A 56729-nucleotide genomic window follows, 5' to 3' on the forward strand; every position below is an offset into this window, starting at 1 on the left:
GCCAGGTCCGCAAATACCAAGATCAAAAAATCTTCTTCTTCACAACAAACAAACAAAAGCCCCGGCCATAAACCGGGGCTTTTACGCGTCTCAAAACCACAAAAAGAAGTGGCGGGAAAGCCGAGAAGGGTGGGATCCGCAAGATCCGTCATTCCACAGCGGCCGCAATCTCTTAGGTGGAGCAGCGCTTGCAATACGCTCCACACCCTTCATGACCTCTCAAAAAGGAGCACGCCGAGGGAGATACGTGGCGTGAAAAGAGTAGGGGAGGACGAACGGTTGCCGCGGCGACGCAACGTGTTGGCGTTATCTTCTGCGACGTTTGCGGTAGCCCATGGCGGAACGGACTGCTAACGTTTCGTGATGGTCTGCTCCAAGAGCGTCTGCTCCGCGCACGGACTATCGACATATTCAACGGATGCGGTGAGGGGAGAATTAAGGCTGTGCCCCCTGGTCCTGGGACAAACACGTTGTATGCCGCTGGATAGAGGCTTGGATCGCGATGATCAAAAGCGTCAGCATACAGGGTGCATGGCATCCCTGTGCCGAGGCCATCTCGGGGGAGGCCAGGGGGACAGGCGGTTACTACCAGATTTCGCTTCATCGCTTCCATTCAAAGAGAGACCAATCCTCGCCATGTGCGAGGCGCTTTCAAAGGCGGGCAACGCGCAATGTTCGCATGGAACGGCTTCGCATTCACCGACATCATTGAACCGCGCCGGCTTTTCCGGAGGCTCCAACGCTTGAGAGAATGGAGCCATGACGAAAAGATCATCCCCTTATAGTCCTGAATTCCGCGAGCGCGCCGTTTGGATAGTTTTGGATCACCGTAGCGAGCACGGATCGCAGTGGGCGGCGATCCAGTCGGTTGGCTCGAAGATCGGTTGTTCGGGCGAGACGCTTCGCAACTGGGTGCGCCAATCCGGGCGTGGCGACGGCCTGCTTGCTGGGCCGACGAGCGAGGAGAAGGAGGAGCTGGCTAAGCTTCGCCGTGATGTCCGCGAATTGCGTCAGGCGAAGGAGATCCTGCGCAAGGCGTCGGCGTATTTTGCCGAGGCGGAGCTCAACCGCCGGTTCAAGCCATGAAGGCCTTCATCGAAGACCATCGCAGCGTCTACGGGGTCGAGCCGATCTGCAGGGTTCTACCGATCGCTCCGTCGACCTATCGCGAGCACGCCGCCAAGAAGGCCGATCCCGATTGTCGATCCGATCGTGAGAAGAAAGACGAGAAAGTCAGCGTGGAAATCCGTCTTGTCTTCGACGAGAACTTCGGCGTTTATAGCCTCCGGGAAAGCCGGCGCGGTTCACCATCTCCTCGCTTAACGGCGCTGTTGCAACCGTGCCGATCTGGCCTTCGCGTTACCCAGCTCGAACCACTCTCATTTTGCGAGCTTTGGCGACAACGTGGATGTGCCAGCCTCAGTCGCTTTCGACTGTCTTCAGCTGCTTGTCGAAGACGTTGAGCACGGTGGGCAGATCGTGGCCCCGCTTCATGACCATGCCGCCCGCGTTGACGACTTGGAAGGCGCCCTGTTTGCGCGCCAGCTTCGGTGTTTTCTCCACGCGGTAGATCGGCATCTCGCTGCTGCGCCGGAAAATCGAAAAGACGGCACGGTCTTTCAGCATGTCGATGGCGTAGTCTCGCCATTCGCCAGCGGCGACCATGCGGCCATAGACTTTTAGAATTTCCGAGAGTTCCTTCCGATCGAAGACTGTTTGGGCCTCCGAGCCTCTGTGCCCCGGAAAGGTGATGAGGTTGGATGCATCTGCGGCGCTCGATACGGTCATTCGGGTCGAGTGTCCCCCTTGTCGATTCACCTGTGTCGCGGCCCCATGGAAGAACCCGAGTTCCAGGGGCTCATGCCGAACCATGACAGCATGGTGACACGGAAATAGGTGTGCCGACAAATGTTTTCAAAGTGGTCTCGACTACGAGGCATGTCTCTTGGCGAGAATTGAAGGCGAAGCAGGTATCAGTTTCGGGCGCTCAGGTTAAGGCGTGTGGCGGCGAGAATCTGGCCCGGTTTACCAGTTTGCGACATCATCTGAATGAGAACTGCGCAGCCGTTTCTTCCATTGGCATTGGCAGTCAGCGTAGAGAGCGGCAGGCTGATTTTCATCGGCTCGCCCGACCATGCGCCCAGAATTTGCCAATCGCGAACGGGATTGGTGTCGACGATCGTCGTTCCGAGATTTTCGCCGCGCGTGATCTGGGTTTCTGAACGCTCGTCATAGGTCACGACGATCAGGACCGGAAGCGATCCGTCGTCGACCGGCTGCGCCATGCTGGCCTTGATCTTCAGATTGTCACCGACGACTCTGGCAGAAATGGATGCATCGCCGTCTCGATCAATTGGCGGTGTTGTCCGAAGAGCTTCGAGGATGGTTTGACTGTCGGCGCCGACGATCTGTTCGCTGCCGTCTATGATGATCTGAGGCGTGAAAAGGGTCGAGAGGTTGAAACTCTCCCCATAAGCCTCCTGCCTTGCCGTGTTTTCCGCGGAGCCGTAGGTGTCCTCCCAGCCGATATAATCCCAATAGTCGACATGATAGGCGAGTGCCAGCACATCGGGCCTGCCGGCAAGTTCGGCGAGCGCCGTCTCCGCTTTGAGACACGAGCTGCAGCCCTGGCTGGTGAAAAGTTCGACCACATGGGCAACGCTTACGCCCTCTTCGGACGGTGCCATCTCCTGGGCGTGGGGTGCGGTGGCCACGCTTATCGAAAGAACCAAGCCGAGAAGGACAACCGGTTTCAGGACAGCGCGGAGCGCCGTGAATGGCTCGCGGAACGAGGCCGATGAAAAACCGGAACTATGCAAAGCGATTGCCGAACCTTCTAGACTGGACCGCGATGATGGCATTCGGCCACCAGTGACCAGTTTTAAATAAGAAGCTGCACCGTGACAGGCCAGTCACTTGGGGGTGAGGAGGAAAACGATCGCGCGACATGAGCGTGATGAGGCACGTGGTCGGTGGTTACGCGGTCCCGGGAAGTATTGGATGAATGTACCGGTTCGTCCGCTGCCCGACGGCAAACGGCTCTGAGATCGGTTTGCAGGACATGAAAAAGGCCGCCGGACCCGTAAGTCCGGCGGCCTTTTATGCGTTTGGCGGAGTACGGCCTCAGGCTGCGAGCTGGCGCAGCACGTAATGAAGAATACCGCCGTTCTTGTAGTAGGAGAGCTCGTCGTCGGTATCGATACGCGTCTTGAGCTTGATCGTCTGCTTCGATCCGTCAGCGCTCTCGATGACGGCCTCCATTTCCTGGCGCGGCTTGATATCCGTCAGACCCTCGATGGTGACCTTTTCGTCGCCTTTCAGGCCAAGCTTTTCCCAGGATTGGCCTTCCTCGGCGAAGACGAACGGAACAACGCCCATCCCGACCAGATTCGAGCGGTGAATGCGCTCGAAGCTTTCGGCGATCACCGCCTTCACACCCAGAAGAATCGTGCCCTTGGCCGCCCAATCGCGCGACGAGCCCGTACCGTATTCCTTGCCGGCGAAGACCACGAGAGGCACGCCCTCGTCCTGATACTTCATCGCCGCGTCGTAGATGGGCATCTGCTCGCCGGACGGATGGTGGATCGTCACGCCGCCTTCGACACCCGGCACCATCTGGTTCTTGATGCGGATATTGGCGAATGTGCCACGCATCATGACCTCATGGTTGCCTCTGCGGGCGCCATAGGAGTTGAAGTCGATCGGCCGAACCTGGTGGCTGACGAGATATTCGCCTGCCGGGCCATCCTTCTTGATCGAGCCGGCCGGGGAGATGTGGTCGGTCGTGATCGAGTCGGCGAAGAGACCCAGAATGCGAGCGCCCTTGATGTCCTCGACGGCCTTCGGCTCCTGGCCCATCCCGTCGAAATAGGGCGGGTTCTGGACATAGGTCGAGGTGTCGTCCCAGTCATATGTGAGGCCACCGGAGACATCGATCTTCTGCCAGTGCTCGTCACCCTTGAAGACGTCGGCATAACGATCCTCGAACATGTCGCGGGTCACCGTCTCGCGGACGATCTCCGCCACCTCCTGGGTGGAGGGCCAGATGTCCTTCAGATAGACGTCGTTGCCGTCCTGGTCCTGGCCGAGCGGCTCCTTGGTGATGTCCTTGAACATCGAACCGGCGATCGCATAGGCGACGACGAGCGGCGGCGATGCGAGATAGTTTGCCCGTACGTCCGGGTTCACGCGACCTTCGAAGTTACGATTGCCCGAAAGCACCGAGCAGGCGACGAGATCGTTTTCGTTGATCGCTTCCGAGATCGGCTCCGGGAGGGGGCCCGAATTGCCGATGCAGGTCGTGCAGCCGTAGCCGACGAGGTTGAAGCCCATCTTGTCGAGATCGGTCTGCAGACCGGACTTTTTCAGATATTCCGTGACCACCTGCGAGCCCGGAGCCAGCGAGGTCTTCACCCACGGCTTCACCGTCAGGCCTTTTTCATAGGCCTTACGTGCGACGAGACCGGCCGCGACGAGCACGTTCGGATTCGACGTATTGGTGCACGAGGTGATCGCAGCAATCACCACGTCGCCATGGGAAAGACCATGGGCCGCGCCTTCAACATCGTAACGATACGCAATGTCGCCGGGGACTTCGTTCGGCAGGGTTGCGCCTTCGTCCATGAAACGGGAGTCGCCCGCAGATTGCGGGTTGTCGTCCTGTTTCCGTCCACCCTGGATTTCGTGCAGCGCCTTGTGGAAGGCATTTGCTGCCTCCGTCAGCGCGACACGGTCCTGCGGGCGCTTCGGGCCGGCAAGGGACGGCACGACCGTCGAGAGGTCGAGTTCGAGCGTATCGGTGAACACCGGATCCGGCGTTGCGTCCTCGCGGAACATGCCCTGGGCCTTGCCATAGGTCTCGACGAGAGCGATGCGGTCTTTCTCGCGGCCGGTCGCTTCGAGATAGGCGAGGGTGTCCTTGTCGATCGGGAAGAAGCCGCAGGTCGCGCCGTATTCGGGAGCCATGTTGGCGATCGTCGCCTGGTCCTCAAGGGTGAGGTTGGACAGGCCCGGTCCGAAGAACTCGACGAACTTGCCGACGACGCCTTTCTTGCGCAGCATCTCGGTGACCGTCAGCACCAGATCCGTCGCGGTCGTGCCTTCCGGCAGCTTGCCTTCAAGCCTGAAGCCGATGACTTCCGGGATCATCATGGAAATCGGCTGGCCGAGCATCGCAGCTTCGGCCTCGATGCCGCCGACACCCCAGCCGAGAACCGACAGGCCGTTGATCATCGTGGTGTGGGAATCGGTGCCGACCAGCGTGTCCGGATAGGCAACGGTTTCGCCATCGATCTCACGGGTCCAGACGGTCTGGCCGAGATATTCCAGATTGACCTGATGGCAGATGCCGGTGCCGGGCGGTACGACACGGAAGTTCTGGAAGGCTTCCGAACCCCAGCGCAGGAACTGGTAGCGTTCCTTGTTGCGTCCGTATTCCGCATCGACGTTTTTCTCGAACGCATCCGGCGAGCCGAAATAGTCCACCATCACCGAGTGATCGATGACGAGATCGACCGGAACCAGCGGGTTCACCTTCTTAGGGTCGGCGCCGAGCTGCTTGGTGGCGTCGCGCATCGCCGCGAGATCGACCACGGCCGGAACGCCGGTGAAGTCCTGCATGAGGACGCGTGCAGGACGATATGCGATTTCGTATCCCGACTTGCCCTTGTCATCCAGCCATTTCGACACGGCCTGGATGTCTTCCTTGGTGACCGTACGCCCGTCTTCGTTGCGCAGGAGGTTTTCGAGGAGAACCTTCATGGAAAAAGGTAGGCGGGAAATGCCGTCGAGACCGTTCTTTTCGGCCTCCTTCAGGTCGAAATAGACGTAGGGTTTGCCGCCGACATCGAGTGTCTTACGGCTTTTGAAGCTGTCTGGATGATTGGACATGGAGCGTTTCGTTCCTTTTCGAACCGAGACGACGGCCGAAGGGCGAACAACCTCAGCGCGGCGGAAAACGCGCGTCGAAGATGCGGGTGCGACCATTTCCGCTTTGTCCGCCCCGGGCACCCTCGGGAGATCAAGGTGCCTCAGTATCGGCTCTGATGAGGATTCATGCCGGCCGCTGGCATGGCTTGCACGATGCATCTAGCGCTGTTTGGAACAGCTATAAAGGGCGTATGCTGTTGTTGATGAAAATTTACGCTTGTTCGCAACGCGGCGCCGAAAGATGCCGGGAAAGGGGACGCCCCGTGACGTCGAGGCGAGAGCATGGTTTGAAGATTGCGCGGGACAGCTTACTCGTAGCGCAACTTCTTTCGTCTTTTGGTTGCCAGTTTGCACTTGAAGGGATTTAAAGGTTCTGCCAACACGAATGTGCAACTCAAGGGCGCGCGATGCCGGTGAACAAGAAGAAGCCTAACCCAATCGACACCCACGTCGGCTCTCGCGTTCGGCTTCGCCGCACCATGCTCAGCCTCAGTCAGGAGAAGCTCGGCGAGGCACTCGGAATTACCTTCCAGCAGGTCCAGAAATATGAAAAGGGCACGAACCGGATCGGTGCGAGCCGGTTGCAGCGTATTTCCGAGGTTCTGAAGGTTCCGGTCTCGTTTTTCTTCGAGGATGCGCCCGCGAGCAGCGAGCCTGTGACAGGAATGAGCGAGCCGCAGAGTGGCGACTACGTCGTCGATTTTCTGTCGACGTCCGAAGGGCTGCAGCTCAACAAGGCCTTTATCAAGATTGAAAATCCGAAAGTGAGGCGGCGCATCGTCGATCTCGTCCGTTGCCTTGCCGACGAGGAGAGCGGCGACTGAAATTTCAGCGCCAATGTGAAAGAGAATGCGGACTCCCTATAACGCTCAAGTCAAGTTCGAAATCATCTCATTAGAAGTTAGAAGACGCAAAATTCATTGGCTTCCCCAGATGCCCCGATGAGATCGTGCGTGATGATTCTGCCCCTATAGTTTTCCGCACCTCCCGACTCCTATCTTGACCTTCAGACTGCAATCGCTTCAAAGGCGTTGCAGAACGGTCGAAATCTGCTGCCGCTTGCCAGATCGCGAATGCGGCCGGTGTTGATTTTCAAAGACAGGAGTCGATTTGAATGGCGCATGCCAATTACATCTTTACGAGCGAAAGCGTTTCGGAAGGCCATCCGGACAAGGTCTGCGACCGCATTTCCGATGAGATCGTTGATCTCATCTATCGCGAGGCGCGCAAGACGGATTCCGATCCGTGGTCCGTTCGCATTGCTTGTGAGACTCTTGCGACGACGAACCGCGTCGTGATCGCCGGGGAGGTTCGTCTTCCCGACAGCCTGATGAAGGAAAACAAGGCCGGCGAGAAGGTGGTCAATGCTGGCCGCATCCGTTCGGCCGCGCGGCGCGCGATCCGTGACATCGGCTACGAGCAGGACGGTTTTCACTGGAAGACAGCGAAGATCGACGTGCTGCTCCATTCGCAGTCCGCAGATATCGCCCAGGGTGTCGATAAGTCCCACGAAACCCGCGACTCGGACGACGGGGGCGACCTGGCCGAAGGAGCCGGCGATCAGGGCATCATGTTCGGGTATGCATGTCGTGAGACGCCGGATATGATGCCGGCGCCGATCTACTATTCGCACAAGATTCTGGAGTTGCTTTCGGCTGCCCGGAAGAAGGGCGAGGGAGACGTCGCCAGGCTCGGCCCTGACGCCAAGAGCCAGGTCTCCATCCGCTATGAGAACGACGAGCCGGTAGAGGTTACGTCGATCGTCCTCTCGACCCAGCATATCGATCCGAGCTGGGACTCCGCCAAGGTCCGCGACGTTTGCGAGCCCTATATCCGGGAGGCGATGGGCGAGCTTCCGATCGCCGAAAACTGCATCTGGTACATCAATCCGACCGGCAAATTCGTGATCGGTGGCCCGGACGGCGACGCCGGGCTCACGGGCCGCAAGATCATCGTCGATACCTATGGCGGTGCAGCCCCTCATGGCGGCGGTGCCTTCTCGGGCAAGGATACCACCAAGGTCGACCGTTCGGCCGCCTACATGGCGCGCTACCTTGCCAAGAATGTTGTCGCGGCCAAGCTTGCCGACAAATGCACGATCCAGCTCGCCTATGCGATCGGTGTCGCCCAGCCGGTCTCGGTCTACGTCAACATGCACGGAACCGGCCATGACGTGACCGAGGCGCAGGTTCAGGATGCGATCCGGGCAACCGTCGACCTGTCGCCGACGGGTATTCGCAGGCATCTCGACCTCAACAAGCCGATCTACGCAAAGACGGCGGCTTATGGCCACTTTGGCCGCAAGCCCGGTCGTGACGGATCCTTCTCCTGGGAGAAGACCGATCTCACTGCGAAGCTGAAGGCTGCGATCCTGCAGTAAAAATCGCTTGGATCTCTTGCCGCAGACCATGCGGATGACAAACAGGCGGGGTCGTGCCGAACGCACGGCTCCGTTTTGCGTTTTGATTTTTCTCCAGCACCGGCGCTATGCCGAAGCCGATTCTGCTCATGACTGCTGACGCTTCCAACGACCATCCCACGCGCCATAGAGAGGCGTTTTTCGGACGCCTTAAGGGTCCGAAGCTGCGCGACCGCCAGCGCATGCTGATCGAGGACGCGCTTCCGACGCGCCGCGTCGACCTGTCGATGCCGGCCCCCGAAACGCTTGGCGATCTCTTTGAAAAGGCGGTCGAGGGCGTCCGGCTGGAAATCGGTTTTGGCGGTGGGGAACATCTTTTTCACGAGACCGGTCGGTTTCCACAGACCGGCTTCATCGGGGTCGAGCCCTTCGTCAACGGCATGGCCAAGCTGCTGGGCCGTCTCGACGAAAGCCCGCGCGATAATCTTCGCCTGTTTGACGACGATGCGGCGCTGCTTCTCGACTGGCTGCCGGAGCGCTCGCTTGCCGGGATCGATCTGTTCTACCCGGACCCGTGGCCGAAGAAGCGCCACTTCAAGCGCCGCTTCGTGAACGGGAAGAATCTCGATCGCTTCGCCCGCGTCCTGAAGCCCGGCGGTCTTTTCCGTTTTGCTTCGGATATCGACACCTATGTGAACTGGACTCTTCTTCACTGCCGCGATCACCCTGCCTTCCGATGGCAGGCGGAGGGGCCGGCGGACTGGCGTACTCCCTATGATGGCTGGCCCGGAACCCGCTACGAAGCGAAGGCCAAGCGGGAGGGGCGAACGCCAGCATACCTCACCTTCGTGCGCGCTTGGTAACGCGACTTTCAGATGAGCGGAGCGAGTCGATCCGCCGTTTCCGGCATCCGCTTCAAGCTCCTGTCGATACGTTCTTGCCACCTGCGGCCGCGTCCGCGTGCATCGACAGAGACTTCGACAGATGTGACGCGATAACCGGAAAGGCAGAGGCTTAAGCAATCGGCTTGTCTTTTGCGGCGTCAAGCATGTTGGCTTGATCCGGTCGCTTTCGCGGGGCAATCAGGGAAGCCAGTATCGAGGTCGCTCTCTATGTTCATATGAGCTTGCCTGTCAGTGTCGAAAGTACTCCCGCACGCGTCGCCCGAACGATGGTTTTTTGTCATCCTGGTGGATGGAACCCTGGGCCTTGTCCAGCGCACTCTCCATCGGACTTGAACCTTTCGGGGATTCAGCGTATATCGCTGTCATATTCTCTACGGTCGTTTCGTGAGAGTGGGTCCACCCGGTCCCGCTCTTTTTTGTTTTAGGGACCTGCCGAAAGCCTTTTCGAGACGGACGAACGTTAGACAGTGATCAAGAGCCCCGTTCGTTTGGCGGGGTAGATATCAGCCACCGGAGCACCATTGAGCGAACAAGTGACCGAACAGGAAAAACGCATCGTGACCGAGGACGGTCTGGAGGCGAAGATCGCCGCAATCGTCGAGCCGGCGATCGTCGAGACGGGCTACCGCCTGGTTCGCGTGCGGGTTTCGGGCATGAACGGCAAGACCGTGCAGATCATGGCCGAGCGGCCGGACGGAACGATGGATGTCGAGGGCTGCGAAGAGGTCAGCCGCGCCATCTCCCCGGTTCTTGAAGCCGACGATCCGATCGATGGCGCCTATCATCTGGAATTGTCCTCGCCCGGCATCGACCGGCCGCTGGTTCGCGTGTCCGATTTCGAGACCTGGGCCGGTTTTCTGATGAAGCTCGAGACATCGCGACTTGTGGCCGATCGCAAACGGTATCGCGGACGGATCCTGAAGGTCGAGAATGGCGCGATCACCATCGAGCGTGATCAGCCAGCCTACGGCGAGCCGGCCTCCGTGGACATTCCGCTCGATGCGATCGCCGACGCGCGGCTCGTTCTGACCGACGACCTCATCGAGGCGTCGCTGAAGGCCGACAAGGCTCGGCGCAAGGGGCGCGGCGCCACCGAGGAAAGCGACAACGACAACGACGAGGACGCGGCGAGCCGCCCGCACTGATTCATCCGTCGTAGCGCGGAGGTTTTCCGACGTTGCGATGCAAGAGCCGGCAAGGCAGCCGGCATGACGAACACTATTCGAGGTTGCGCCCGCGCTGTGACGCCGGCCCGATCCTGAACGGAGGACTGAAAACATGGCAGTGAGTGCGAACAGGCTGGAGCTTCTGCAGATCGCGGATGCCGTTGCCCGTGAAAAGACGATCGATCGCGAGATCGTCATCGAGGCGATGGCCGACGCGATCCAGAAAGCCGCGCGCAGCCGCTATGGTCAGGAAACCAACATTCGCTGCGACATCAACACCCGGACCGGCGAGATGAAGCTGCAGCGTCTTCTCGAAGTCGTCGAGGAGGTGGAAGATCCGGCAACGCAGATCTACCTGGAACTCGCCCGCGACAAGAATCCGGACGCAGAGCCCGGCGATTTCATCGCCGAGCAGCTCCCGCCGATGGATTTTGGCCGTATCGCGGCCCAGTCGGCCAAGCAGGTCATCGTGCAGAAGGTGCGCGAGGCCGAGCGCGACATGCAGTATGACGAGTACAAGGACCGGGTCGGCGAGATCATCAACGGTCAGGTCAAGCGCGTCGAATACGGCAATGTCATCATCGACCTTGGCAAGGGCGAGGCGATCATCCGCCGCGACGAGCAGATCCCACGCGAGCTCTATCGTCCGGGCGACCGGGTTCGCGCCTATGTCTACGACGTGCGCCGCGAGCCGCGTGGCCCGCAGATCTTCCTTTCGCGCACCCATCCGCAGTTCATGGCGAAGCTCTTCACCATGGAAGTGCCGGAGATCTACGACGGCATCATCACGCTGAAGTCGGTCGCACGCGATCCGGGCTCACGTGCCAAGATCGCCGTGGTGTCGTCCGATTCGTCCGTCGATCCCGTCGGCGCCTGCGTCGGTATGCGCGGTTCGCGCGTTCAGGCGGTCGTCGGCGAGCTTCAGGGCGAGAAGATCGACATCATTCCCTGGTCGCCGGATGCCGCTTCGTTCATCGTCAACGCCCTTCAGCCAGCCGAGGTCGCGAAGGTCGTTCTGGACGAGGATGCCGAGCGAATCGAAGTCGTCGTGCCGGACGATCAGCTGTCGCTTGCCATCGGCCGCAGAGGCCAGAATGTGCGCCTTGCTTCGCAGCTGACCGGCTGGGACATCGACATCCTGACTGAAGAGGAAGAGTCGGAGCGTCGCCAGAAGGAATTCAACGAGCGGTCCGAGATCTTCATGGAAGCGCTCGACGTCGACGAGATGGTCGGCCAACTTCTTGCCTCCGAAGGCTTTGCGACCATCGAAGAGGTTGCTTATGTTGATGCGGAGGAAGTCTCCTCGATCGAAGGCTTCGACGAGGACACGGCCGAAGAGCTTCAGAGCCGGGCGCGGGAATATCTCGAGCGCCGGGAAGCCGAGTTCGATGCCAAGCGCACGGCACTCGGCGTTGCCGACGAACTGAAGGAAATTCCGGGTCTGACCACCGAGATGCTCGTCGCACTCGGCGAGGACGGCACCAAGACTATCGAAGATTTCGCGGGTTACGCGGTCGACGATCTCTGCGGCTGGACGGAGCGCTCCAAGGGTGAGACCAAGCGGTTCGAAGGCACGCTGAGCAAATTCGAGGTCAGCCGCGCCGATGCCGAGCAGATGGTTCTCAACGCCCGCCTGAAGGCTGGTTGGATCACCGAGGACGATCTCGCCGGCGAAGAAGAGGCTGAAGAAGAAGCCGAAGCCGAAACGGCGTGATATCGGGTTTGAGCAATGCAGCGCCTGCCGATCGGCGGGGGCTGTTTTCTCCGGCACGCGCACCAGACGCATGACGTGGTATGGGAAACGATGATTGCGGTCGGCAGTGATCCGGTGGACGAGGACGAGATGGTTCTGAACGACCGGACCTGCATCGTCAGCCGGCAAGCGATGGATGCGGATCGTCTCATTCGATTCGTTCTATCGCCCGACGGTCAGGTGGTTCCCGACCTGAAGCGGCGCCTTCCGGGGCGCGGTGCGCATGTCAGATGCGATCGCGCCTCGGTCGACGAGGCGATGCGTCGCAAGCTGTTTGCCCGGGCCTTTCGCGCTGAGGTGAAAGGCCCTGCCGATCTCGGCAGGCAACTGGACGGGCTGCTTGCAAAATCGGTGCTGGGCTCGCTTGGTCTTGCCAGGAAGGCCCGGCAGCTCGTCACGGGCTCGGCGAAGGTCGAGGCCGCCGCGCGGTCCGGAGACGCGCTGTTCATCCTGCACGCGCAGGAAGCGAGTGACGATGGAATACGAAGAGTGGCCGCGGCCCGCTATGCCGGGGCCGATGGTTCGATGGAAAATGCCGCGCCGGTGGCGGCACCCTTCTCGGGATCTGATTTGGATTTGGCGCTCGGGGGTGGAAATGTGATACATGCGGCGATCCTATCCGGAGATGCGGGTTCGGCCGCTGCAAGACGCCTTATGGCGCTCTTGGAATACCGGGGTGAAAGCCCCGCGGCCGCTTCAGCGGATGCGGAGCGACAAGCGCATGGCGAGGTCCAGCGATGAATTGAGTTGAATTCGGGAACGCACCCTCGAGAGGCGGCGTTTCCAACACGGAACGGGCGCGGGACGAAATCTGCGTCGAGAAACGGAATTATAAATGAGCGATACCAAGTCCGGCGACGACAAGACGCTGAGCGTGAACCAGAAGAAGACACTGTCCTTGAAGCGTGGCGGCAACGAGCAGTCCACGGTCAGGCAGAATTTTTCCCATGGACGCACGAAGAACGTCGTAGTCGAGACGAAGAAGCGACGGATCACCAAGCCTGGCGATCAGACGGCTTCTTCCTCTGTTGCGGAAGGCCTGAAACCGCGTGCGCCGAAGCCGGCGGCACCGGAACCTGCGAAACCTGCCGAGGCCAAGGCGCCGGCGGTCGATACCCGTACGGTCGCACCGCCCCCGCCGCGCCCGCAGGCGCCGAGTGGCAAGCCGCGCAATATCGAATTCTCCAAACCGCAGCCGGCAAAGCCTGAGCCTGTCGAGGCTGAAAAGCCGGTCGATGAGGCAGCCGTGGCGGAAACGCCTGCCGTCGAGACTCCTGTAGCCGAGGCGCCTGCCCAGCCGGCGCCGGCCGAAGAGGCGCCGAAGGTCGAGGCTAAGGCACCCGAGCCCGAAGCTCAGGCTGAGGCTGTCGCCGAGCCCACTCCGACAGCTGAAGCTGCTACAGCGCCGTCCGCTCCGGCCAAAGCCGAGCCCGCCAAGCCCACGGCGACAGCTGCGCCGACACCGGCTCCGAAGGCTGCGTCAACGACGCCGGCACGACCTCAGTCTGGAAGTGCGCGGCCCCAGTCCGGCGGCGCATCAGCTCCGCAGGGTCGTGGTGGACAGGGTGCGGGTCGTGGTCGCGATGATCGCCGCCCCGGTGGCGGTCGTCCGGATCGCCGCGATTCGCAAGGATCCGGCAACGGTCAGCAGCGCCAGCCGCGTGGTGCCGTTCTTTCGGACCTGTCGTCCCGTGAAATGGACGCGCGCCGTCGTGCGCTTGAACTCGCCAAGCAGCGCGAGGTTGAGGCCCGGCGCGTCTTCCAGGAAGACGAAGCCCGTCGCAAGCTGGAGGACGAACGTCGCCAGCGCGAGCGTGCCGAAGCCGAACAGCGTGCGGCTGAAGAAGCCCAGCGCCGTGAGCGCGAGGCCGAGGAACGCCGCAAGGCCGAAGAGGACGCCAAGAAGAAGCCGGCTGCTCCCGCTGCAAAAGCACGCAGCACGACCAAGCAGCCCGATCCCATGTCTCCGGCCGATGCCGAAGCAGCTCTTGCCCGCGAAGAACGCAGCGGCAAGCGCGGCAAGGTTTCCGAGGAAGAAGAGCGCCGTCGCAAGGGCGGTGCCGAGGCGCCGCGCGGCTCGAAAACTCCTGGCGACCGCCGTCGTGGCAAGCTGACGCTCGATCGTGCCTTGTCCGGGGATGATGGTGGGCGCAGCCGCTCGCTGTCGTCGATTCGTCGCCGTCAGGAGAAATTCAAGCGGTCGCAGCAGAATACACCGAGAGAGAAGATTTCGCGCGAAGTGATTATTCCCGAAACGATTACGATTCAGGAACTCGCGAACCGCATGTCCGAGCGGTCGGTGGACGTCATCAAGTACCTCATGAAAGAGGGACAGATGATGAAGCCGGGCGACATCATCGACCAGGATCTGGCCGAGCTGATCGCCTCCGAATTCGGCCACACGATCAAGCGCGTCGCCGAGTCGGATGTCGAGGAAGGCATCTTCAATGTCGAGGACAGCGAAGAGAACCTGCAGTCGCGTCCGCCGGTCGTCACGATCATGGGCCATGTCGATCACGGCAAGACCAGCCTGCTCGACGCGATCCGCAAGACCAAGGTGGCTTCGGGCGAATCCGGTGGCATCACCCAGCATATCGGCGCCTATCAGGTGGAGCAGAACGGGCAGAAGGTCTCGTTCATCGATACGCCGGGCCACGCCGCATTCACCTCGATGCGTGCCCGCGGTGCGCAGGCGACGGACATCGCTGTCCTCGTCGTTGCTGCGGACGACAGCGTGATGCCGCAGACCATCGAGTCCATCAATCACGCGAAGGCGGCCGGTGTGCCGATCATCGTGGCGATCAACAAGATGGACAAGCCGGACGCCGATGCCGCGAAGGTCCGCAACGGACTTCTGCAGCACGAGGTGTTCGTCGAGAGCATGGGCGGCGAGGTGCTCGATGTGGAGGTGTCCGCGAAGAACGGCACCAATCTCGACAAGCTCCTCGAAGCGATCCTTCTCCAGGCCGAAATCCTCGACCTGAAGGCGGATCCGGATCGCACCGCGGAAGGCGTCGTCATCGAAGCGCAGCTCGACAAGGGCCGCGGTCCAGTTGCGACCGTTCTGATCCAGACCGGTACGCTTCGCCGTGGCGACATCGTCGTTGCCGGCGATGAATGGGGCCGTGTTCGTGCCCTCGTCAACGACCGCGGAGAGCAGCTGAAAGAGGCGCCGCCTTCCATGCCGATCGAAGTTCTCGGCATGCAGGGCACGCCGATGGCCGGTGACCGTTTCGCGGTCGTGGAATCGGAAGCCAAGGCACGCGAGATCTCCGATTATCGCCAGCGTCTGACGCGCGAGAAGCAGGTTGCCAAGTCGGCAGGCCAGCGTGGCTCGATCGAGCAGATGATGAGTCAGCTTAGCGATACGGGACTGAAGACGTTCCCGCTCCTCATCAAGGGCGACGTCCAGGGTTCGATCGAGGCGATCGATGGCGCATTGGAGAAGCTCGGTACGGACGAAGTGCAGGCCCGCATCATCCATTCGGGTGCCGGCGCCATCACCGAGTCCGATATCTCGCTCGCTAAGGCCTCGAACGCATCGATCATTGGCTTCAACGTTCGTGCCAACAAGCAGGCGCGTGACGCGGCGGCTCAGGAAGGCATCGAGATCCGTTATTACAACGTGATCTACGATCTGGTGGACGACGTGAGGGACGCAATGTCCGGGCTTCTGGCGCCGGAACGACGCGAGACTTTCATCGGCTACGCCGAGATCAAGGAAGTCTTCCAGATCACCAAGGTCGGCAAGGTCGCGGGTTGTCTCGTCACCGAGGGCGAAGTCGAACGTGGGGCGGGTGTCCGCCTCCTGCGCGACAACGTCGTCATCCACGAGGGCACGCTCAAGACGCTCAAGCGCTACAAGGACGAAGTCTCGAAGGTCCAGAGTGGTCAGGAATGCGGTATGGCATTCCAGAATTACGAGGACATTCGTCAGGGCGACGTCATCGAGTGCTTCCGCGTCGAGCACGTGGCACGTACGCTGTAAGACCGAAGGGCCTTTGACTTTGAAACCAACAGTTTCATAAGGTCGTCGGGAGCCCGAGCGGCGCCTGAGCCACATAAGGCCACGACGAGCGGACAAACGGATATATCGAGAAGGCGGGCGAGCAATTGCCCGCCTTTTCTGCATTTTTAATCAGTGCTTCACGCTTACCCCAAGTCTGATGCGAAATTGTGCTAGCAATCCGGTCCTCGGATCGCGTATTTTGGACCTTGGGACAGGGCGATTGGGGGTGACGATGGCGAAGGGTATCGATGGCGCGATCGACTCGGTCAGCGAGCGTGTCGAGGGAATCTGCGAGTTCCTTCACAAACTGGACGCCGGCAAGCCGGTCGATGCCGAGGCGCTGAAGTCCGCGGTCCATGACTGTGCGAACGTTACGCAATCCATGCGAAGCCTGAAGCGGGTCGCCGAACGGCTGGATAGTCAGCGCAAACCCGCAGAGTGATTTCCATTTTCCTTCGGGCCGCAAACAGGTTCCGAGGCTCGCTTGATCTGGTCTTCTGACGTCCCTTCCCCTATTGCGGCCTGATGGTGCCGCGTGAGCCTGCCTCCATTATCGGCGCCAGAGCCCCTAGTGACAGCGAGACAGGTCGAACATGGTTGCCACAGATATCGCAACGCGGGTGTGGAACCACACCTTCAAGCTCGATCCCATCATCCGCTCGCTGCTCGATACCGACTTCTACAAGCTGCTGATGCAGCAGATGGTGTTCGGGCTCTATCCGGACATCCAGGCCACCTTCAAGCTCATCAACCGCACGACGTCGGTGAAGCTCGCCGAAGAGATCGACGAGGCGGAATTGCGCGCCCAGCTCGACCATGCGCGCTCGCTCAGATTCTCCAAGCGCGAGATGATTTGGCTCGCCGGCAACAGCTTTTACGGAAACAGCCAGATTTTCCGGCCGGACTTCCTCGAATGGCTCGCTGATTTCGAACTGCCACCCTACGAGCTGAAAACCGTCGACGGGCAGTTCGAGCTCACCTTCGACGGCCCGTGGACCCACACGATGATGTGGGAGATCCCGGCCCTTGCCATCGTCAACGAGCTGCGCTCGCGGGCTGCCTTGCGCAATTTCGAGCGTTTCGAGCTCGACATCGCCTATGCGCGTGCAAAGACCAAGATGTGGGAGAAGGTGGAGCGGCTCCAGTCCTTGCCGGATCTCAGGATCTCCGATTTCGGCACGCGGCGACGGCACTCCTTTCTCTGGCAGCGCTGGTGTGTGGAAGCCCTGAAGGAGGGGCTCGGCGATCGGCTGATCGGTTCATCCAACGTGTTGCTCGCCATGGAGGCCGATCTGGAGGCGATCGGCACCAATGCCCACGAATTGCCGATGGTTCTTGCCGCACTTGCCGAAACGGAGGCTGAGCTCAAAGCCTCGCCGTATAAGGTGCTGGAGGACTGGCAGAGCTATTACGGCGGCAATCTCCTCATCGTCCTGCCCGATACGTTCGGAACGGGACGCTTTCTTCAGGATGCACCGGACTGGCTTGCGGACTGGACGGGCTTTCGGCCGGATTCCGCCCCGCCGATCGCGGGCGGGGAAGAGATCATCGAGTGGTGGAAAGCCAAAGGCGTCGATCCCAGGGAGCGCCTTATCGTCTTTTCCGACGGGCTCGATTCCGACACGATCGAAGAAGTCTACCGGCATTTCCACGGCCGCGTTCGCATGAGCTTTGGTTGGGGCACCAATCTCACCAACGATTTTCGGGATGTCGCGCCCGAACCTGCCGACGGTCTGGAGGCGATATCACTGGTCTGCAAGGTGGTCAGCGCCAATGGCCGCCCTGCGGTCAAGCTCTCCGACAACGCGGCCAAGGCAACCGGCGATCCGAAGGAGGTGGAGCGCTACCTCAAGATTTTCGGCGAACCGGAATATGGTAAGCGGGACGTCGCGGTCTGATCGTCAGGCCGCTCAGCCCACCTCAGTTCCGTGGAACGTCCGAGCGCCGGTCGCGCTCCACATCGGCCTCGTGGCGGGCTTCCTCCGGTGAGCTGGAGCCCGAAGCGTTGTCGTCGTCCTCGAAGGGCTCGCTGTCCAGCATATCGGCCTCTTCGAGATCGCTGTCGTCCGGAGACTGGGCCGCGCCGACCGCGAGGGCCGCGAGTGCGCCTTTCTTGGGCGGGACGAGTACCTGGGCGGGGCGAATACGCAGCTTGGCGATGCGGTTCTTGTCGCGCTTCAGCACCGTGAACCGCTTCTGGAAGAAGGTGAAGGCCTGCCGTTCTTCCGGGATCGTGCCCGTCTCGTGGATGACGAGCCCGGCGATCGTCACGGCTTCCTCGTCGGGCAGGTTCCAGTCGAGCGCGCGGTTGAGATCGCGGATCGGCACCTGACCATCGACCACCACGGACCCGTCCGCCTCGGTCGTGACGCCCTGCATTTCCAGATCGTGCTCGTCGGCGATATTGCCGACGATCTCCTCCAGAATGTCCTCGAGCGTGATCAGGCCTTCGACCTCGCCATATTCGTCGACGACGATGGCAAAATGGGTCTTGCGGCGCAGAAAGGCGTTCAACTGGTCCTGGAGCGTCGTCGTTTCCGGCACGAACCAGGGATTGGTGCAGACCTTCAGGATATCGATTTTGGTCGGGTCGTTGTTCACGTCGTCGAGTGCGCGCAACAAATCCTTGGCATGCACGATGCCGACGATGTTGTCGTAGTGCCCGCGCCAGACGGGCATGCGGGTATAGGGGCTTTCGAGGATCTGCTTGACGATCTCCGTAGGCGGGTCCTCGGCGTTCACCTGCCGCATGCCGGTGCGGTGGACCATGACGTCGGAGACTTCGAGTTCGTGAAGGTCGAGGAGACCGCCCAGCCGGTTGCGGTCGGCATTGACCAGCGAGCCCTCGCGGTGAAGCACCTCGACAGCGCCGCGCAGCTCTTCATGGGCTGTCAGCAGGGACGCCGAGGAATCCCGGCCTGCGCCCAGCATGATCAGGAGCTGGCGCACGATCCAGTTGACGACGCGGGTCAGGGGGCCGAGCGTTGCAACGACGATCGAGACCGGGCGCGCAACCTTCAAAGCGAACCCGTCGGGCGAAGCAATCGCTGCTGATTTCGGCAGGACCTCGGCGAAGATGACGACGAGGATCGTCATTCCGATCGTGGCGTAGACGACGCCAGACTGCCCGAAGAGACCGAGAAAGGCGGTCGTTGCCAGTGAGGAGGCAAGGATGTTGACGAGGTTGTTGCCGATGAGAAGAGCGCCGATCAGGCGATCGTTCTTCTCGATGAGCTTCTGGACGAGTGTTGCGCGCTTGTCGCCGTTTTTCTCGTAGCTCATGAGGCGGGCCCGCGAGACAGCGGTAAGCGCGGTCTCGGAGCCCGAGAAGAAGGCCGAGCAGCAGATCAGGGTGAGGACGATGGCGAGCAGGATCCAGAGTGTCAGCGTCATCGCGAGAGTTCCTCTTTCAGGAAGCGCCGAACGGTCTCGCGCTCGACATTGCCCGCAATATAGGCCTTTCCGATTCCGCGCGTCAGGATGAAGGTGAGGGTGCCGCGCGAGACCTTCTTGTCCTGCGCGATGGCGTCCATCAGATCGTCCACCGCCGGGGCCGGACCCGGAATATCCTGAATGCGCGTCGGCAGACCGACGCTCGAAAGATGCGTTTCCACCCGGCGGGCGTCCTCTTGCGGGGAAAGATCGAGAAAGGCGCAGAAGCGATGGGCAAGGCAGACACCGATCGCGACACCCTCGCCGTGTACGATGCGCGCCGGATCGTAAGCGCACACCTTTTCCAGCGCATGCCCGAAGGTGTGCCCCAGATTGAGGAGCGCGCGCGCACCCTGTTCCGTCTCGTCCCGCCCGACGACATCGGCCTTCGCTTCGCAGGACGCGGCGATCGCATTGATGCGGGCTGCGCCGCCCGCAAAGATCTCCCGATGCTTTTCGGTCAGCCAGTCGAAGAAGTCCGGCCGGTCGATAAGCCCGTATTTGACGACTTCCGCGTAGCCGGCGGCAAATTCTCGCGGCACCAGCGTATCGAGAAGAGCCGTATCGGCGAGAACGAGGCTCGGCTGATGAAACGCGCCGACGAGGTTCTTGCCCCTGGGTGAGTTGATGCCGGTCTTGCCGCCGACCGATGAGTCCACCTGGGCAAGCAGGCTCGTCGGCATCTGGACCATTGCCATGCCGCGCCGGACGACGGCGCTTGCAAAGCCGGCCAGATCCCCGATGACGCCGCCGCCGAAGGCGAGAACGGTATCGCGGCGCTCGAAACGCCCCTCGATCACTTCCTCGACCACACGTTCGAGACCGGCGTAGGATTTCGTCGTCTCGCCCGCCGGCAGGACGATCGCGCGATAATCGATCCCTTCGGCTTCCAGCGCGATTTTCAGCCGGGTGAGATGAAGCCGCGCGACGTTTTCATCGGTCACGATCGCAACGCGGGAATGGGGCAGCACGGATTTGATCCGCTTGCCAGCTTCGTCAATCAGCCCCGGACCGATCACGATGTCGTAGGAGCGCTCGCCAAGTGGGACGGACACCGTCCGTGGCTGCAAGCTCGTCGTCTCGCGCTCGTTGCCGTCACCGATCACGCTTTGTCTCCTTTGGCAAGATAGTTGCGTATCGCTTCGGCTGCTTCCGCCGCCATGACCTCGCGTTTGACGTCCCGCGACTCGATGATGATGTCCGCGCCGCCATAGATCGGATAACGCTCGTCGATCAGCTTTGCCATGGTCGCGCGGGGATTACCCGTCTTCAGCAAGGGACGATTGGAGCGCTTCATGACCCGCGCCATCAGCGTGTCGAGATCGGCCTTCAGCCAGACCGTGACCGCAGCCTCTTTCAGATGGGCCCGGGTCTCTGCATTGATGTAAGCGCCGCCGCCCGTTCCGAGCACGCGGGGACCGGCCTGCACGAGCCGTGACACGACCCGCGCCTCGAGTGCCCTGAATTCCGGTTCGCCATAGGTTTCGAAGAGTTCTGGGATGGACATGCGGGACACGTCCTCGATCTCCTGATCGCTGTCCGAGAACGGCAGCCCCAGAAGCGAGGCGAGCCGGCGCCCGACGGTGGTCTTTCCGGACCCCATCAAACCGACGAGCGCGATCGTCCGGTCCTGGAGCTTGTCCCGGACGTCCGAAAAATCGAGCACTGCCGTGTTTGAAGTCATGGAAACCGGTTTTCCTCTTGATACCTCGAATTGCGATTCGCCGATCGATCAAAATCCCGGCCTAGGTGGGGCATTCCCCGGAAAAACACCAGATATGAGGGACCGGTCCCCAGTTTTGCTTTGCAATATCGACCCGCCAAGATAAAAGCCATTCCACGAAACGCCGCCCTTTTCGCGAAGACACCTATTTCTTCGAAATCTGCTTCACGAAATCCTCCGAACGCCGCGATGCCGACCCTTTTCCGTCTCCTCACGATACTCGCGATCATTGCCGGCATCATCTACGGCATCATGGCTGCGCTCGTCTACTTCGTCGAACCGACGCGGAGCGAACTGACGATCGAGGTTCCCCTTCCGCCGATCAAGCCGATCGCACCCGAGCCGGCACCCCTGACGACGGACGATGCCGGCTCGATCGACGGGGCAGGCGACGATGCCTCTACAGGCGAGCCTGCCCAATGAGCGAACCGGCGGATGCGCCGGCCGCGGCAGGGCCCGGCGACGGCGCGATCATCGAGGCATTTCTCGAAATGATGGCGGTGGAGCGCGGCGCGGCCGACAACACGCTGCAGGCCTATTCCCGTGATCTCGACGCAGCGCGCGGCTTTCTGCGGCCCCATGGCGGCTTCATGCGCGCGGACAGCGATGCCATTCGCGCTTATCTGAACGATCTATCGGCTCAAGGACTGTCGGAGGCGACGCGCTCGCGCCGGCTGTCGGCCCTGCGCCAGCTCTACCGTTTCCTCTATACCGAAGGCCGTCGCGGCGACGACCCGACCGGGCCGATCGAGGGGGCTCGAAAGAAGCGGCCTTTGCCAAAGATCATGAGCGAAGACGAGGTCGACCGGCTTCTCGAACTAGCCGCGGCCGAGACCCGGAATGGCGAACTGACACCAGGTGAGCGGGTGAGGGCGGCCCGTCTCCGAGTTCTCGTCGAACTCCTTTATGCGACCGGCCTGCGCGTTTCCGAACTCGTTTCCTTGCCAAAGAGCATGCTCGCGAGCAGGGCGCGCACGATCACCGTTCTCGGAAAGGGCAACAAGGAGCGGTTGATACCGATCGGCGCGGAGGCCCGCGAGGCGCTGGACGCCTACGGGCTCGCCCTGAAGACAAGCGGGACGAAAGACGACGACCCCTTTCTGTTTCCCGCCGATTCCGAAAGCGGACATCTCAGCCGGCAGGTCTTCGCCCGCGAACTGAAGGGGCTCGCCGCCCGGGCCGGCATTCCGGTCGCGAAGATTTCGCCGCACGTCCTGCGCCACGCCTTCGCCAGCCATCTTCTCCAAAACGGGGCCGATTTGCGTTCCGTTCAGGAACTTCTCGGCCATGCGGATATTTCCACCACGCAGATATACACCCATGTTCTGGAAGAGCGCCTGCACAAGCTCGTCACCGAGCATCATCCCCTTTCGGTGGGCCGCGGGGACTGGTAACAGACGCTCAACTCGAACGTCACATTCCCGTTGACATGACCGAAGCAGCCGGCGAGGCGTCAGGAGTCCTCGGGCGAGAAACGGAAGCGTATGTACAATTACCTGGATTTCGAACGGCCGGTCGCCGACCTTGAGGGGCAGATCCTCGAACTCAGGAAGATCGAGGCCGAGGACGGTGCGGTCGATGTGCATGAAGAGATCGAACGGCTCGAAACCCGTTCGCGCGACGCGCTCGCCAGTCTCTACCAGAAGCTGACCCCCTGGCAGAAGACGCAGGTCGCCCGTCATCCCGACCGGCCCCATTGCAACGACTATATCAAACGGCTGATCACCGATTTCACGCCGCTTGCCGGCGACCGCTACTATGCCGAAGATTACGCCATGATCGCCGGTTTCGGCCGGTTCGATGGCCAATCCGTCGCGGTGATCGGTCAGGAAAAGGGTAATGACACCCAGACGCGGCTGAAGCACAATTTCGGCATGGCGCGGCCCGAAGGCTACCGCAAGGCCGTCCGGATCATGGAACTTGCCGCGCGCTTCGATATTCCCGTCCTCACGCTGGTCGATACGGCCGGAGCCTATCCCGGCATCGGCGCGGAGGAGCGCGGTCAGGCCGAAGCCATCGCACGCTCGATCGAGACCTGCCTCAATCTGACCGTCCCACTGGTGTCGGTGGTGCTGGGCGAGGGTGGGTCCGGCGGTGCGATCGCGATCGCGACGGCGAATCGCGTCTACATGCTGGAGCACGCGATCTATTCGGTGATTTCGCCGGAAGCCGGGGCGTCGATTCTATGGCGGGACGCGACCAGAGCCCGTGACGTTGCCCAGGCGATGAAAATTACCGCGCAGGATCTCAAGGAGCTCGGGATCATCGATCAGATCATCGAGGAACCTCTCGGGGGTGCTCACCGCGACCCGGAAAGTGCGATCGATGCGGCCGGAAACCAAATCAGAACAGGGCTTTCCGAGCTTTCCGGTGTGGAGGGTGCGGCCCTGAAGACTCAGCGCCGCGAGAAATTTCTGTCCATCGGACGCAATCTCTAGGCGTCGTTGCGCGCCGGTCACACTTTGCACTTGCGTTCCCCACCGTGATGTCTGCCTAAATCTCGCCGCTCTTATGCGACCATCTGACCGTCGACCGGGCTCGCCTCCGTCGCGGCAAGACGCGGCGAGTGAGCAGGTCGAAGCGAATTCGATTGTTTTAATAACAGTTTAATTCGCTTTTGAGAGGATGAGGGGAACTGCGTGGGGATTGTCGCTTGATTCAAGCTTCCCGCGTGATGCGACCCGCCGGGCACATCGCCCCGGGTCGCGACTAAGACAGAGCGCGGGGTTTCGGCTATGGGGATGGTCGTCCCGCGCTCCTCTTTCAGGGGAAACCACGGAACCATGATCGTTCGCCGCCTCTTGACCGGAGCCGTTCTGGCCACCGCGATGTTCGCCGCAACAAGCTGCAAATACGCCGATCTGATTCCGGCCGAGGCGCCCTTGCCGGCCGCGCTCGTTGCCCAGATCCAGTCGAAAAGCATGGGTGTGAATTCACCGATGCTGGTTCGGCTCTTCAAGGAAGAGTCTGAACTTGAGGTCTGGAAGCAGCGCACGGACGGGAGCTACGCCCATCTGAAGACCTATCCGATCTGCGCCTGGTCCGGAAAGCTCGGACCGAAATTCGCCGAAGGCGATCGGCAGGCCCCGGAAGGCTTCTACAACGTCAACCCGACACAGCTGAATCCCAATTCCAAATATCATCTCGCGATCAACATGGGTTATCCCAACACCTATGATCGCGCGAATGGCCGCACGGGCAGCCATCTGATGATCCATGGCTCCTGCAACTCTTCCGGCTGTTATGCGATGGACGACGAGCAGGTTCAGGAAATCTATGGTCTCGCACGCCACTCTTTCGAGGGCGGCCAGCGCAACTTCCAGATCCAGGCCTATCCGTTCCGCATGACGCCCGAGAACATGGCGCGCCACAGCAATTCGGAGCATTTCGCTTTCTGGACGATGCTGAAGAAGGGATCGGACTATTTCGAAGAGACCCGTAAGCCTCCCCATGTGGGCGTCTGCGAGCGGCAGTATATCTTCGATCAGTCGGCCGAGACCGTCTCAAAGCTTTCGCCGACCGGGCCGTGCCCCGAGACCAATATTCCCGAGCTCGTGATCTCGAAGCATATGCAGGATCAGGTGAAGGTCGAAGAGCTGAAGTCCCGGATGAGTGACAGCGAGTTCGCGACCTACACCTCCTTCAGCTACAAGACCGGACAGAAGGTTTCGGCGGAGGCCTATGCCGCCGAGCAGCACCGCCGTCCGGGCTATGATCGCCAGGGCAACCGCGTTGGCGGAACCGGCGGAGTCTCGCGCTTTCTGAGCCGGTAAGCGCCGGGCGGCAGCGATTTGCTGTGCCCGTAGCCGTGCCTTCGGAGACCCCGCCGATAGCTGCCATATGCGTCTTGCGTCATGCTACGGGGCTATAAGATGCTCCGTCGCCGAAGCGGGTCCGTCATGGACTCGTCGGGCCAATCCGCCAGTTCCGACACGGCTCGATAAGGATCGCCGGTAAGACCGAGCGCGACGGCGAAGGCCGTTTCGGTCTTCAGGCCAGCTGCTCGTTGCCGCAGAATAGCGTCGCGCCACGGCGGGCCGCCCAAAGCGAGCAGCCGCCTCTCCACCAGAAAATGGCGCCATCCCTCCTGAAGGTCGACAGCGAGAGCTTCGCCGTAGATTTCGAACGGCTACCTAGACGCCGTGAAAGTGCACGGGATCGGGTGTCTCGGGCGCAAAAGCTGGACCAGCCGGAATTCCGACCTGTCGGCGAAATGTTCGAGAAAGCTGCGCGAGAAAGCGGCAGCGTCGCAAATCTCGCAACGGATATCAACGTCGCTGCACGCGATCCCGATCCCGAGGGGCAGGGTGCCCGCAATCCGGGGCGCGAAGGGTGCGAGCACTTCGAGGATCTGGCTTTCAGCGATAGCCTGCTCGAATGCTGGCTTTTTCATGCGATCCAGCCTCCTTCCCAGACGACCAACGAAAAAGGCGGGCCCAATTGGACCCGCCCTTCGATCGATGTCGGCCGCGATGCGCGACCGACCCCGATAATCCGATTAGTTAGAGGAACCGCCTTCAGCGGCCGCACGGGCATCGGCGAGCCACTGGTCGACCTGATCCTGGTTCTTCTCGATCCATGCGGTCGCCTGAGCGACGATGTCCTCTTCGCTGTCGGCCCCGGAGTTCATCTCCTGGTTCTGGGCGAAAATATCCTTCAGCGGGATCGAGACGTTCTCGAAGATCGACTTCGCCGCCGGATTGGCGTCGAGGAACTCGGTGTTCACGACCGGACGGATGTCGTTGGCGGGCCAACCCATCTCGCACGGATCTGCGACGCAGCCCTCCACGCCTTCGACTGTTGCCGCGTCGGCGAGGTTCATCTGATCTTCCGGCAGCTTCACTTCCGGCGTCTGGATCCAGACAACGTCTTCGCCCGGCTTCAGCTCGTTGACGGTCCAGTTCGGCGTCCAGGTGTAGAAGAAGATCGGACTACCCTGCTGATAAGCCGCGATCGCATCTGCCATGGCGGCAGAATAGTTCGCCTGGATGGCGTTGACGTCTTCTCCGAGATCAAAGGCGTCCATCTGGAAGGAGATCGTCTCCTCACAGCCCCAGCCCGGAGGGCATGCCACGAGATCGGCCTTGCCATCGCCGTTCCGGTCGAAGGCTTCCTTGACCTCGTCTTTCTTGAAGTCGGTGATCTCGGTGATGCCGAACTTGTCGGCCGATGCCTTATCGACGAGATAGCCCTGCAAGGCGCCGCCCTTGGCGACATAGCCGATCGCTTGGGCGCCCGAGGAGAATGCACTCTCATATGTGTTGTGGAGCGGGAACCAGCCTTCGACCCAACCGGTCACATCACCCTGGCTGACAGCCTGGTAGAAGGCCGGTGCGTCGAGCGTGGTCGGCTGACCGACCTCATAGCCAAGCTTCTGAAGAAGCTGGCGATAGATTTCGGTGTCGAACCAGCCCGTGTCCCAGGTCGGGCGGGCCATCGTGACCGTGACGCCTTCGCCCGGCATCGAGGCGCCGTCTTGCGCAAAGACAGGACCGGATGCGGCGAACGCCATCGAAAGGGCCGTCGCACCGATGAGAAGAGCCTTCTTGGACTTATGGATCATTCGTATTCAATCTCCTTGTCGATTGGTTCTTCGTGTTCACATGCGGCAATCACTGAAAATTGCCACACCAAATTTCTGGCCGGAGTCTCGCAACTCTGGCGCCTCGATGTCAAACCGCGCCGAATCTTTCGGAAATCGTGGCTTGGATCGGGGAGACGCCGCAAATCCTCTGCGGCGCCGCATCGGCGTTTTTATTCCGCCGGCTCTGCCGAGCGGCTTCCGCCGAAGAGCGGCTTGACCAACCGGCTGACCGTGCCTTTGACGGAGGTCTTGTCGGATCGCTTCTTTGCTTCGCCGAGGCCTTGCGTGATGCGATCGAGAATGATCGCCAAAAGCACGATGCCGACACCGCCGGCGGTTGCCGTTCCGACGGCGAGGCGTCCGAGACCGGTGTTCACGGTGAGGCCAAGCCCGCCCGCGCCGATGAGGGCTGCGATGACCACCATCGAAAGCGCCAGCATCAGGGTCTGGTTGAGGCCGGCCATGATCGTTCTCAAGGCGAGCGGCAGCTGGACCTCCCAGAGAATCTGGCGCGGGGTCGAGCCGAAGGCCTTCGCCGCCTCGATGAGGTCGCCGCGGACGTTCCGGATACCGAGATTGGTCAGGCGGATGATCGGCGGCAGCGCAAAGATGATGGTCGCGATGACGCCCGGAACCGTGCCGACACCGAAAAGCATGACGATCGGCACGAGATAGACGAAGCTCGGGATCGTCTGCATGATGTCGAGGATCGGGCGAAGGATCTTGAGGAACCTATCCGACCGGGCCGCCGCGATGCCGAGGGGAACACCGAGCACGATACAGAAAACGACCGCTGTGATGATCATCGACAGCGTCGTCATGGTTTCCGACCAGAGGCCGATCATGTCGATGAAGGCGAGGGCGACCACCGTGAAGATGGCGGTGCCGCGCCCCGCCGTGCGCCATGCGATGAAGCAGAGGACGGCGGTGAAGACGACCCAAGGCACGGCATTCAGGAAGGCGTCGAGGTTCTGCATCAGAATGTCGACGGGCTGCTGCATGGCGCGGAAGACGGGCCGGAAGGTCGGAACCAGGAAGCCGCGAACGAAGTCGTCGACCCAGTCGGCGAATGGGATCTCGATAAGGTCTTCGGGACTGAACATGAGTGTCTCACCAGGATCGGGTTCGGGCGCAGCGCCGTCTCACGGCCGTCTTGCGCCAATCGTGTTGCGGTGGTCGTGCCGAACTATTCGGCCGCCGTCTTGAGTGTCGCCTCTTGCTCGACGGCTTCGTCGTCTCCTGCGAGTTCGGCGAAGATCGTTTCCGGCTCGACCACGCCGATCAGCTTGTCGGCCTCGTCGACGACCGCGATAGGAAGGCCGCTTCGCGCAAGCGGATAAAGCTCGAAGATCGGCTTTTCGGCGTCCACCTTCGGAAAAGTCGTGATCAGTGCGGATGAGCAGTCGCCACCCGACTTCTGAAGTGCGCCCTGGGCGTCCCGGTAGCGCAGAATTCCCACCGGCTTGCCGTCTTCGACGACGTAGATCGCATCGCGGTTGAGGCGGTCCATGGTTGACAGTGCTGTTTCAGCCGTCAGGCCCGCTTTCTGAATCGGGTCGGCAGACTTCGCGACGCGCTGTGCCGGGAAGACCCGCGATCGATCAATGTCCTTGGTGAAGGCTTCCACATAGTCGTCCGCCGGGCTGCCGACGATTTCTTCCGCCGTGCCGACCTGCACGAAGCGGCCGCCCTTCATGATGGCGATCTTGTCGCCGAGGATCAGTGCTTCGTTGAGGTCGTGGGTGATGAAGACGATCGTCTTGCCGAGAGAGCGCTGGAGCTCAAGGAGCTCGTCCTGCATGTCGCGGCGAATCAGCGGATCGAGCGCGCCGAAGGGCTCGTCCATGAGAAGAACCTGGGGTTCGGCTGCAAGACCGCGGGCAAGGCCCACGCGCTGCTGCATGCCGCCCGAGAGCTGGTCGGGGTAGCTTTTGGCATATTGTTCGAGCCCGACCTGAGCCAGCGCCTTGCGGGCCCGATCGTTTCGTTCGGATACGCCGACGCCCTTGATCTTCAGCCCGAAGGCCGCGTTCTCGAGAATGGTCTTATGCGGGAAAAGAGCGAAATGCTGGAAGACCATCGAAATCTTCTGGCGACGGATCTGCCGGATTTCCTCGTCGCTGCAATGTGCGATGTCGTCACCATCGATGGTGATCGTGCCGGAGGTCGGCGTAATCAGGCCGTTCAGCATCCGGATGAGTGTGGACTTGCCAGAGCCCGACAACCCCATGACGACGAAGATCTCGCCTTCCTCGATATCGACATTCACGTCGTTCACGCCGACGGTCGCGCCGGTCTCCGCAAGTATCTCCTCCTTCGTCTTGCCGCTTTCGACGAGGCGCATCGCCTCATCAGCGCGATCGCCGAATATTTTGTAGAGGGATTTTATGCTGAGCTTGGTCGCCATGTGCACGCTGCCATCAGGAAAGAGTGATTGGACTTTTACGCGAGCGTAGCACCGTCGATCCGGCACTGCAAAAGCGTAGCCGCACACTTTCTGACCGATGCACCGAAAAAATCAATTTGGTTTGGGTTTCTTTTTCGTAACCAAGGGAGACTGACATTCTGGGGGCAACCCAGGAAATCATTGCCGCGAGAAAAGCAGGCTGCTCCAGATCTGGTGCCGTTCGTTTCAGAATTTGTGAGCCAATTCAAAGGCTCTTTCCATCCAGCCCGGCAGGTGCTTCGGTCGGACAGAGGGACATCACCGAAGCGGCTGGGCGTTTGGGGTTTAGGCTCGCCGATATCCGCCCGAATGAGGCGGCGACACGCGTGAATCGATTGGTCGAGACGGACGGAACGCCACGAGGGTTCTGAACCCGGATCTTGTGTGAGAGCGCCGGACTGCGTTCACCCGATGGTGGGAAGAGGCAAGGTCCCGCCGGCCTTCAAGAAACCGGCGGCGTCGAACTTCCAAGGCTATTGGAAGCGGCCGGCCCGTTCCAGTACCTCGATCTTGTAGCCATCCAGATCCTCGATGAAGAAGAAACGGCCGAGCAGCGACCCGTTGTGGACGAGTTCCTTGATATCCTTCGGTGAAAGGCCGGCGGCGATCATACGCTCGCGCTCGGCTTTCACGTCCTCGACCGAGACCGCGATATGGCCATAGCCGTTGCCGAGATCATAAGGCTCGCTCCGATCGCCGTTGATAGTCAGTTCGAGCTCGTGCGTCGCGTCCTCGTTCGACAGGTAGACAAGGGTGAATCCGTCGAAGGGAAAGCGGTCCGCGATCTTCAGCCCGAAAGCCTTGTCGTAGAATTCGACGGATCGCTCCTCTTCAAGAACCCGGATCATGGTGTGGATCATTTTCGCCAAGGCATATTCCTCGTTTGTGGTCGTATCGTTCGTCGGTGCAAGCGGATCGATCTTTCGATCATTGTGGGATCGGGCGGTCTCAAAGGAACCGCTCCAGTTCCTTTCTCAGACGCCGGCGTTCGCTTTTCTTGTGGATCTGTTGGGTAATCACCGAATTCGGCGTGACGCGGGCATTTTCCTCGGCTTGCCAGTCGACGGCAAATTTCCGCTTTGCGCCGACGGGCAGGTCTTCCGGCCCATAGAGGGCAACGACGGTCATTTCCACGGCCTTGATCGCGGTCTTGTCCCCGATGTTCGGAGCGTCGGAGACGAGCTGTTCGATCAGGGAGTCGAAATGGCCGATATCCAGATACTGACCTCTTTCAAGACTGCCCTGGCGCATTGCCGAGCGCGGATCCATGCCAAGGTCCTCGGGCAATTCCCGCATGTCGGTGAGCTGGATTTCCTTCTTGCCCTCGTCGGTATGAAGTTCGGCGATGAGGCTCGTGACGTAGATCGGTTCCTGGCTCATATTCGTGACGAGGCAGCGCGCGTGAAGGCCCTTTCCGGCACCGCGCGAAATCAGGATCGAGGAGCGTCTCTGCCGCAGATAGCTGTTGAGCAGCAGCTGCAGATAAACGGCCCAGACGCAGAGCATCGCCGCGTTGATACAGACGCTGATGACATTGCTGTGCGAACCGATCCAGGCAATGATCGACATATTGCAGCTTTCCGTTCCGGGCTTGCTTTGATGAAGATGTAACGCGCCGAAGGCGCGGGACGAAAAAATGATGAGAGGCGACGAACGATAGGCAGACCTGCGAGTTCCGCCCGGCTCTTTTTCCCACAGCGCCGTTTGGGCAGGCCGGCGAGCGAATCGGTGGTTGCCATTCGGGGTAAGGCGCGCGAAACAGCGCTGATGTCGATATCCATTCCGCCCCGCCGATCCCTGCTTCTCGTTCCCGCGATGAACGCCCGCGCGCTCGATGCCTCCGAGCGCGTTGCGGCGGACGGCGTCGTCTACGACCTGTGCGAAACCGTGGTGCCCGCCGACAAGCCGGCGGCCCGCGAGCGCCTGCGCGAGCATCTTGCCAAATCGACGTTTGCCGGCGAGCGGATCGTGCGCATCAATGGGCTCGACACGGTCTGGGGCACGGAGGATTTCCTCGCGGCCCGGGGCGCGAATGTCGATGGGATCCTTCTCCCGCGAGCAGAATCGCCGGGCGTCGTTCGCCAGATCGTCACGGCGCTGCACGAGACCGACGCACCGGAAAGCTTCAAGCTCTGGGCAATGATCGAAACGCCGGCGGGCGTTGCCAACGCTCTGGCGATCGCCAGCGAGAGTTCAGGCCGGCTTTCCGCACTGGTTTTGGGCGTCGGGACGCTGAAGATTGCCTCCGGCATGCGGCCGGATCGCGACCGCACGGAACTTATGCCCTGGCTGTCGAGCATCGTGCTTGCGGCGAAGACCCATGGGCTGAGCGCGATCGATGGCTATTTCCCGGACATTCGCGATGCGGATGGGTTTTCCCGGGAATGTGCCAGCGCTCAGAGGCTCGGCTTCGATGGCAAGCTTGTCATCCATCCCGAGCAGATCGGCGAGGCCAATGAGCGCTTCGCCGCGCCGCAGGCCGCGCTCGACTGGGCCCAAAAAGTGGTCGACGCGTTTTCGGCCTCGCCCGATGTCGAGGCCGGCGTCGCCACGATGGACGGGCGCACGATTGATCGGCTGCATCTGACCGAAGCCGACCGTATTTTGAAGCTTCGCGACGCCATCGCGTCACGCCGCGGCACGAAAGCAGGAAACACATGAAGCTCTATCGGTTTTTGAGCGGCCCGGACGATTCCTCGTTCTGCCACAAGGTCTCCCTGGCTCTTTCGAAGGGCTGGGAGCTTCAAGGATCGCCGACCTATGCCTTCGATCAGGCGAGCGGCACCATGCGCTGTGGTCAGGCGGTGACCAAAACAATCGAGGGCAAGGAATACGAACCGGGCATGAAACTCGGCGAGCATTAGTCTGGCCGTGGTGCCGGTCATATCCCGCCTCGCCAGCCCGGAGCGCTTCGCTTGAGGCGCGGCGCACCCGGTTTTCGAAGGGTCCTGAAGGGGATCGGCGTTTTTGTCGTGGCTGTCGTGATCGCGCTGACGCTTGGCGTGGTGATCCCGCGCGGCGGTGCGGGGCAAACCGGAAACGCAGCGCCCGACCGCGAAATCCTCATTCTCGCCAACGCCATCCATACCGATCTTGCCCTGCCTCTGGATGAGGCGACGCGAAACGCGTTCGGCTTCGTTGAAACGGCGGGACTGCCCATCGGGCGTCCCGACGCCCGGTGGCTTCTCATCGGCTGGGGCGGCGAGCAGTTCTACGTCAACACGCCCAACTGGAGCGATCTTGAAGTCCTGCCGGTGGTCCAGTCGATCCTCGGTGACCGCTCGGTGCTGCGCGTCGGCCTGATGGGCCCGATCGAACCGGACGCTGCCTTTGGACGGACCGTCTCGCTGACCGACACCCAGTATCGCAACCTGATCGATGCCATCGTGAAAAGCTTCCAGACGGACGCCGCAGGGCAGAAATCCGCGCTCGCAGTTCCCGGCTATGGTGCTTTCGATCGCTTTTATCCTTCGAAAGGTCGATTTCAGGTGCTTTTCGGTTGCAACACCTGGACGGGCGAAATGCTGCGCAAGGCGGGGCTGACCACCGGTTTGTGGACGCCGCTGCCGTTTCTTCTCGATGCTTCCCTCGATCTTCACGCGCCTGTTCGCGGCGATGGAGGGAACGGGTGAACACCTGGAAGCGTCTTCTCTCTTGAGACACGGAATCGAGGAGAGCCAACATGGCCAGCACCAAGCAGTTGACCGACCACAATGCGATCATGGCCTGGGCCACGGAAGGACGCGGGCGACCGGCGATCGTCGCGGAGACCGAAGGTGAGGGCGGTCCCGGCGTACTGCGCTTCGATCACGGCCAGGACAATGACAGGCTCGAGCCTATCTCGTGGGACCGCTTCTTCGAGATCTTCGAGGCGCAAAATCTTGCCCTGCTCGTCGATGATTCCGGCGACAACAAGCAGTTCAACAAGCTCGTCAGTCGGGACTGACCGGGCCTGATCGAGAGCGACCGGGTGTTGACCGCTCCGGCCCGTTGATGTGCAGAGTGTAATGATATAACATCGATGATGTCGCGATGGCCGCGACCATCGCGAAAAGGGCGTAACATGCTGACGGGTTCTGTCCTGAGTTTTCTGGTCTTCTTCGCGATCGTTTTCGTCGTCGCCATGAGCGGCGCGGTCTTCAAGCCGGGCCCCTGGTACGAGAAGCTTGAAAAGCCGTCCTGGACGCCGCCAAACTGGGCGTTTCCCGCCGTCTGGACGATTCTCTATCTTTTCATCGCGATTGCGGGATGGCTGGTCTACGAGGATGTGGGACTGGTTGCGGTGCCCTTCGCGATTTACGGCGCGCAACTCGTCCTCAACGCCGGTTGGTCGGCGTTCTTCTTCGGTATGCGGCGTGCCGATCTCGCCTTCGCCGATGTCGTCGGGCTGTGGTTACTGGTCGCCGCGAACATCTCGGTTTTCCTGCCGATCAATCTCTGGGCCGGTCTCCTGCTCGTCCCCTATCTCGCCTGGGTGACGGCGGCGGCATGCCTCAATTATTCGGTCTGGCAGCGCAATCCGCAGGTGTTTTCCAGTCGCGCTGCCTGACCCTCAACGCTTCTCGCGCGGCGGCGATTCCATCCATTTGATGACCAGCATCGCCGGCAGAACCCAGAGGAAGCCGGTCAGGAAGAAATAGACGAGGTGCACCCAGCCGCTCGACTCGGCGAACAACGCCACGGCGATGGTTGTCGCAAACAGAGCGTAGACGATCACCAAAACAATGATGATGATCGTCCCGATGAATTTCTTGAGACGAACCGGCATGTCGCTCCTTCATTGGCTTTCGCGGGCCGTTCGCCATAGGTCTGAACCAGCCCGCCCTGTGCCCTTAATGGCCCCCAAACGTCTCGATTTCCAGCCATTTTCCGTGTGACCGATCGAATCGCTCCGGTCTGGACGCCGTGACCGGACACTCCGGCCGAGACGACTGCGACGCTGATGCGGCTTGTTTCCGGCCACAATCGGATGCAAACGACGGCGCATGAGCACAGTTACTTTCGAGCAGGCCAATCCACTGGCCGCATCCTCCAACGAGCGCAACCGCTTTTGGGTGCGTCTCTGGCTTCTCGTCGTCGTCGCGTTCGTCTTCGCGATCGTCACGGTCGGTGGCGCGACACGGCTGACCGAGTCCGGTCTTTCCATCACCGAATGGAAGCCGATCCACGGGGTCATTCCGCCGCTCTCGGTCGCGGAATGGGAGGAAGAGTTCACGCTCTACAAGCGCATTCCCCAATATCAGCAGATGAACCAGGGCATGAGCCTGTCGGAGTTCAAGACGATCTTCTGGTGGGAATGGGCCCATCGCCTGCTCGCACGGCTGATCGGTCTCGTCTTCGCGATCCCGCTCATCTTTTTCTGGGCGACCGGCCGGCTTGAGCCGTTCCTGAAACCGCGCTTGTGCGGCATTCTGGCGTTGGGAGCCATACAGGGGGGTATCGGCTGGTGGATGGTCGCCTCGGGCCTCGTCGACCGGACGGATGTCAGCCAGTACCGTCTGGCGACGCATCTTACCATCGCCTCGCTCATTCTCGCCTCGTCGCTCTGGGTCGCGGAGGGTCTCAAGCGGCGTGATCGGGTGCCACCGCCGACACGTGGCTCGCTTCTTGTCGGGTTAGGCCTCGTCGCGCTGGTCGTTCTCCAGATCTATCTCGGCGGCCTCGTTGCGGGCCTTAATGCGGGTTTCATCTACAACACCTGGCCGTTGATGGATGGATCGCTGATCCCGGCAAACCTGTTCGCTCTCAAGCCGGCCTGGCTCAGCCTGTTCGAGGATCACCTGACGGTCCAGTTCGTCCACCGGATGACGGCCTATCTGCTTTTCATCCTGACATTGATCCACGCCATCGCCGCGCAGGGGATGTCGCCCAACACCTGGCACTCGCGCACGGCCTGGATGCTGTTCGGCGCGGTCGTCGTTCAGGCCATGATCGGCATCGTGACCCTTCTCCTCGTCGTGCCGATCTCTTGGGCGTTGCTTCACCAGTTCGTCGGTTTCGCGGTTCTTGCCATCGCGATCATCCATGCGCGCGGCTTGAAAGGCGAATATCCGAGACCGGCGGCCGCAGCCGCCGCCTCGTGAGGCTTAGCCCCGCTTGATGGTGACCTGAGACCGCTTTGCCGGTTTCGGTCCGGACGTCGCCCTCAGCTTGCGAGCGCCGAGGGTCCGTCCACGAAGCTCTGACCCAGCGCATCGGCGACAGCGCGGTTGGTGATCCTGCCTTTGTGCACATTGAGGCCCGCCATCAGATGCGGATCGTTTCGAAGGGCATCGAGACCATGATCGGCGAGAGCCAGACCGAAGGGTAGGGTGGCATTGTTCAGCGCATAGGCCGAAGTGACCGGAACCGCACCCGGCATATTGGCGACGCAGTAATGCACGATCCCGTCGATCTCGAAGGTCGGCTCGGCATGGGTGGTGGCGTGGGATGTCTCGAAGCAGCCGCCCTGATCGATCGCCACATCGACGAGAACCGCGCCCCGCTTCATCGAGGCGAGCATGTCGCGCGTCACGAGCTTCGGTGCCGAAGCGCCCGGGATGAGAACCGCGCCGATGACGAGATCGGCCTCGAAGACGCATTCGTCGATGGCAGTCGGTGTCGAGAAGCGCGTCATGACCCGGCCCTCGAACAGATCGTCGAGATCGCGCAGGCGCGGGATGGAGCGATCGAGAATGGTGACTTCGGCACCAAGCCCGATGGCCATCTTCGCCGCTTCCTTGCCGACGACGCCGCCGCCGATGATCGCGACCTTGGCAGGTGCAACGCCGGGCACGCCGCCCAGAAGCACGCCGCGTCCGCCGCAGGCTTTCTCCAGCGTCCGGGCGCCAGCCTGAATGGAGAGCCGGCCGGCGACCTCCGACATGGGCGCCAGCAGGGGCAGGCCCCCACGTGCGTCGGTCACCGTTTCATAGGCAACGCCCGTGACGCCGGATTCGAGCAAGCCCTTGGTCTGCGCCGGATCGGGCGCGAGGTGGAGATAGGTGTAGAGGGTCTGATCCTCGCGCAGTTGCGCCCATTCGCCGGACTGCGGCTCCTTCACCTTCACCACCATGTCGGCGCGCGAGAAGATCTCCTGCGCTGCCCCGACGATCTCGGCACCGGCCGCGACGTAGTCGGCGTCACTCGCACCGATCCCGGCGCCCGCATCGGTTTCGATCAGAACCTCATGGCCATGGGACACGTATTCGCGCGCCGCGGCCGGCGTGAGACCGACGCGATATTCGTGATTCTTGATTTCCCTGGGGCAACCGATGCGCATGTGGAGTTTCTCCCGGCTCTTTCGCTACAGCATCAAGTAACCGCGTTTTTTCCGCAATGTCCCACCGATTTTTCAGATCTTCAGCGAGATACGCGCAAACATCTTGCGTCATTCGAGCCGTGCTGCAAGAATCGATCGCATATGACCTATGATCGCTTCGATATGGCCATCATGCAGGCGCTGCTGCGAGACGGGCGCTTGTCCAATCAGGCCCTCGCCGAAAAGGTGGGGCTTTCACCCTCGGCGTGCTCGCGGCGCCTGGATCGTCTGGAATCGACCGGGGCGATCGAAGGATACAGCGCGCGCCTTTCGAGCCAGATACTCGGCTTTCCCGTCACGGTCATCGTCAACATCACCCTTCTCGGTCAGAGTGAGAAGCATCTTTCCGAGTTCGAGGCCGCCGTGCGTCTTTGCCCCAATGTGCTCGTCTGCTTCATGATGTCCGGGGAGTACGACTATATCCTGCGGGTTGCGGCGCGGGATCTGGAAGATTTCGAGCGCATCCACAAGACGTCCCTGTCCTCGCTGCCTCACGTGGCGAAGATGAATTCGTCCTTCGCCCTCAGAAAGATCGCGGACCGCGCGGCGAATCTCCCCGCCATGGGGGGCGGTATCGCCTGATCAGATCAGAGCGGGCTACGTGGCAGGACCTGGTCGAGGGTGGGAAAAGACCCGCTTTGTGCCGGCGGCATCAAAGCGCAGCCGATTGCGAAACACCCGGTGTGGGTTTCTCAGATGCAGGCATGCGCAGTCGCCTGAGAACCCGATGACGGCCGCTTCTAATGTAGCCGGGCGCGAATCGATCGTGGGATCGTTTCGCGCCCGGCTCACTCAACTGTTCGTCGATCAAGACGACGGCTGGGCTATTCGCGGTGTTCCAGCATCTCGTTGTAGCGCAGGGCGAGAAGCGTGCAGAGGGCACCCGACAAGAGATATGCACCCGCCGCGATCAGACCGAGATGTTCGGTGAGATAGAGTGCGACGAAAGGCGACAGACCCGCACCGAAGAGCCATGCGAGATCGGAAACGAGAGCGGAGCCGGTATACCGGTATCTGGTGGGGAAGTTGGAGGCGACAGCGCCGGAACACTGGCCGAACGAAAGACCGAGAATGATGAAGCCGGAGATCATGTAGACGACTTCGCCCGCCTCGCCCTGGGCCAGCATCGAGGGCGCAAAGCCGCTGAAGACCGCGATCAGAAGCGCGGTTGTTCCGAGGAGATTGCGTCGGCCGTACTTGTCGGCAAGCATACCGGATGCCACGACCGAAAGCGCGCAAACGGCAGCGCCCACGCTTTCGATGATCAGGAAGCGGGTGACGCTCTCGCTGGTATAAAGCTCGACCCACGAGAGCGGAAACACCGTGACCATGTGGAACATGGCAAAGCTCGCAAGCGGCGCGAAGGCACCGACGATGATGACCTTGCCATAAGCCTTGACCGTTTCTCGCACGCGGGACGCCTGCAATTCACGGCGCTCGAACTGATGCACGTATTCCGGCGTCGCGACGATACGCAGCCTGCTGAAGAGCGCGACAACGTTGATTGCGAAGGCGACGAAGAACGGGAACTGCCATCCCCAGCTCATGAATTCTTCGTCGGGCAAAAAGCCCTGGAAGAAGGCGAACAGGCCTGAGGCGACAATGAGGCCGAACGGCGCGCCCAGCTGCGGGACCATGGCCCACCAGCCTTTGTTTTTTTCTGGCGCATTCATCGCGAGAAGAGATGCAAGCCCGTCCCAGGTGCCGCCGATCGCAATTCCCTGTCCGATCCTGAAAAGCGCGAGAAGCCAGATCGAGAAGGCGCCGACCTGTTCATAGGACGGCAGGAATGCGACCACCACGGTGGAGGAGCCGAGAAGGAAAAGCGCAATCGTAAGCTTCGTGCCCTTACCGTGACGACGGTCGATCGCCATGAAAAGCCAGGTTCCGAACGGTCTTGCCAGGAAAGCGAGACCAAAGAGCGCGAACGAATAGAGCGTGCCCGTCACCGGATCGACGAAAGGAAAGACGAGTCTCGGGAACACGAGCACAGACGCGATGGCAAAGACGAAGAAGTCGAAGAATTCCGATGTCCGGCCGATCACGACGCCGACGGAAATATCGCTCGGATTGAGAACATGCTTTCCGTGATGGCGTTCGTGAGTCGAACCCGCGAAAGCTCCGTCTGCCACTGTATCGCTCATCCAACATCCTCATGCTTTCGTCGCGTGCGAGTGACATTATCGCACTCGAAGCGGCCTTTTGTCACCGAACGTGACAACCCGCCATCCCGAAAAAGCTTGAGGCGAGACGTGAAACGTTCAATACCAGCATCTGTTGGCAGTCAATGGTCGGCAGCTGTCAGCAATGCCGCAGATCGCCGTCCAGATATCGCGGGTTCCCGTCTCTTGCGACTTTTTCGAATTCTCATCGTCCTGCCTCTCCTCCTCGCCCTTTCGGCGTGCGGTGACCTGGTGGTCCTCTTCCCCGAGGGTGACATTGCCGCGCGTCAGCGCGACATGCTCCTGATCTCGACGGGGCTGATGCTCCTCATCATCATTCCGGTGATCGTGCTCACACTCTGGTTTGCCTGGAAATATCGGGCACAGAATACCGGCGAAGCCTATGCGCCCGATTGGGACCATTCGACCAAGCTGGAGTTGGCAGTCTGGGGTGCCCCGCTTCTGATCATTGTGGTACTCGGCGCCATCACCTGGGTCGGAACCCATCTCCTCGATCCCTATCGGCCGATCGACGAGATCACGAGCAGTTCCGAGGTGAATCACGAGGCCGAACCGCTCAAGGTTCAGGTGGTCGCGCTGAACTGGAAGTGGCTTTTCATTTACCCGGAATACAATATCGCGACCGTCAACGAGCTCGCCGCTCCGGTCAATCGGCCGATCAAGTTCGAGCTGACGGCCGAATCTGTGATGAACGCTTTTTACGTTCCCACCCTTGCCGGCATGATCTATGCGATGCCGGGCATGGAAACGCAGCTTCACGCAGTCATCAATAAAGCCGGCACGTATGAAGGCTTCGCGTCCCACTATAACGGCGCGGGCTTCTCCGGCATGCGCTTCAAGTTCCTTGGCCAGAGCGACGACGAGTTCGAGGGCTGGGTCTCCAAGGTGCGCTCGGAGAATGGGGAGCTCGATCGCGAAAGCTATCTGAAGCTGGCCGCGCCGAGCGAATACGATCCGGTGAAATATTTCGGCGCGGTCAATCCGCATCTCTACGGCCGGATCGTCGGCATGTGCGTGCGAGAGGGCAAGCTTTGCATGCAGGAAATTCATCATATCGACGCAGGTCATGCGGAGCCGCCGGAAAACCTCAGTATCGACCAGCTCCGCCACAGCCCAGGGGCGTTCGCCGAGTTCGAGGACCGCTCTGATGTGCCTCAGGGCGCAACGGCTCCGGCCTCCGGACGAGTTCCGCATACGGATCGGAAGCTTGAGGGCGAGAGCGACGAGGGATGGAGTTCGATCGCCCCCGCACAGCTCAACTTTCGAAATTGACGCAGATGGCAGGCGTTGAGACCGCACGCGGCGGCCTCGACGATACAGACCCTAAGCAAGACAGAGACGTTTCACGATGCTAGCCAATACCGACCTGTCCCGTTGGATTTTCGGTCGTCTGACGCTGGACGCCATCCCCTATTACGACCCGATTCTGGTCTCGACCTTCATCGTCGTCGCGCTGGCTGGTGGTGCCCTCGTCGCGGCCATCACCTATTATCGCCTGTGGGGCTATCTCTGGTACGAATGGTTCACGAGCGTCGATCACAAGAAGATCGGCATCATGTACATCGTCCTGGCAATCGTGATGCTCTTGCGTGGCTTTGCCGACGCCATCCTGATGCGAAGCCAGCAGGCGATCGCCTTCAACGGCAATGAAGGCTTCCTGCCCGCGCACCACTACGATCAGATCTTCACCGCCCATGGCGTGATCATGATCTTCTTCGTGGCGATGCCGCTCATCACCGGCCTGATGAACTACGTGATTCCGCTTCAGATCGGCGCACGTGACGTCGCGTTCCCGTTCCTCAACAACTTCTCCTTCTGGATGACCGCCGGCGGCGTGATCCTGATCATGGCCTCGCTCTTCATCGGCGAATTCGCGCGCACGGGCTGGCTCGCCTTTCCGCCGCTCTCGGGGGCAGAATTCTCGCCGGGGGTCGGTGTCGACTACTATATATGGGGGCTACAGATCGCCGGCGTCGGAACTCTGTTGTCGGGCATCAACCTTCTCGTCACGATCGTGAAGATGCGCGCGCCGGGCATGACCATGATGCGCCTGCCGATCTTCGTCTGGTCGGGCCTTTGCACCAATGTTCTGATCATCGCCGCATTTCCGGTCCTGACCGCGGTGCTCACCATGCTCGCACTTGATCGCTACGTGGGATTGAATTTCTTCACGAACGATCTCGGCGGCAATTCCATGATGTACTTCAACCTCATCTGGATCTGGGGTCATCCGGAGGTCTACATCCTCATCCTGCCGCTGTTCGGCGTGTTTTCCGAGATTACCTCGACCTTCTCGGGCAAGCGGCTCTTCGCCTACACCTCGATGGTCTACGCTCTCGTCGTCATCACGATCCTCTCCTACCTCGTCTGGCTGCACCACTTCTTCACCATGGGCAACGGCGCGAGCGTCAACTCCTTCTTCGCGATCACGACCATGATCATCTCCATTCCGACCGGGGTGAAGATCTTCAACTGGCTGTTCACGATGTATGAAGGGCGAATCCGGTTCGAGCTTCCGATGATGTGGACGGTCGCCTTCATGGTCACCTTCGTCATCGGTGGCATGACGGGCGTCCTTCTCGCGGTTCCGCCCGTCGACTTCACGGTGCACAACTCGCTCTTCCTCGTTGCCCATTTCCACAACGTGATCATCGGCGGCGTCCTGTTCGGCTCGTTCGCCGCGATCAACTTCTGGTTCCCCAAGGCGTTCGGTTTCAAGCTCGACGTCTTCTGGGGCAAGGTCAGCTTCTGGTGCTGGGTCGCCGGCTTCTACCTCGCCTTCATGCCGCTCTACGTGCTCGGCCTGATGGGCGTGACTCGGCGCCTGCGTGAGTTCGAGGACCCCTCGCTGCAGATCTGGTTCATTCTTGCCGCAGCAGGCGCGGCCCTTATCGCCGCCGGTATCGGCGCGATGCTGATGCAGTTCTACGTCTCGATCCGGGATCGCGAGAAGCTCAGGGATGTCACTGGTGACCCCTGGGATGGGCGTACCCTCGAATGGGCGACGTCCTCGCCGCCGCCGGAATACAACTTCGCCTTCTCGCCGATCGTCGGGGATATCGATGCCCTGGCGGACATGAAAAAGCGCAATTTCAGCCGGCCGACGGAAGGCTTCAAACCGATCCACATGCCGAAAAGCACCGAGGCCGGCATCGTGATCGCAGGTCTTGCGACGCTCTGCGGCTTCGCGCTGATCTGGTACATCTGGTGGCTCGCACTGCTCAGCTTCGTCGCGACCATCGGCTATTCGATCTATCATACCTTCAATTATGACCGGGACTACTTCATTCCGGCCGAAGAGGTGGCGAAGCAGGAAACCGCTTACGCCGCAATGCTGGCCCCCGGGGAATAGGACGCATGTCGGACGCAGCACTCCAGAAGAACCAGCCGCCCGAGGCGTTCTTCGATATGAACGAAGGCCATCACGATTCGGGGTCGAGCACCATGCTCGGCTTCTGGATCTATCTGATGAGCGACTGCCTGATTTTTGCGGTCCTGTTCGCGACCTACGGCGTTCTGGGCTCGAACTATGCCGCCGGCCCAAGACCGCATGAGCTCTTCGATCTCTGGCTGGTGGCGCTCAATACCACCATGCTGCTCCTGTCCTCGATCACCTACGGCTTTGCCATGATCGCGATGCAGGCGCGCCGGAAGAACATGGTCCTGATCTGGCTTGCCATCACCGGCGTGTTCGGTGCAGCCTTTCTGGGGATCGAACTCTACGAGTTTTACCATCTCTTCGCCGAAGGTGCCCCGCCACAACGCAGTGGCTTCCTGACGGCGTTCTTCACTCTGGTCGGCACGCACGGTCTCCATGTGACCTTCGGCATCCTCTGGCTGATCATTCTTGTCTTCCAGGTCCAGAAACACGGACTGATCGCGGATAATCGCAGGCGTTTGATGTGCCTGTCCATGTTCTGGCACTTCCTCGACGTCGTCTGGATCGGCGTCTTCTCCTTCGTCTACCTCATCCGGATGATCTGATGGCGTCCAGCACGCATACCGCGACCGACCCCCACTCCGCCGCCGAGCACTCGAACCATGGCGAAGGCCATATGGAGGGCGGCGAAGCCCATGCCACGTACAAGGGTTACGTGACCGGCTTCGTCCTCTCGGTCATCCTGACGGCGGTCCCGTTCTGGCTCGTCATGGCCCGGCCGATCGAGGATGGTGCGCTGACCGGCATTCTCGTCATCGGCTTCGCCGTGGTGCAGATCTTCGTCCACATGGTCTATTTCCTTCACATGGACGCAAAATCCGAAGGCGGCTGGACCATCATGGCGCTGATCTTCACCGCGACCCTCTTGGTCATCGTCATCTCCGGCTCGCTCTGGGTCATGTATCATCTCAACAAGAACATGATGCCGGGAGGCGAGCTCGGCGTAGAGCAATCCATCGGCGCGGGAACGTCGGACAGCGCTCCGGTCAATGAGCTCTCTCCGATTGGCAGCAGCGATGACCAGCCGGAAGCACCGGTCGCGCCAGTTCCGCCGCCGCTTGAAGGTGAGGGAACACAGGAGGCGCCGGCCGCTGGTCCCTCGGCTCCGTCCGAGGGAGGCGAAGCGGCGCCCGAGCAGGCCTCCGAGCCTGCGTCTTCCTCCGCGGAGACGCCGGAGACGGCTGACGAGGGTGCTGTGGCTGAGCCGAGGGCCGAAGACGGCGGCGAGACTGATGCAGCGCCAGCCACGACGGATGGCGAAGCCGGCCGGCCCCATATCGTCATTCTTCCCCGGGGCGGGAACGGTTCTTGAATTGGTTGGGCTCCTCGTCGGAGCCCGACGACTGCTCACCATGACCGACAAGACTGACGCCATGGAAGGCCCGCGTGGACCCAGACGGCCGGGCCGAAGGAGGACCCGCTTCTGGGTAATCCTCGGCTGCGTCTCCGCCGTGCTGTTCACGATTTTCGTCAGCCTCGGCATCTGGCAGGTCGAGCGACGGGCCTGGAAGCTCGAGCTGATCGCAGCGGTCGAGGAGCGGGCGACGGCGGTGCCTGTCAATGCTCCCGGCCCCAATCAATGGGCCAGCCTTTCCTTCGAGGCCGACGAATATCGCCACGTCGCCGTCACCGGCGAGTTCGTGAAAGGCTCCGATGCCCTCGTTCAGGCAACGACGGATTACGGATTTGGCTACTGGCTGATGACCCCGCTCGAGACCGGGCGGGGGTTCACCGTCTTCGTCAATCGCGGTTTCGTGCCCTCGAGGGATCTTGCCGGTTCGATCGAACCCCCGGCGGGCGACGTTACCCTGGCCGGTCTCTTGCGCATGAGCCAGCCCGGCGGCGCTTTTCTGCGAAGCAATGATCCCGTGTCAGGCCGCTGGTACTCCCGCGATATTGCGGCGATCGCCGAGACCGAAGGCATTTCCGGGCCGGTGGCACCCTATTTCATCGACGTCGAGGGCATGGCGGAAACAGTGCCTTCAGGGAGCAATCCGAGCTACCCGGTCGGCGGCCTCACGGTCACGCAGTTCCGCAATTCCCATCTTTCCTATGCGCTCACCTGGTTCGCTCTCGCGGGGCTGACCCTCCTCGGGACGGCCATCGTCGTGAAACGCTTCGGGGCCTGGACGAACCGGCGCGATTCTTGACATCGCGGGTGAGTTTGTATTGTTCGGCGCGAAAACACGCGGCATCGAGACTTGATATCCCGTTCATGATGCGGGGCGGGCGACTGCCTCACGCCGCGTGGCTGTTTTCCAACAAGGTCCGTTTTCTATGGAAAAGATCAAGGTCGGTATTCTGGGCGCGAGTGGTTACACGGGTGCGGATCTCATGCGCCTCGCCCTTCGCCATCCGGCGATCGAACTCACCGTGCTGACGGCGAACAGCCATGCCGGCAAGCCGGTGAAGGATGTGTTCCGGCACTTTTCCCATGTCGAACTGCCGGACCTCGTCTCGATCGACGATGCGAACTGGGGTGCCGTGGACGCTGTCTTCTGCGGCCTGCCGCACGGGACCACGCAGGCGATCACCAAGCAGATTTTCGAGAGCCATCCGAAGGTCAAGATCATCGACATGTCGGCCGATTTCCGGCTGCGCGATCCGGCCGCCTATAAGGAGTGGTACGGTCTCGACCATATCGCGACCGAGATACAGCCGGAAGCGGTCTACGGCCTTACCGAGCTCTACCGCGACGACGTCGCGCATGCGCGGCTCATCGCCTGTCCGGGCTGCTACCCGACTGCCGTTCTTCTCTCGCTGGTCCCGCTCGCAGCGGCCGGTCTCGTCGATGCGACGGATCTGGTCATCGATGCGAAATCCGGCGTCTCGGGCGCCGGTCGCGGCCTGAAGGAAAACACGCTTTTCTGCGAGGCCGGCGAGGGCCTGTCACCTTATGCGGTCGGCAAGCATCGCCACATGGCCGAGATCGAGCAGGAGATCGGCAAGGCCGCAAACCTTGAGGATCTCCGGGTGAACTTCACGCCCCATCTCATCCCGATGAGCCGCGGCGAGCTGACCACGAGCTATGTGCGGATGAAGGACGGCGCCAGTGCGTCCGACCTTAAGAACGCGCTGATCGACGCTTATTCCGGCGAGCCGTTCGTGACCATTCTCGACGGCGAGACGCTTCCGCAGACCCAGATGGTGCGCGGCTCCAATTATGTGGCGATGAATGTGATCCCCGACCGGATACCCGGCCGCGCCATCGTCATTTCCACCCTCGACAATCTCGTGAAGGGCTCGGCCGGACAGGCGCTCCAGAACTTCAATCTCGCCTATGGATTGGACGAAACGCTTGGTCTGGAGCAGCTGCCACTGTTCCCGTAGCCGTCAGTTGGCGGTCGTCCCGTTTCCAAGGGTGTCTTGCAGGAATAGTCCGAAGATCACCCAGGAGCGTTTGTCCGCCGTTGCGTCATAACGGTCGGAGCCGATCACAGTGAAGGCGTGAGGCGCACCGGAATAGATGTCGAGCTGGTAGGGGATGCCGGCCTCTTCCAGCGTCTTGGCGAGATTGGCGGCGTCGTCGATGGAGATCGAGGTGTCCGCGCCGCCATGCTCGATGAGGATCGGCGGCGTGTCGGAAGGGTAGCTTTGGCCCTCCGGCGTATCGAGGCCCCCGTGGAATGTCGCATATCCGGCAATGTCGCTCGCCTTGCCGGAGCGCGCAAGTTCCAGAACGGCCGCGCCACCGAAGCAATATCCCATGACGACAGCCTCGCCCGCATCGGATTGGCTCCGTGCCGTTTCCAGCCCCGCGAGGATACGACTGCGCATCGCCTCCCGGTCCTCATAAAGCTTGCCGGTTTCGGCCTTCTTGGCCTCGGTCGTCTCCGGCCGGTTTCCGGCACCGTAGAGATCGACGGCGAAGGCGTCGTAACCAAGAGCCGCCAGCATATCGGCACGCTGGCGCTCGTAGTCTGTCAGGCCGTCCCAATCGTGGATGATGAGGACGAGCCCCATGCCTTCGCCTTCGGTTGTGGCCGGTGCATAATAGCCTTCGTAATCGGCACCATCGGCCTGATAGCTCACGGCTTCGCCCGCGAGCGCGCTTCCCGCCGTGAGTGCCATTGTGAGCGAGGCGGCGGTCGCGAGAACCTGTCTGCGGATCGTCATCATATCTCCTTCGGCATATTGGGTGCCCTATGGAGACAAGCTAAGGCAGATGCCTGCCGGGACCGATCAAGCCGGCTTCAAAGCTTCGTGCGCACCGTACCGTGCTTCATGACGGTGAGCCTCTGCGTTTTGTCGCAGGTCTAAAAGGATGACAAAGGCGTGGACGGACTGAAGGCAGGGAAAAATGGTCGGAGTGGCAAGATTCGAACTTGCGACCCCCTCGTCCCGAACGAGGTGCGCTACCAGGCTGCGCTACACTCCGACACCACCGACACTTGCGCTGAAGTTCGCCGGATGAGCGCTCCTATAACCGCTCCATCCGGCGCCCGCAAGCGCCTCCTTCCATGAAATCGTATCGCTCTCCGCTCTCTGTTACAGATGCCGGCGATCGCGAAAAATCCTGGCCCCGTCAGGTGACGGGCAGTTCCCGCTTCTCGGTTTCCACACCGGCGATCGCATTCGCGAAATCTTTCGCCTTGAACGGTTCGAGATCGTCGATTCCTTCGCCGACGCCGACGAAATAGACCGGCAGCTTGTGCTTCGCCCCGATTGCGACAAGAATGCCGCCGCGTGCCGTGCCGTCGAGCTTGGTCATGACGAGGCCGTTCACGCCGGCGACGTTCCGGAAGATGTCGACCTGGTTCATGGCATTCTGGCCGGTGGTCGCATCAAGCGTCTGAAGCACCGTATGCGGTGCGTCCGGATCGCGCTTTTGCAGGACACGGATGATCTTTTCGAGCTCGGCCATCAGCTCCGCCTTGTTCTGCAGTCGCCCGGCCGTGTCGATGATGAGAACGTCCGACTTGTTCTTCACCGCGACGTCGTATGCATCAAAGGCAAGCCCGGCCGCATCGGCGCCGATCTGGCGCGCGACGACTTCCGAGCCGGTGCGCTCGCCCCAGATCTTCAGCTGTTCGACGGCGGCCGCGCGGAAGGTGTCGCCGGCTGCCAGCGTGACGCTGATGCCCGCGCGTGTCAGCTTGGCTGCCAGTTTGCCAATCGTCGTCGTCTTGCCGGTTCCGTTGACGCCGACCACCAGAATGACGTGCGGCACCTTTTCGAGATCAAGTTCGAGCGGTTGCGCCACCGGATCGAGCGTCTTTTCGATTTCCTCGGCGAGGACGCGCTTCACCTCGGCGCCAGAAATTTCCTTGCCGTAGCGGCCATCGGACAGCCGGTCTGTGATGCGCATGGCGGTCTCGACGCCGAGATCAGCCTGAATCAGAACGTCTTCGAAATCCTGAAGGACGTCCTCGTCGAGTTTGCGCTTGGTGAAGATCGAGGTGATCGAGCCGGTGAGGTTGGAGGATGACCGGCCGAGCGCTTCGCGCAGCCTTTGCAGCCAGGGCAGCTTGGGTGCTGCGGCAACGCTCTCGTCCTCGCGCCGGGCTTCCTCGCGGAGCCGAAAGCCGGCATCGTCCGAGACTTCCGGGAGTGGCCGGTCTCTCGCAACGGCGCTCGACCGCGTCGTGGTCTCGTCCTCATCCGGCGGAAGGTCGCTGTCGAGCCAGGAAAAGTCGGCATCCCCCGTCTCGGCCTCATCATCGGCGTCGCCATCGCTTCGAAGGAATTCAGGCTCGTCGCTTCGTTCCCCAAGCTCGTGATGATGCTCGCCTGCTTCCGGCACGGAGGTAGGCGCGTGATCCGGATCGTGGTCGTGGACCGGGTTGTAGCTGTGATCGACCGGCGCCGTGCCCTGCGGCTTCAGGCCTTGGTCGGCCGGGGCTGGCGGTACTCCAGCCTCGCCGGAAATCGGCTCGTCATCGCCCGGCCGCAACCAGTCGTCGTCGCGGCTGGCTGTTTCGTCCTGGTCGGCAGTGGGTTCATCGACTGGGGCGTCGAGGAAAGAGAAATCCTTCTTCTCTTCGCTATTTTCTCGCAAGTCCTCCGACGTATCGTCGCTGTCGAGAAAGCTGAAATCAGAGGATTGGTCGTCCGAAGTGGCGGTGTCGCCGTTTTCATCGGCGGCCATCTCGCCGGTCGGTTCTGCGGCGCGGGTAACGTCGTCCGTCGCTCCGCCGTAGGACGGATGGTGCCCGACAGGCTCGGCTTCAGCTTCGAGCCGGGTTTCCTGAAGGTTCTCTTCAGGCTGCTCGTCTAGCTCCAGCTGCTCCGCTGCGCTGTTTTTTTTTGAGCCGCGCCGGCCGAGGAAGCTTCGTCCGATCCGTTCTTCCCCATCTCCTTGACAGGAGTGACGCCGCCCTGGTCCGAATTTTCGGCGCCAGCCTCGGAATCGGCGACGACGCTCGCCGCTGCCTTCGGTCGGACGTCGGGATCGGGTGCATTCTCGCGACCGACCTCGATGTCGTTCGGGCGGGGGGTCTGGCCGTTATCGGGTGTGCGCTCTTCCTCGCTCGCGGAGCCGAACGAAAAGATGCGTTTGAAGAAACTCTTTTTCTCGGCCATCGACGATCGTCTTTCTTCTTATCTGAGGCTCTTGCAGCGTTCAGTTGGGCATGTTGCTTTGATGAACAAGCGGGGACGCTTGAAGCATATTGTCTCGCACCCCGTCGATTCTAGCGGCAATCAGCGATCCGGGAAGACCGCCGTCTATGCGACAAAGGGTGAAATCCTCGGCGCGGCCGATGCCCTCGCGCTCGATCAGGATCGAGTGTTGCGTGCCGATTTGCCGCGTCAGATGGTTCGCGAACGCATCTTCGCCGGCGGAGCGGAGGCGGGCGGCGCGCTCCTTGACGATCGTCTTCGGCAGCTGCGGCATACGCGCGGCGGGCGTTCCCTCGCGCGGCGAAAACGGAAAGACGTGCAGGAAGGTGAGGCCGCATTCTTCCACAAGCTTCAGCGTGTTCTCGAACATCGCCTCGGTCTCGGTGGGAAAGCCTGCGATGAGATCGGCACCGAAGACGATTTCGGGGCGCTTCTTTCGCATCTCGGTACAGAACGCGATCGAATCGGCCCTCAGATGGCGGCGCTTCATGCGCTTCAGGATCATGTCGTCGCCGGCCTGAAGCGAGAGATGCAGATGGGGCATGACGCGGGGATCTGAGGCGATCGCCTCGATCAGCGCTTCGTCTGCCTCCACGCTGTCGATCGAAGAGAGGCGCAGGCGCGGCAGGTCCGGTACATTCTTCAAGATCGACTGGATGAGCTTGCCGAGCTTCGGTGCTCCGGGCAGGTCCGCGCCCCAGCTCGTCATGTCGACGCCGGACAGCACCACCTCGTTATAGCCGGAGCCGACCAGCCGCTTTACCTGTTCCACCACAGCGCCCATGGGCACGGAGCGGGAATTGCCCCGGCCATAGGGGATGATGCAGAAGGTGCATCGATGGTCGCAGCCGTTCTGGATCTGGACGATCGCGCGCGCGCGCCCCTCGATCGCATCGACCATATGGCCGGCGGTCTCGGTCACGCTCATGATGTCGTTGACCTTGACCTTTTCCTCCGCCGCGACGCCGAAATCGGGCAGGGCTGCGTAGCTTTCAGCCTTCAGCTTCTCGTCATTTCCGATGACCGCATCGACTTCGATCATCTCGGCGAAGCGTGCGGGTTCCGTCTGGGCCGCGCATCCGGTGACGACGATGCGCGCATCGGGGTTTTCACGCCTTGCCTTGCGAATCTGCTGGCGGGCCTGACGCACCGCCTCGGCGGTGACGGCGCAGGTGTTGAAGACGATGGCCGGCCGCTCGCCCGCGCCGAGTCCCGCAGCGCTTGCCTCGCGCTTCATCACCTCTGCCTCGTAGGTGTTGAGGCGGCAGCCGAAGGAGACGACATCGACACCCATCACGCCGCCGGCTCCGCTTCTGCCTCGCCATCGCGCACGAAGTCGCCCATCGCCGGATCGAGCCGGCCGGACCACATCCACGTCGCAGGGCCCGTCATCATCACCTTGTCGTCTTCGCGCCATTCGATGAGGAGATCGCCGCCGGGAACAGTGACGGTCACGGTGCGACCCGTGCGGCCGGTGCGGGCTGCGGAAACCGCTGCCGCGCACGCCGCCGAACCGCAAGCGAGGGTGAGCCCCACGCCGCGCTCCCAGGTGCGCAGGATCAGCGCATCGGGTGCCGTGACATGGGCGATCGAAATATTCGCGCGCTCGGGAAAGATCGGATGATGTTCGAGTATCGGTCCGAACCGCTCCAGGTCATGGGCCCAGACATCGTTCTTCACCCAGAAGATCGCATGGGGATTGCCCATGGACGCGACCGACGGCGAGTGGAGAACCGGCGCGTCGATAGGCCCGATCTGCAATTCGATGGCGCGGGTATCGCGGAATTCCTCGGCGAGCGGGATCTCCTGCCAGCCGAAACGGGGCTTGCCCATGTCGACGGTGATCAGGCCGTCCTCGCCTTCATGGGCGGTCAGGATGCCGGCGCGGGTCTCGAAGGTGAAGTCGCGCTGTCCGCTCTCGCTGCCGAGCGCCTGGACGACGCATCGCGTGCCGTTACCGCAGGCCTCCGCCTCCGATCCGTCGCGGTTGATGATGCGGATGAGGGCGTCCGTCCCGTCGAGGCGTGGGTCGTGGATGGCCATGATCTGGTCGAAGCGCGTCGCTTCGTGGCGCGCGAGGGCGCGCGCGGCTTCCGCCGAAATCCGCGCTTTCGAGCCGCGCATATCGGCGACGACGATCTCGTTTCCGAGACCGTTCATGCGCGCGAACGGCACGCTCATCCGGGTATTCTGGTCGCTCTGTCCACTCATGGCCGCTATATGGCCGATGATCGTGCCGATTGAAAGACGGTGAAGCGGGCTCGCGAAGAGGGGAAACCGGGAAGACTGCGGCGTCTCTTTCAGTCTCTGACAGCCGATGGGCGTCGACCTGTCGGCCGGCGCCCAATTGGCTCGATCGGTCGAGTCCGGTCAGTTGCCGGAAGAGGATGCGCCGCCACCGCCGCCTGAACTCTCACCGCCGCCGCCGGTTTCGCCGCCGCCGCCGCCCGCATCGATGTTCACGTCCGGCGCTTCGATGCTGACGTCGCCGCCACCGCCGCCGCCCGACGCGCCGCCGAAGAGACCGCCGCCGAAGGCGAAGAAGGCGCCGATCAGGATCACGACGAGCAGGACGCCCGCGATCAGCCAACCGCTGCCTCCGCCGCCACCGCCACCGCCTGACCCGCGATCATTGTTCACGATTACGGTGCGGTCTCGTGGCTCGTTCGACGGATTGGTGTTGCTCATAGGGACGACCTTCGCTGAGTTGTTTGATTCAGGACTCTCAAACGCCGGTTGACCAAGCCAGTTCCAAAGCCGCCCAAGCTTACGGTTAGCGGGTGGTGATTGTCTGTTTTGATGGCTGTTTTTGTCACTTTGCCGTGCAAGGGGTCTTCGCACGCGCACAATCCTGATAAGGCGTCGAACACGAGCGCCGGCCCTGTTTTTTCAAACCGCTGTCCGCCGTCCGAGACGCCAATCAAAGAAACGCGACGCGACGCATGACCGATCTCTTTCAATTTCTCGCCCGCAATGCCCGCTGGATCGCCGGCGGCTTTCTCCTGTGCTTCTTTTCCTCCTTCGGGCAGACCTTCTTCATCGCGCTGTCGAATGCGGAAATCCGTCAGGCCTTCGACCTCAGCCACGGCGATTTCGGCGTTCTCTACATGGTCGCGACCCTTGGAAGCGCGGCGACACTGCCCTTTCTCGGCGGTCTGCTCGATCGATATTCGATCATGTCGGTTTCGATCGGCGTCATGGTGATGCTGGCGCTCGCCTGTCTTGCCCTGTCTTTCGCCGGATCGATCGTGATGCTCGTCCTCGCGCTTTATCTCCTGCGCTTGTTCGGTCAGGGCATGATGACCGAAATCTCACACACCGCTATCGGCAAGTGGTTCGTGGCGAGCCGGGGACGGGCAATCGCGGTCTCGACGCTCGGTCTCCACTTCGGAACAGCGCTGTTTCCCTTCGGCTTCGTCGCGGCCTCCGGCGCCTTCGGCTGGCGCGGCGCCTGGGTCGTGGGGGCGGGGGTGGTTCTCGTCCTGTCCCTTCCGGTGATCGCAGCCCTTGTCCGGCGCGAGCGCGATCCGGTTGCGAGCGAGCCGCCGAGCACCGACAAGACGCCGGTTCGCGACTGGTCGCGCCGGGAAGTGCTGGGCGATCCTCGCTTCTATGTGGCGCTTCTCGGCGTCCTCGCGCCGCCCTTCATCGGCACGACGATCTTTTTCCATCAGGTCTATCTTACCGAGCTGAAAGGCTGGCCGCTCGAAACCTATGCGCTCGGTTTCACGGTCATGAGTGTGACGACGGTCATCGTGACGCTCATCACCGGCTCACTGATCGACCGGTTCACCTCGGTGCGGCTCCTGCCGAGTTTTCTTCTGCCGCTTGCGGGCGCCTGTTTCCTCGCCGCCTTCGGCCACGGCATCTGGACGATCTTTGCCTTCATGGCGCTTCTCGGCTTCAGCACCGGTCTGTCGTCGACCCTGCTTGGCTCGCTCTGGCCGGAGCTCTACGGGGCGGCCCATCTGGGCGCGATCCGCTCGATCGTCCTGTCGGCTGCCGTTCTCGCAACCGCCGTCGGGCCGGGCATCACCGGATTCCTCATCGATTACGGGGTCTCCTACGAGGCACAGCTCGCGGTCATGGGGCTCTACAGTCTGATTGCCGCCGTCGCCATGTTCGGCCTCTCGCGCCGGATCGCCGCCGGCCAGCCAAGTTACGCGCATCACTGAAGAGCATGCCGGTCCTGCGGTGGCGAGGCTCCGCCGGTTTCACTTCTCCCAATCGGTTCCGATCGCGTCGCGAGCGATCTCGTTGGATTGGTCCTTAATCTCCTCGGCTTCTTCATGGTCGTCCTCGGTCGCCTTCTCGGGATCTTCCACTGCCGATGGCACGTCAGTCAGGGCGAGGCTGAAGAAGATCGGAAAATGGTCCGACTTGATGTGCTCGCAGCGATGAATGCTGACGAGGGAGAAGTGCTCATCGTGAAACAGGTGGTCGAGCGGCCAGCGCAGCACGGGATAGCGTGCGTCGAACGTGTTGTAGAAGCCGCGTCCGACGCGCGGATCAAGAAGCTGGGAGAGGCGCTGGAACAGGCGCGTCGTATGCGACCAGGCGACATCGTTGAGATCGCCGAACACGATCGACGGCATTCCGTCGTCCTTGGCGAGCTTTGCAACGCGGATCAACTCGGCGTCGCGGCCCGATGAGTCGGCGTTCGGAACCGGCGGTTCTGGATGGACGCAATAGATGCGGGTGATCTCGTTGTTCTTCAGCCGCACATCGCAGACGAAGCAGGGCACCTTGTCCATGGTCAGGAATTTCACGTCGACCTTCACGAGTTCGAGGCGTGAATAGAGAATCATTCCGTAGGAATTGTCGTAGGGACGCGAGACGACATAGGGATAGCTCTCCTTGAGTGGCGAAAGTCCCTCGTCCCAGCCATCGTCGGCTTCCATGAAAAGCGCGATGTCGGCGTCCTCGTCATGGGTCATGTCGAGGCAGCGCTGATAGTCCCGGTTCGACATCTTCACATTGCAGGAGAGAACCGAAACCACATTGTCGCCGTGCGGATCGCCGTCATAGACATGGCTTTGCGCGCTGCGGATGGGCGTGAACTGACCGATCGCATAGCCATGAATGCCGAGCACGAGGATGAAGGTGATCAGCAGGGGATAGAGCCAGGCCGGGTCGGTCACGAAGACCGGCGTTGCCAAAAGGCACACGAGCGCGATCGCCGACATCTGCAATCGCGGAAACTCGCACATGCGCACCACGCCGTGGGAAATCCGCGTGAAAGGAATGAGCGCCGCCAGGCCGAGAATGACGGCTAGGACGGTCAGTATGATCAAGGCTGTCAAATTCGTCTCGCTTGTCGTCGACGTTCGGGACCCTTCGTTTCGAGACAGCTAGAACCAAAAGGCGGAACGTAAACTTGCAGGCCGACGCGAGAGCGTTCGCCGGCTCGTCAGCGGCCTGCTTTCCGGCCGCGCGGTTGACTTTGCGCCGGAAGCCGTGCTTTAGGCAGCCTTGATCTCACGCGTTCATCGTCGTCTTCAGATCCGCCGACCGGGCTCCTTTCACTGAAAAAGCCGCCCGGAGGTCACCATCCGCCAGCGAGTTTCGCCCGCGGATGGCGTTTTGCTATGGGCATGGTCCATCGCATTCGGATTTGCGAGACGGGGGCGGACGCGCCACCTTGTCGGGTGGGATGTTTCCTCCGACCAGGAACAGGTGAATAGATGTTCGATAGTCTTCAGGACCGCCTTGGGTCCATTCTGAACGGTCTGACCGGCCGCGGCGCGCTCTCCGAAAAGGATGTGAGCGCGGCCCTGCGGGAGGTCCGTCGTGCGCTGCTCGAAGCCGATGTCGCGCTGGAAGTGGTGCGCGAATTCACCGAGCGGGTGCGGGCGAAAGCCGTCGGCGCAGAAGTGCTGAAGTCGATCAAGCCCGGCCAGATGGTCGTCAAGATCGTCCATGACGAGCTGATCGAGACGCTGGGCTCCGAAGGCGTCACCATCGATCTCAACGCGCCCGCACCGGTCACCATCATGATGGTCGGTCTGCAGGGTTCGGGTAAGACGACGACCACCGGCAAGATCGCCAAGCGCCTGAAGGAAAAGCAGCGCAAAAAGGTGCTGATGGCCTCGCTCGATACGCGCCGTCCGGCCGCGCAGGAGCAGCTGAAGGTTCTTGGCGAGCAGACGCAGGTTGATACGCTGCCGATCATCGCGGGGCAGGGGCCGGTCGAGATCGCCGTGCGCGCCGAACAGGCCGCCCGTCTCGGCGGCTATGACGTCGTTATCCTCGACACCGCCGGCCGTACGCATATCGACGAGCCGCTGATGGTCGAGATGGCCAACATAAAGGCCAAGACCAAGCCTCACGAAATCCTGCTGGTCGCCGATAGTCTTACCGGTCAGGACGCGGTGAATCTCGCCCGCTCCTTCGATGAGCGCGTTGGCGTCACCGGCATCGTGCTCACCCGCGTCGACGGCGACGGGCGCGGCGGTGCGGCGCTGTCCATGCGCGCGGTCACCGGCAAACCGATCAAGCTCATCGGCGTCGGCGAAAAGATGGATGCGCTGGAGGATTTCCATCCCTCGCGCATCGCCGACCGTATTCTCGGCATGGGCGACATCGTCAGCCTCGTCGAGAAGGCGGCGGAGAACATCGACGCGGAAAAAGCCGCGGCGATGGCCAAGAAGATGCAGTCCGGCAAATTCGATCTGAACGATCTTGCCGATCAGATTCGCCAGATGCAGACCATGGGCGGAATGGGCGGCATGATGGGCCTGATGCCCGGCATGGGCAAGATGAAGGACCAGATGGCTTCGGCCGGTCTCGACGACAAGATGCTCAAGCGCCAGCTCGCCATCATCGGCTCGATGACGCCGAAGGAGCGCGCCCAGCCCGACCTGCTCAAGCACAGCCGCAAGAAGCGCATCGCGGCCGGCTCCGGCACCAATTCCGCCGAGATCAACAAACTTCTGAAAATGCACCGCCAGATGGCCGACATGATGAAAACCATGGGCAAGAAGGGCAAAGGCGGCATGATGAAGCAGATGATGGGTGGCCTTGCCGGCAAGATGGGCATGGGCGGCCTTGGAGGCGGAATACCGGGCGGCATGGGCGGCATGCCCGATCTTTCCAAAATGGACCCCAAGCAGCTCGAGCAGATGGCGAAGGCCATGCAGCAGGGCGGCGGCGCCGGCATGCCCAACATGCCCCCCGGCATTGGCGGCCCGGGTGGCCTGCCCGGGTTGCCCGGGTCCGGCGGTGGTGTGCCGGGTCTGCCCGGACTTCCGGGAAAGAAGAAATAGCTGGCAGCCCGCCGGCTCGAATTGACCACAAAACCAAAAGAACGGCAGCCGCTCCGAGCGATCTGCCCTCGCAAGAAGGAATAGAAAATGCCTGTTAAACTTCGCCTCGCCCGTGCCGGCTCGAAGAAGCGTCCTTACTACCACATCGTCGCCGCAGACACGCGCACCCCGCGCGATGGTCGCTTCATCGAGCAGCTCGGTTCCTGGAACCCGATGCTGCCGAAGGACGGTCAGCGCGTGACGCTCAACGAAGAGCGCATCAACTACTGGCTCGGTGAGGGCGCACAGCCGACCGACCGCGTTCTGCGCTTCCTCGATCAGGCTGGCATCGCCAACCGTCCCGAGCGCAAGAACCCGAAGAAGGCCGAGCCGGGCAAGAAGGCTCAGGAGCGCGTAGCAGAGCGCAAGCAGCGCGAGGAAGACGCCAGGGAAGCTGCGGAAAAGGCCAAGGCCGACGCAGAGAGCGCACCGGCTGGCGAAGAAACCGCTTCGGCCGAGTAATTCCAGGCTTCTTTGGAAGCTTCAAGACGGCGCGAAGGTCGAAAGGCTTTCGCGCCGTTTTTCGTTTGGCGCTGGATCGAGCGTTTTCGAACGGATGGGCTTTCGCGGGTTCTGATCAAACCGCCATGAAGCGGGCCGGCCGAACGACGAAACATTCGACCGGCTCGCCTCTTTG

At 61.5% G+C, this 56729-nt stretch carries 49 protein-coding genes, 1 tRNA gene, 4 pseudogenes and 1 other annotated feature; of the genes and pseudogenes, 31 read left to right on the top strand and 23 right to left on the bottom strand.

What is annotated here, in order from left to right:
* Positions 1 to 759: 759 nt before the first annotated feature.
* Positions 760 to 1292 (top strand): annotated as a pseudogene (locus ABDX79_RS07110) (transposase); the annotation flags it as partial.
* Positions 1041 to 1157, top strand: a sequence feature (AL1L pseudoknot). Its footprint overlaps the pseudogene before it by 117 nt.
* A gap of 127 nt (positions 1293 to 1419) precedes the next feature.
* Here the strand turns inward: ABDX79_RS07110 and ABDX79_RS07115 are convergent.
* The 3 genes from ABDX79_RS07115 to acnA form a co-directional block, all read right to left on the bottom strand.
* Positions 1420 to 1788 carry a DUF2794 domain-containing protein gene (locus tag ABDX79_RS07115; protein ID WP_346219587.1) on the bottom strand — a complete coding sequence of 123 codons (369 nt, stop codon included), beginning with the start codon at positions 1786 to 1788 and terminating at the stop codon, positions 1420 to 1422.
* Between the two features lie 185 nt (positions 1789 to 1973).
* Positions 1974 to 2714: a DUF1223 domain-containing protein gene (locus ABDX79_RS07120; protein ID WP_346219588.1), complete on the bottom strand. Its 741-nt coding sequence runs from the start codon at positions 2712 to 2714 to the stop codon at positions 1974 to 1976.
* 409 nt (positions 2715 to 3123) lie between these two features.
* A complete protein-coding gene (acnA, locus tag ABDX79_RS07125) occupies positions 3124 to 5889 on the bottom strand; it encodes an aconitate hydratase AcnA (RefSeq protein ID WP_346219589.1) in 2766 nt (921 codons plus the stop codon).
* A gap of 446 nt (positions 5890 to 6335) precedes the next feature.
* Here acnA and ABDX79_RS07130 point away from each other — a divergent pair, with 446 nt between their 5' ends.
* The 10 genes and pseudogenes from ABDX79_RS07130 to pncB all read left to right on the top strand — a co-directional run bounded on the left by ABDX79_RS07130 (position 6336) and on the right by pncB (position 18018).
* Positions 6336 to 6752, top strand: coding sequence for a helix-turn-helix domain-containing protein (locus ABDX79_RS07130; protein WP_346219590.1), 417 nt, complete (start codon positions 6336 to 6338; stop codon positions 6750 to 6752).
* A 290-nt stretch (positions 6753 to 7042) separates the two neighbouring features.
* Positions 7043 to 8308, top strand: a complete 1266-nt coding sequence (gene metK, locus ABDX79_RS07135; protein ID WP_346219591.1) for a methionine adenosyltransferase — start codon at positions 7043 to 7045, stop codon at positions 8306 to 8308.
* 128 nt (positions 8309 to 8436) lie between these two features.
* Positions 8437 to 9150, top strand: coding sequence for a tRNA (guanine(46)-N(7))-methyltransferase TrmB (gene trmB / locus ABDX79_RS07140; RefSeq protein WP_346219592.1), 714 nt, complete (start codon positions 8437 to 8439; stop codon positions 9148 to 9150).
* A 563-nt stretch (positions 9151 to 9713) separates the two neighbouring features.
* Positions 9714 to 10337 carry a ribosome maturation factor RimP gene (rimP, locus tag ABDX79_RS07145; RefSeq protein ID WP_346219593.1) on the top strand — a complete coding sequence of 208 codons (624 nt, stop codon included), beginning with the start codon at positions 9714 to 9716 and terminating at the stop codon, positions 10335 to 10337.
* Positions 10338 to 10470: 133 nt separating this feature from the next.
* Positions 10471 to 12072 (top strand): transcription termination factor NusA, encoded by a 1602-nt coding sequence (nusA, locus tag ABDX79_RS07150; protein WP_346219594.1) that lies wholly within the window; start codon positions 10471 to 10473, stop codon positions 12070 to 12072.
* A gap of 90 nt (positions 12073 to 12162) precedes the next feature.
* Entirely contained in the window at positions 12163 to 12852 is a 690-nt protein-coding gene (locus tag ABDX79_RS07155) for an RNA-binding protein (protein WP_346219595.1), read from the top strand.
* 94 nt (positions 12853 to 12946) lie between these two features.
* Positions 12947 to 13057: pseudogene (locus tag ABDX79_RS07160) on the top strand (hypothetical protein); the annotation flags it as partial.
* 300 nt (positions 13058 to 13357) lie between these two features.
* Positions 13358 to 16099 (top strand): translation initiation factor IF-2, encoded by a 2742-nt coding sequence (gene infB / locus ABDX79_RS07165; protein ID WP_346219852.1) that lies wholly within the window; start codon positions 13358 to 13360, stop codon positions 16097 to 16099.
* Positions 16100 to 16352: 253 nt separating this feature from the next.
* Positions 16353 to 16562 carry a hypothetical protein gene (locus ABDX79_RS07170; RefSeq protein ID WP_346219596.1) on the top strand — a complete coding sequence of 70 codons (210 nt, stop codon included), beginning with the start codon at positions 16353 to 16355 and terminating at the stop codon, positions 16560 to 16562.
* A gap of 151 nt (positions 16563 to 16713) precedes the next feature.
* Positions 16714 to 18018: a nicotinate phosphoribosyltransferase gene (gene pncB / locus ABDX79_RS07175; RefSeq protein ID WP_346219597.1), complete on the top strand. Its 1305-nt coding sequence runs from the start codon at positions 16714 to 16716 to the stop codon at positions 18016 to 18018.
* 22 nt (positions 18019 to 18040) lie between these two features.
* Here the strand turns inward: pncB and ABDX79_RS07180 are convergent, their stop codons facing one another.
* The 3 genes from ABDX79_RS07180 to ABDX79_RS07190 are packed head-to-tail and all read right to left on the bottom strand — an operon-like array spanning position 18041 to position 21236.
* Entirely contained in the window at positions 18041 to 19513 is a 1473-nt protein-coding gene (locus ABDX79_RS07180; protein ID WP_346219598.1) for an HlyC/CorC family transporter, read from the bottom strand.
* A complete protein-coding gene (gene aroB / locus ABDX79_RS07185; RefSeq protein ID WP_463671130.1) occupies positions 19510 to 20658 on the bottom strand; it encodes a 3-dehydroquinate synthase in 1149 nt (382 codons plus the stop codon). Before aroB ends, ABDX79_RS07180 begins: the two co-directional genes overlap by 4 nt.
* Positions 20655 to 21236: a shikimate kinase gene (locus ABDX79_RS07190; RefSeq protein WP_346219599.1), complete on the bottom strand. Its 582-nt coding sequence runs from the start codon at positions 21234 to 21236 to the stop codon at positions 20655 to 20657. Before ABDX79_RS07190 ends, aroB begins: the two co-directional genes overlap by 4 nt.
* A 228-nt stretch (positions 21237 to 21464) precedes the next feature.
* On the opposite strand from ABDX79_RS07190, the gene ABDX79_RS07195 reads away from it, so the two are divergent.
* The 4 genes from ABDX79_RS07195 (at position 21465) to ABDX79_RS07210 (ending at position 25048) form a co-directional block, all read left to right on the top strand.
* Positions 21465 to 21698, top strand: coding sequence for a hypothetical protein (locus ABDX79_RS07195; protein WP_346219600.1), 234 nt, complete (start codon positions 21465 to 21467; stop codon positions 21696 to 21698).
* Positions 21695 to 22669, top strand: coding sequence for a site-specific tyrosine recombinase XerD (locus ABDX79_RS07200; RefSeq protein WP_346219601.1), 975 nt, complete (start codon positions 21695 to 21697; stop codon positions 22667 to 22669). The genes ABDX79_RS07195 and ABDX79_RS07200 overlap by 4 nt, the downstream gene beginning before the upstream one ends.
* A gap of 90 nt (positions 22670 to 22759) precedes the next feature.
* Positions 22760 to 23713, top strand: coding sequence for an acetyl-CoA carboxylase carboxyltransferase subunit alpha (locus ABDX79_RS07205; RefSeq protein WP_346219602.1), 954 nt, complete (start codon positions 22760 to 22762; stop codon positions 23711 to 23713).
* A 345-nt stretch (positions 23714 to 24058) separates the two neighbouring features.
* Positions 24059 to 25048 carry a murein L,D-transpeptidase family protein gene (locus ABDX79_RS07210; protein WP_346219603.1) on the top strand — a complete coding sequence of 330 codons (990 nt, stop codon included), beginning with the start codon at positions 24059 to 24061 and terminating at the stop codon, positions 25046 to 25048.
* A gap of 92 nt (positions 25049 to 25140) precedes the next feature.
* Here the strand turns inward: ABDX79_RS07210 and ABDX79_RS07215 are convergent.
* The 6 genes and pseudogenes from ABDX79_RS07215 to ABDX79_RS07240 form a co-directional block, all read right to left on the bottom strand.
* Positions 25141 to 25668 (bottom strand): annotated as a pseudogene (locus ABDX79_RS07215) (DUF4269 domain-containing protein).
* Between the two features lie 105 nt (positions 25669 to 25773).
* A complete protein-coding gene (gene proX, locus ABDX79_RS07220) occupies positions 25774 to 26838 on the bottom strand; it encodes a glycine betaine/L-proline ABC transporter substrate-binding protein ProX (RefSeq protein ID WP_346219604.1) in 1065 nt (354 codons plus the stop codon).
* Between the two features lie 191 nt (positions 26839 to 27029).
* The gene (locus ABDX79_RS07225) at positions 27030 to 27962 is read right to left on the bottom strand and encodes an ABC transporter permease (RefSeq protein ID WP_346219605.1); all 933 of its coding nucleotides are present in this window, start codon (positions 27960 to 27962) and stop codon (positions 27030 to 27032) included.
* Between the two features lie 83 nt (positions 27963 to 28045).
* Entirely contained in the window at positions 28046 to 29266 is a 1221-nt protein-coding gene (locus tag ABDX79_RS07230) for a quaternary amine ABC transporter ATP-binding protein (protein WP_346219606.1), read from the bottom strand.
* A gap of 512 nt (positions 29267 to 29778) precedes the next feature.
* Positions 29779 to 30174 carry a VOC family protein gene (locus ABDX79_RS07235; RefSeq protein ID WP_346219607.1) on the bottom strand — a complete coding sequence of 132 codons (396 nt, stop codon included), beginning with the start codon at positions 30172 to 30174 and terminating at the stop codon, positions 29779 to 29781.
* A 79-nt stretch (positions 30175 to 30253) separates the two neighbouring features.
* On the bottom strand, positions 30254 to 30874 hold the full coding sequence (locus ABDX79_RS07240) for a hypothetical protein (protein ID WP_346219608.1): 621 nt from the start codon (positions 30872 to 30874) through the stop codon (positions 30254 to 30256).
* A 198-nt stretch (positions 30875 to 31072) separates the two neighbouring features.
* Between ABDX79_RS07240 and ABDX79_RS07245 the strand changes: the two genes are divergently transcribed.
* From ABDX79_RS07245 to ABDX79_RS07265, 5 genes are all read left to right on the top strand, one after another.
* Positions 31073 to 31966, top strand: coding sequence for an HpcH/HpaI aldolase/citrate lyase family protein (locus ABDX79_RS07245; protein ID WP_346219609.1), 894 nt, complete (start codon positions 31073 to 31075; stop codon positions 31964 to 31966).
* On the top strand, positions 31963 to 32169 hold the full coding sequence (locus tag ABDX79_RS07250; RefSeq protein ID WP_346219610.1) for a DUF1737 domain-containing protein: 207 nt from the start codon (positions 31963 to 31965) through the stop codon (positions 32167 to 32169). Before ABDX79_RS07245 ends, ABDX79_RS07250 begins: the two co-directional genes overlap by 4 nt.
* A gap of 108 nt (positions 32170 to 32277) precedes the next feature.
* Entirely contained in the window at positions 32278 to 32937 is a 660-nt protein-coding gene (locus ABDX79_RS07255; protein ID WP_346219611.1) for a TIGR02117 family protein, read from the top strand.
* Positions 32938 to 32987: 50 nt separating this feature from the next.
* Positions 32988 to 33251: a hypothetical protein gene (locus ABDX79_RS07260; RefSeq protein WP_346219612.1), complete on the top strand. Its 264-nt coding sequence runs from the start codon at positions 32988 to 32990 to the stop codon at positions 33249 to 33251.
* Positions 33252 to 33368: 117 nt separating this feature from the next.
* The gene (locus ABDX79_RS07265) at positions 33369 to 33854 is read left to right on the top strand and encodes a TspO/MBR family protein (protein WP_346219613.1); all 486 of its coding nucleotides are present in this window, start codon (positions 33369 to 33371) and stop codon (positions 33852 to 33854) included.
* 3 nt (positions 33855 to 33857) lie between these two features.
* On the opposite strand, the gene ABDX79_RS07270 is transcribed toward ABDX79_RS07265, so the two are convergent.
* Positions 33858 to 34073, bottom strand: coding sequence for a DUF2842 domain-containing protein (locus ABDX79_RS07270; protein ID WP_346219614.1), 216 nt, complete (start codon positions 34071 to 34073; stop codon positions 33858 to 33860).
* Positions 34074 to 34290: 217 nt separating this feature from the next.
* Between ABDX79_RS07270 and ABDX79_RS07275 the strand changes: the two genes are divergently transcribed.
* Complete coding sequence (locus ABDX79_RS07275) at positions 34291 to 35388, top strand: COX15/CtaA family protein (protein WP_346219615.1); 1098 nt, start codon at positions 34291 to 34293, stop codon at positions 35386 to 35388.
* A gap of 62 nt (positions 35389 to 35450) precedes the next feature.
* On the opposite strand, the gene ald is transcribed toward ABDX79_RS07275, so the two are convergent.
* On the bottom strand, positions 35451 to 36566 hold the full coding sequence (gene ald / locus ABDX79_RS07280) for an alanine dehydrogenase (RefSeq protein ID WP_346219616.1): 1116 nt from the start codon (positions 36564 to 36566) through the stop codon (positions 35451 to 35453).
* A gap of 141 nt (positions 36567 to 36707) precedes the next feature.
* Here ald and ABDX79_RS07285 point away from each other — a divergent pair, with 141 nt between their 5' ends.
* Positions 36708 to 37187: an Lrp/AsnC family transcriptional regulator gene (locus ABDX79_RS07285; RefSeq protein ID WP_346219617.1), complete on the top strand. Its 480-nt coding sequence runs from the start codon at positions 36708 to 36710 to the stop codon at positions 37185 to 37187.
* Between the two features lie 242 nt (positions 37188 to 37429).
* Here the strand turns inward: ABDX79_RS07285 and ABDX79_RS07290 are convergent, their stop codons facing one another.
* The gene (locus ABDX79_RS07290; RefSeq protein ID WP_346219618.1) at positions 37430 to 38749 is read right to left on the bottom strand and encodes an MFS transporter; all 1320 of its coding nucleotides are present in this window, start codon (positions 38747 to 38749) and stop codon (positions 37430 to 37432) included.
* Positions 38750 to 38953: 204 nt separating this feature from the next.
* Here ABDX79_RS07290 and cyoA point away from each other — a divergent pair, with 204 nt between their 5' ends.
* The 6 genes and pseudogenes from cyoA to argC all read left to right on the top strand — a co-directional run bounded on the left by cyoA (position 38954) and on the right by argC (position 45557).
* The gene (gene cyoA / locus ABDX79_RS07295; protein ID WP_346219619.1) at positions 38954 to 40060 is read left to right on the top strand and encodes a ubiquinol oxidase subunit II; all 1107 of its coding nucleotides are present in this window, start codon (positions 38954 to 38956) and stop codon (positions 40058 to 40060) included.
* A gap of 76 nt (positions 40061 to 40136) precedes the next feature.
* Positions 40137 to 42140: a cytochrome o ubiquinol oxidase subunit I gene (gene cyoB / locus ABDX79_RS07300; protein ID WP_346219620.1), complete on the top strand. Its 2004-nt coding sequence runs from the start codon at positions 40137 to 40139 to the stop codon at positions 42138 to 42140.
* A 5-nt stretch (positions 42141 to 42145) separates the two neighbouring features.
* Positions 42146 to 42772, top strand: coding sequence for a cytochrome o ubiquinol oxidase subunit III (gene cyoC / locus ABDX79_RS07305; protein ID WP_346219621.1), 627 nt, complete (start codon positions 42146 to 42148; stop codon positions 42770 to 42772).
* Positions 42772 to 43155: pseudogene (gene cyoD, locus ABDX79_RS07310) on the top strand (cytochrome o ubiquinol oxidase subunit IV); the annotation flags it as partial. The gene cyoC and the pseudogene cyoD, both read left to right, overlap by 1 nt.
* A 424-nt stretch (positions 43156 to 43579) precedes the next feature.
* Positions 43580 to 44377, top strand: a complete 798-nt coding sequence (locus tag ABDX79_RS07315) for an SURF1 family protein (protein ID WP_346219622.1) — start codon at positions 43580 to 43582, stop codon at positions 44375 to 44377.
* Positions 44378 to 44504: 127 nt separating this feature from the next.
* Positions 44505 to 45557: an N-acetyl-gamma-glutamyl-phosphate reductase gene (gene argC, locus ABDX79_RS07320; RefSeq protein WP_346219623.1), complete on the top strand. Its 1053-nt coding sequence runs from the start codon at positions 44505 to 44507 to the stop codon at positions 45555 to 45557.
* Between the two features lie 3 nt (positions 45558 to 45560).
* Here the strand turns inward: argC and ABDX79_RS07325 are convergent, their stop codons facing one another.
* The 7 genes from ABDX79_RS07325 to ABDX79_RS07355 form a co-directional block, all read right to left on the bottom strand.
* Positions 45561 to 46346, bottom strand: a complete 786-nt coding sequence (locus tag ABDX79_RS07325; RefSeq protein ID WP_346219624.1) for a dienelactone hydrolase family protein — start codon at positions 46344 to 46346, stop codon at positions 45561 to 45563.
* A gap of 182 nt (positions 46347 to 46528) precedes the next feature.
* Positions 46529 to 46605, bottom strand: a tRNA-Pro gene (locus ABDX79_RS07330).
* A gap of 147 nt (positions 46606 to 46752) precedes the next feature.
* Positions 46753 to 48315: a signal recognition particle-docking protein FtsY gene (gene ftsY / locus ABDX79_RS07335; RefSeq protein WP_346219625.1), complete on the bottom strand. Its 1563-nt coding sequence runs from the start codon at positions 48313 to 48315 to the stop codon at positions 46753 to 46755.
* 125 nt (positions 48316 to 48440) lie between these two features.
* Positions 48441 to 48749 carry a hypothetical protein gene (locus ABDX79_RS07340; protein WP_346219626.1) on the bottom strand — a complete coding sequence of 103 codons (309 nt, stop codon included), beginning with the start codon at positions 48747 to 48749 and terminating at the stop codon, positions 48441 to 48443.
* A gap of 40 nt (positions 48750 to 48789) precedes the next feature.
* On the bottom strand, positions 48790 to 50082 hold the full coding sequence (mtaB, locus tag ABDX79_RS07345) for a tRNA (N(6)-L-threonylcarbamoyladenosine(37)-C(2))-methylthiotransferase MtaB (protein WP_346219627.1): 1293 nt from the start codon (positions 50080 to 50082) through the stop codon (positions 48790 to 48792).
* Complete coding sequence (gene dapF, locus ABDX79_RS07350; RefSeq protein WP_346219628.1) at positions 50082 to 50999, bottom strand: diaminopimelate epimerase; 918 nt, start codon at positions 50997 to 50999, stop codon at positions 50082 to 50084. Before dapF ends, mtaB begins: the two co-directional genes overlap by 1 nt.
* A 159-nt stretch (positions 51000 to 51158) precedes the next feature.
* Positions 51159 to 51476, bottom strand: coding sequence for a hypothetical protein (locus ABDX79_RS07355; protein ID WP_346219629.1), 318 nt, complete (start codon positions 51474 to 51476; stop codon positions 51159 to 51161).
* A gap of 254 nt (positions 51477 to 51730) precedes the next feature.
* On the opposite strand from ABDX79_RS07355, the gene ABDX79_RS07360 reads away from it, so the two are divergent.
* Entirely contained in the window at positions 51731 to 52963 is a 1233-nt protein-coding gene (locus ABDX79_RS07360; protein WP_346219630.1) for an MFS transporter, read from the top strand.
* Between the two features lie 39 nt (positions 52964 to 53002).
* On the opposite strand, the gene ABDX79_RS07365 is transcribed toward ABDX79_RS07360, so the two are convergent.
* Entirely contained in the window at positions 53003 to 54091 is a 1089-nt protein-coding gene (locus ABDX79_RS07365; RefSeq protein WP_346219631.1) for an endonuclease/exonuclease/phosphatase family protein, read from the bottom strand.
* 381 nt (positions 54092 to 54472) lie between these two features.
* Here ABDX79_RS07365 and ffh point away from each other — a divergent pair, with 381 nt between their 5' ends.
* Positions 54473 to 56053, top strand: a complete 1581-nt coding sequence (gene ffh / locus ABDX79_RS07370) for a signal recognition particle protein (RefSeq protein WP_346219632.1) — start codon at positions 54473 to 54475, stop codon at positions 56051 to 56053.
* Between the two features lie 87 nt (positions 56054 to 56140).
* Complete coding sequence (gene rpsP / locus ABDX79_RS07375; RefSeq protein ID WP_346219633.1) at positions 56141 to 56554, top strand: 30S ribosomal protein S16; 414 nt, start codon at positions 56141 to 56143, stop codon at positions 56552 to 56554.
* Positions 56555 to 56729: the final 175 nt, after the last annotated feature.

The sequence above is a fragment of the Fulvimarina fulva genome, from assembly GCF_039652615.1.
GTDB lineage: Bacteria > Pseudomonadota > Alphaproteobacteria > Rhizobiales > Rhizobiaceae > Fulvimarina.

Excerpts from the sequence above, each read along its gene's own strand:
- ABDX79_RS07180 (WP_346219598.1), bottom strand. The coding sequence starts at position 19,513 with ATGACGCTGACACTCTGGATCCTGCTCGCCATCGTCCTCACCCTGATC.
- ftsY (WP_346219625.1), bottom strand. The coding sequence starts at position 48,315 with ATGGCCGCCGATGAAAACGGCGACACCGCCACTTCGGACGACCAATCC.
- ABDX79_RS07200 (WP_346219601.1), top strand. The coding sequence starts at position 21,695 with ATGAGCGAACCGGCGGATGCGCCGGCCGCGGCAGGGCCCGGCGACGGC.
- rpsP (WP_346219633.1), top strand. The coding sequence starts at position 56,141 with ATGCCTGTTAAACTTCGCCTCGCCCGTGCCGGCTCGAAGAAGCGTCCT.
- trmB (WP_346219592.1), top strand. The coding sequence starts at position 8,437 with ATGACTGCTGACGCTTCCAACGACCATCCCACGCGCCATAGAGAGGCG.
- dapF (WP_346219628.1), bottom strand. The coding sequence starts at position 50,999 with ATGAGTGGACAGAGCGACCAGAATACCCGGATGAGCGTGCCGTTCGCG.
- ABDX79_RS07360 (WP_346219630.1), top strand. The coding sequence starts at position 51,731 with ATGACCGATCTCTTTCAATTTCTCGCCCGCAATGCCCGCTGGATCGCC.
- ABDX79_RS07130 (WP_346219590.1), top strand. The coding sequence starts at position 6,336 with ATGCCGGTGAACAAGAAGAAGCCTAACCCAATCGACACCCACGTCGGC.
- ABDX79_RS07275 (WP_346219615.1), top strand. The coding sequence starts at position 34,291 with ATGAGCACAGTTACTTTCGAGCAGGCCAATCCACTGGCCGCATCCTCC.
- ABDX79_RS07325 (WP_346219624.1), bottom strand. The coding sequence starts at position 46,346 with ATGATGACGATCCGCAGACAGGTTCTCGCGACCGCCGCCTCGCTCACA.
- ABDX79_RS07115 (WP_346219587.1), bottom strand. The coding sequence starts at position 1,788 with ATGACCGTATCGAGCGCCGCAGATGCATCCAACCTCATCACCTTTCCG.
- ald (WP_346219616.1), bottom strand. The coding sequence starts at position 36,566 with ATGCGCATCGGTTGCCCCAGGGAAATCAAGAATCACGAATATCGCGTC.
- ABDX79_RS07225 (WP_346219605.1), bottom strand. The coding sequence starts at position 27,962 with ATGTTCAGTCCCGAAGACCTTATCGAGATCCCATTCGCCGACTGGGTC.
- pncB (WP_346219597.1), top strand. The coding sequence starts at position 16,714 with ATGGTTGCCACAGATATCGCAACGCGGGTGTGGAACCACACCTTCAAG.
- cyoB (WP_346219620.1), top strand. The coding sequence starts at position 40,137 with ATGCTAGCCAATACCGACCTGTCCCGTTGGATTTTCGGTCGTCTGACG.
- ABDX79_RS07290 (WP_346219618.1), bottom strand. The coding sequence starts at position 38,749 with ATGAGCGATACAGTGGCAGACGGAGCTTTCGCGGGTTCGACTCACGAA.
- ABDX79_RS07230 (WP_346219606.1), bottom strand. The coding sequence starts at position 29,266 with ATGGCGACCAAGCTCAGCATAAAATCCCTCTACAAAATATTCGGCGAT.
- metK (WP_346219591.1), top strand. The coding sequence starts at position 7,043 with ATGGCGCATGCCAATTACATCTTTACGAGCGAAAGCGTTTCGGAAGGC.
- ABDX79_RS07190 (WP_346219599.1), bottom strand. The coding sequence starts at position 21,236 with ATGACTTCAAACACGGCAGTGCTCGATTTTTCGGACGTCCGGGACAAG.
- ABDX79_RS07340 (WP_346219626.1), bottom strand. The coding sequence starts at position 48,749 with ATGGCCGAGAAAAAGAGTTTCTTCAAACGCATCTTTTCGTTCGGCTCC.
- ABDX79_RS07155 (WP_346219595.1), top strand. The coding sequence starts at position 12,163 with ATGATTGCGGTCGGCAGTGATCCGGTGGACGAGGACGAGATGGTTCTG.
- cyoC (WP_346219621.1), top strand. The coding sequence starts at position 42,146 with ATGTCGGACGCAGCACTCCAGAAGAACCAGCCGCCCGAGGCGTTCTTC.
- acnA (WP_346219589.1), bottom strand. The coding sequence starts at position 5,889 with ATGTCCAATCATCCAGACAGCTTCAAAAGCCGTAAGACACTCGATGTC.
- ABDX79_RS07265 (WP_346219613.1), top strand. The coding sequence starts at position 33,369 with ATGCTGACGGGTTCTGTCCTGAGTTTTCTGGTCTTCTTCGCGATCGTT.
- ABDX79_RS07260 (WP_346219612.1), top strand. The coding sequence starts at position 32,988 with ATGGCCAGCACCAAGCAGTTGACCGACCACAATGCGATCATGGCCTGG.
- ABDX79_RS07170 (WP_346219596.1), top strand. The coding sequence starts at position 16,353 with ATGGCGAAGGGTATCGATGGCGCGATCGACTCGGTCAGCGAGCGTGTC.
- ABDX79_RS07270 (WP_346219614.1), bottom strand. The coding sequence starts at position 34,073 with ATGCCGGTTCGTCTCAAGAAATTCATCGGGACGATCATCATCATTGTT.
- mtaB (WP_346219627.1), bottom strand. The coding sequence starts at position 50,082 with ATGGGTGTCGATGTCGTCTCCTTCGGCTGCCGCCTCAACACCTACGAG.
- ffh (WP_346219632.1), top strand. The coding sequence starts at position 54,473 with ATGTTCGATAGTCTTCAGGACCGCCTTGGGTCCATTCTGAACGGTCTG.
- argC (WP_346219623.1), top strand. The coding sequence starts at position 44,505 with ATGGAAAAGATCAAGGTCGGTATTCTGGGCGCGAGTGGTTACACGGGT.
- ABDX79_RS07195 (WP_346219600.1), top strand. The coding sequence starts at position 21,465 with ATGCCGACCCTTTTCCGTCTCCTCACGATACTCGCGATCATTGCCGGC.
- ABDX79_RS07250 (WP_346219610.1), top strand. The coding sequence starts at position 31,963 with ATGAAGCTCTATCGGTTTTTGAGCGGCCCGGACGATTCCTCGTTCTGC.
- ABDX79_RS07315 (WP_346219622.1), top strand. The coding sequence starts at position 43,580 with ATGACCGACAAGACTGACGCCATGGAAGGCCCGCGTGGACCCAGACGG.
- ABDX79_RS07240 (WP_346219608.1), bottom strand. The coding sequence starts at position 30,874 with ATGTCGATCATTGCCTGGATCGGTTCGCACAGCAATGTCATCAGCGTC.
- ABDX79_RS07285 (WP_346219617.1), top strand. The coding sequence starts at position 36,708 with ATGACCTATGATCGCTTCGATATGGCCATCATGCAGGCGCTGCTGCGA.
- ABDX79_RS07355 (WP_346219629.1), bottom strand. The coding sequence starts at position 51,476 with ATGAGCAACACCAATCCGTCGAACGAGCCACGAGACCGCACCGTAATC.
- proX (WP_346219604.1), bottom strand. The coding sequence starts at position 26,838 with ATGATCCATAAGTCCAAGAAGGCTCTTCTCATCGGTGCGACGGCCCTT.
- ABDX79_RS07245 (WP_346219609.1), top strand. The coding sequence starts at position 31,073 with ATGTCGATATCCATTCCGCCCCGCCGATCCCTGCTTCTCGTTCCCGCG.
- ABDX79_RS07210 (WP_346219603.1), top strand. The coding sequence starts at position 24,059 with ATGATCGTTCGCCGCCTCTTGACCGGAGCCGTTCTGGCCACCGCGATG.
- nusA (WP_346219594.1), top strand. The coding sequence starts at position 10,471 with ATGGCAGTGAGTGCGAACAGGCTGGAGCTTCTGCAGATCGCGGATGCC.
- ABDX79_RS07205 (WP_346219602.1), top strand. The coding sequence starts at position 22,760 with ATGTACAATTACCTGGATTTCGAACGGCCGGTCGCCGACCTTGAGGGG.